The sequence below is a fragment of the Streptomyces apocyni genome (genome assembly GCF_009739465.1).
Lineage (GTDB): Bacteria > Actinomycetota > Actinomycetes > Streptomycetales > Streptomycetaceae > Streptomyces > Streptomyces apocyni.
In genome coordinates, this window is the sequence record NZ_WHOM01000072.1 from 153136 (window position 1) to 209898 (window position 56763).

Sequence of the window (56763 nt, forward strand, 5' to 3'; positions counted from 1 at the left end):
GCTGCTACCGCCGGTTGAGCCGGGGCCGCCCGCTGTGCCGCCGGAGGAGCCGGTCGACCCGGTGGACCCCGTCGACCCGCCGTCGGAACCGCCGCTGGTGGTGCCGCCGTTGGACGTGCCGCCCGTGACGCCGCCCTCGTCCTCGACGTCGAGTTCCAGGGACACCGGTGCCTCGCCCTTGACCGTGCAGGGGATGGTGATGTCCTGGCCGCCCAGGGACACCTTGATGGTGAGCGTGCCGGGGGCGAGGGTGGCCTTTCCGGCGGCGCCTGGCGTGTACGTTCCCGTCATGTCGGGGAGGTTGACCGGCTTGCCCTGCTCCAGAGGTTCCTTGTTGGGCGGTCCCGTGACCTTGACCGTGCCCTTGTCCGCGCCGCCTATCGTCACGTCCATGGACGGGGTGAGGGCGTTCGCGGGCAGCGGGGCCGGGCTGTCCATCACGCCGTCGGCGGTGGCGACGGTGAGGTCGTAACTGCCGTCTTTCTTCTTGGCGTTGATCGTGACGGCCGACTCGATGCTGTCAGGCCCGGGTGACTCGCAGGCGAAGGCTACGGTCACCTCCTTGCCGGGGAAGTCGGTCTCGTCGCCGCCATCGCCGCCGCCTGTGGTGCCACCGGTGTCGTCGCCACCGGTGCCGCCGGTACCGCCGGTGTCTCCGCCAGAGTCACCGCCCGTGGATCCGCCCGTGTCGCCTCCGGTCCCGCCGGTGTCGCCTCCTGTCCCCCCGGTGTCACCACCGGTGTCGCCACCCGAGGCGCCGCCGCCCGAACTCCCGCCGTCCTCCGTGACGTTGATGGTCGCCGCCACGTCGACCTCCTCGGTCGGGGCGCACTTGGTGTCCGTCGAGATCGGCTTGCTGACGTTGATCTCGTACGTGTCCGGGGTGAGCGTGACCTCGCCCGCCGCCGTCAGCGTCAGCGTGGCCTTCATGTCGGACAGCACCATCGGACTGTTCTTCGGGATCGGCGGGTTCGCGCGCTCACCCTCCATCGCGAGGTCCTCGGTCTGCGCCCCGGCCAACTTCAGTACGCCGGTCGGCTTGACCGTGTCCGCGTCCAGGTCGAGCACGTCCGGGTTGCTCGACGCGGCCTTGACCGTCTTCCAGACCACCTCGACCTCGTCGCCGACCTTCGCCTCGGCCGGTGCCGTGATGTCCACCGTGGTGGTGCCCTGCACGGGCGGCAGCCCGGAGATCGGGGGCGGTACGCACTCGGTCGCGTACGAAACTTCGGCGGCCTGTGCGGGACTCGCGGCCAGCAGGATTCCCGCGCCGCCGAGCATGAGCGCGACTCCCACCGCGCTCACTCTCCTATGCGTGATCACGTCTTTCTCCTCTTGTGTCAGGGGTGAACCACGGCAGCCCGGCCGTGGGCGGGTCGGCCCCCGAGTCCGGGTGCGGGTGCGGATCCGGGGCCGGGTGCTGGTGCGGGTGCGAGTGCGGTGTTCGAGTGGCCGGGGCTCGTTCGGTGACCGACCTGAGCGGCGCCAGCGCCTTCGGCAGCCGCGGGGAAGTCCGTCGCGGCGACCGGCGCGCGCGACGGCCACCGGGCCGCCCACGCGGCCGCACCCGGTCGACGACCGCCATCCCGATCCGGAAGACGGCCGCGGGAACGACCAGAGCGAGCAGAATCCAGAAGAGCGTCACCCCCCAGGGCCGCCCCACCTCCCACGGCTGCTCGACGAGCATCCGCCCCTCGTACCGCAGCGACACCACGTAGTCACCGTGCGCTCCGGCGTTCAGCTGGACCGGAAGTTTGACCTGGGCCTTCTTGCCCGGTTCGAGAGTGCCGCGCCACTCCCGCTCCTCCCAGCCCGGGGCGAACACGCCGTGCGAGGTACCGACTTCGAAGAGGGGGTCCTTGACCGGCGTCGTGCCGAAGTTGCCGATGGTGACCACGAGCCTGCGCGAGGCGGGCGCGCCGAACCAGGTGAGGACGCCGCTCGACCCCTCGAGCCGGGTCGCGGCCAGCACCCGGATCCGCTCGCCGCCGTCCGGCTCCGGGAGCGGCTTCACCGGGTGACCGGCCACCTTCAACTCGGCCTGCGCGGAGGCCTTCGCGCCGGTGACCGTCGCGACATGCACCACGCACGGGCATGGCTTGGGCGGTTCGGCGACGGGCAGCTTCTTGCTGAAGCGGCCCTTCGCGTCGGTGGTGACGGCCAGCCCGTCGGCGTTGGCGCAGGCGTTGGTGCCGCCGATCATGTTCTGTCCGCAGATCAGCAGGGTCAGCAGGGTGGTGGGGCGCCAGCCCTCGCCCTTCACGGTGATCGAACCGCCCTTGCCCGCCTCCGTCTTGGAGAGCTCGACGGTGGGCTGCTCGGCGGCGGCCGCGCTCGGCGCGGAGAGGGTGGGCGGCAGGGCCAGCGCCAAGGCGAGTACGGCGGCGAGCGCGGTCAGCACGCCCCACGCGGTGCGCTCGCGGCGGTGGTGGTGCGGGCGGGCACGGGGACGGGCATGGCGGCGGGTGTGGGAGCGAGGGCGGGCGTGGCGGCGGGTGCGGCGGCGGGTGTGGTGGGCGTTCACGGGTCAGTCCTCCGTCCCTGCGGACGTACATGCCAGCTGTGCTGGCCGCGCTGGCTCTCGTACGGCCGCCTTGTCGGCGGCGCGTGCGCGGCTCCGTATCCGCCACCGCCACAGCACCGCGCCCACGACGGCGAGCAGCCCGCCGCCCGTACCCGCGACGGCGCCCCAGGGCACGAAGGTGGCCGACGCGGTGACCTCGTCCCGGGCTCCACCCGCCGCCGTGACCGTCAGCCGTACGTCCACCGAGTCCAGCGCGGGCGCCGCTCCCGGCCAGGGCTCGACGAGCTCGACGCGGCGGCCGGGGAGCAGGTCCACGGACAGCTCGCGTGGGCCTCGGTCGAGCCGCTCGCCGAAGACCCCGTCGGCGCGCACCGCCAGCTTGGGGCGCAGCACGGTGTTGCCTCGGTTGACCAGGTCGTACGTGATGCCGCCGGCGCCGACCCGTACCTGCTCCACGGTGAGCGCCGACAGGGTCGGCCCGCTGACCCGCAGGTGCAGCCGCACCTCGGCGTCGCGGCCACCGGAACGGGCGATGATCGCGCCGGGGTGGTCGCCGGGCACCGCGTCGGCGGGGACGGTCACGGTGAACGGGATCTCGGCGCGGGTACGCGGCGGCACCCGTACCTTCTTCCGCGCGGTGGTGATCCAGCCGCCGCCGTCCCCGCGCAGTGCGACGGTCCGGGGTTCGTCCGCGGGGTTGGTCACCGTCACGGTGTCCTGGAGTACGGTTCCCGGCGCTCCCTCGAAGTAGAAGGAGGGCCGTCCGTCCTTCGCGGTACGCGCCCCGTCCCCGGTGGCGGGGGCGACCGACCAGCGGGCGCCGCCCTCTCCGCTGTCTCCGCCGTCCCGGTCAGCGCCGTACGCCACCGGCGCCACGGGCAGCGCGAGCAGACCGGCCACCGCCAGCAGACGGACGGCGGTGGCCCGGGGGCTGGGCGGCATCTACCGACGCGCCTGGTTGCGCCGGGTCAGCCAGAGCACGCCCGCGGCGCCGGTCAGCAACACCGTGCCGCCCAGGGTGCCGAGCGCGATCGCGTTGTCCTGGGGTCCGGTCTTGGGCAGCTCGTCGCTCCCCGAGGGAGCGCCGGTCGAGCCGCCGGTCGAGCCGCCGGTCGAGCCGCCGGTGGAACCGCCCGAGCCCTTGACGTCGAGCGTCAGGGACGGCTTCGGGTTGTTCTGCGCGTCGCAGGTGGTGGTCGTACCCAGCGCCTTGATGGTCAGCGTGGACGCCGTGAAGGTGACCTTGCCGGTCGCCTTGGGCGTGTACGTACCGGTCAGATCGCTGATCTTGATGGGTGTGTCGGCCGGAAGCGCCGCGTCGTTCGCGGGCCCCCTGACCGAAACCGTCCCGCTCTCCGCGCCGCCCAGCTTGATCACCGCGCTCGGCTCCATCGCGCCCTTGCCCAGTTCCACCGGGCTCTCCGACACGCCCTTCTCGAAGGACATCGTGAGCTTGTAGTCGCTGCCGCTCTTCTCGCTCTTGATGTCGATCGGGGAGACGGCCCCCTTGTCGCCGATCGGCGTCTTGCACATGTAGTCGACGTCCACGACGTCGGCGTGGGCGGCGGGGGCGCCGATGAGCACCACCGAACCGGCCAGAACCGCGCCGAGCGCCAGCGCGAGCGCGGCTGAGTGTTTCCGGTACGACACCTGAACTTCCCCTCATGCCGGTGGCGACGGCCGTGAGCAACGGGCGCGGGAACCCGCCAAGTTACTGACGGCACATCAGATTGGGCGCTCAAGGTACGCCCGGGGCCGTGTGGAGGGAAGACAAAAGACAGCCCCGATCGAGGGCTGCCGAAGGAGGTCTGAAAGTGAGTACGAACCGCCGGTAACGCCGACGGCTACGGGGCGGGGCGGGGCGGGGCCGCTCGCCGGACTACCCCGGGGCGCCGAGCTCCGCCCACACGGTCTTGCCCGACGTGTCCGGGGTCCGTACGACCCCCCAGTCCAGGCAGAGCCGCTGCACGATGAACATCCCGTGCCCCCCGGGCCGCCCGACCCGGTGCGGCGTACGCGGCGCGGGCTGGCCCGTACCGCGGTCGGAGACCTCAAGACGCAGCACCTTGCCGTCGCAGCCGACCCACAGCTGGTCGGCACCGCCCGCGTGCAGGCAGGCATTGGTGACCAGCTCCGAGACGACCAGCAGCACATCCTCGGCGGCCGCCCGCTGGTCGGCGTTGGCCGCGGGGAGCCAACCCCAGTCATGGAGGGCCTGGCGGGTGAAGTCGCGGGCCAGCGGGACGATGCCGCTCGCACCGTTCAGGGCCAGCCTGCGCACCTGATCGGTGGCGCGCGCGCCCGGCGCGCCAGAACCCGGCTGCGGGCCGCGGTCGCCCGACTCGGGGTCGCGGTCGCCCGGCGAGAGGGGCCGGGTGGTGCTCATCAGCGCTTTCACCTCACCGATTGACCAGTACTAGGCAAGAATATTCGAGAACTCGAGCCGGAGAGTTCCCAACCCCAGCAGCAGTCTCCTGCCCGGCCGAACCGTGAGAACACCCACTTCTTCGTCATGGGTGGTGTGATACCGGTTACGCGTGGGTCACGGGCAGATCACGCCAGCACAACCGTGCTGTAACTTCACGCGATCAGCGGACTATCACTCAGTCAGCGCGGCTTCGAGCGTTTTGTGCACGGTGAAGACCGCTTCCGCTCCGGTGATCTCGAAGACCCTCGCCACGACGGGCAACATGCCCGCCAGATGCACTCCGCCACCCGCGGCCTCCGCCTTGAGCCGGGCGCCGAGGAGGACGTTGAGTCCGGTCGAATCGCAGAACTCCAGCCGGGAGCAGTCGACGACCAGCCGCGCCCTACCCCCGTCGACACAGGCCTCCAGCGGTTCTCGCAACAGATCGGCGGTGTGGTGATCCAGCTCACCCGCAGGAGTCACGATGGCGCTGCGCCCCTCGTGACGCACCTCCACCTGAAGGCGCCCCCGGTTTGCGCTGCCGACCGTCCCGCGGTCCATGCCGTCTCTCTTCCGAACGTTTAGAAACCAATGCTTGACGCCCTTGAACATTACGCCCTCCCCGCTCGACCGGGTAGCCGAACATCCCCCTGGAAACGGACATTTGCTGACAAACTACACTTGCAAGCTGACGTCGTCAGCGGGTAGGCCTAGAGGGACAGCATCAACACGGCCGGCTTTGGAGGCGCCGCACATCTCACGCGGAGCACGTATTGGCATCGGCAGCCATATGCCGAGAACGATGGAGGACACCATGTCACCCCGGATCGACGCATCGCCCCGTGAAGCAGCGACGTCGACACCACCACCGGAACCCTTCCCGACCGAGATCCCCGAGCTCACGGCCCCCGCCGACGACCGGGACGCCCTCGAAGGGCTGCTGGATCTCCCCGAGATCCCGCCCTACGACGAAGTCGGTCCGCTGGACGCAAGGGCCCTCTCCAAGACCCTCTTCGAGCGCCTTGAGTCACTCGAGGAAGGCACGCACGAATTCGCCTACGTCCGTAACACCCTGGTCGAACTCAACCTCGCTCTGGTGAAGTTCGCCGCCTCCCGGTTCCGCTCCCGCAGCGAGCCCATGGAGGACATCATCCAGGTGGGCACGATAGGCCTGATCAAGGCCATCGACCGCTTCGAGCTCAGCCGGGGCGTCGAGTTCCCGACCTTCGCCATGCCGACCATCGTCGGTGAGATAAAGCGCTTCTTCCGCGACACCTCGTGGTCGGTACGGGTACCGCGCCGCCTGCAGGAGCTGCGACTGGATCTCGCCAAGGCCGGTGACGAACTCGCCCAACAGCTCGACCGCGCGCCGACGGTGGGCGAGCTCTCGGAGCGGCTCGGCATCTCCAAGGACGAGGTCGTCGAGGGAATGGCCGCGAGCAACGCGTACACCGCGAGCTCACTGGACGCCCAGCCGGAGGAGGACGACTCCGAGGGCGCGCTGGCGGACCGTATCGGCTACGAGGATCACGGGCTTGAGGGCATCGAGTACGTCGAGTCCCTGAAGCCGCTGATCGCCGAACTCCCGCCGCGCGACCGGAAGATACTCTCGCTTCGCTTCGTGGCGAACATGACGCAGTCCGAGATCGGCGAGGAGCTGGGCATCTCGCAGATGCACGTTTCGCGCCTGCTGTCGCGGACGTTGGTGCGACTGCGCATGGGACTGACCGTCGAGGAGTGACGCGCTTTCGCCTCATGCGCGACGAAACGGCGGCGGGAGGCCTGGGTTAATCCGGGCCTCCCGCCGCCGTTTCGTCGTTGCCGCCCAGCCGTGCCACGGGTCGTCATCGCCACCCATCAGTTTCAGCCATCCGCCTATTCCAGCGCGGAGTTACTCCGGGAAACCTCTTTCCCCACTGGTCACCGTCCACCACTATGGGCGCCCCCCGATTCATTGATTCCGCCGATACGCCAGGCGCCGAGTGGGCCTAAGTACCGGACGGGCCTATCAACCTGGGCAAAAGGGCGTGCGTACGTATGACCGAATTTCGTCAGGGCGACAGTGCCGCCACACCACCCGCGAGCGCCGTTCACGCGACGGCACCCGACACGCACCTGGCCGAGCTGCTACGCGGCGCCACCGCGGTCAGGTACCCGGCCCTGCGTGAACTCCGCCTGCGCCACCAGCAGTCGACGACTGCCTACGCGCGGCGCTACGGGGCCGACGAGCAGGCCGTACGGCAGCTCTCGGCGCAGGCGTTCGCCCTGGCCACCCACGAGGCGAAACGCGGCCGGGACCCCAAGGAACCCTGGCGGCACCATCTGCTCCTGCTCATCCACCAGTTGGCCGCGACGTGGGCCACGGACGAGCGGCGGCGCCGCCTGAACCCTGACACGTACGCCGTTCTCGACGGGGTGGGCGCCGAGGTGGGCGCGGGGATGGGCGACGGGGTGAGTGTCGACTCATCGGCGCGAGTCGACGACCGGCCGCCGCCCATGCTCACCGCGTTCCGGAGTCTCCCGGCGCTCACCCAGGGGCTGCTGTGGTACTGCGTGCTGGACCAGGAATCCGAGGACCGCGCAGCCGTCTTCCTGGGCACCACGCCCGCCGACATGCGGTACGGCAGGGAGAGCGCGCTGGCCGCCCTGCGCCGCGCCTGTCTGACCACCCGCCTCGCCCGGTCGGGCGACTCGGCCTGCCAGGGGTTCAGCCGCCTGATCGAGGAGTCGGTACGCCCCGGTACCCCACGGCACAGCGAGGACCTCCGCGCTCATCTGGCCACCTGCCCGTGCTGCCGTAGCGCGCACGCGGAACTGACCCGGCTACGGGACACCCCGCGCGCCGCACTGGCCGAGGGACTGCTCCCGTGGGACGGCCCCGCGTACGCCGCTGAGTACCAGCCCACGGCGGGCGGGGTGGAGGGGGCGGCGAGTGCGGCGGATGCAGCGGGTGCGGCGGATGCAGCGGGTGCGGCAGCTGCCCCGGGCACGGGGCCAGCTATCCCGCCCCTCCCGACGGCGAGGCCTGCCACCGAGGCAGGCGCTAGCGTGCCCCAAGGGGCCGGGCCGCTGAGCCACCGTCGTACGGCCGCCAGGCCATGGACCACGGGCCGCCCGGGCACGGACGCGGGCTCCCGCGCGGCGGGCGGGTCGGCAGGCGGCGGTTGGCGGGCGGTGGCCGGGCTGGGGAGACACCCCAGCGCCGGACAGACGCCGCCCGGGCACTCTCGGTACGTCCCGTACGCGGTGAAGCGGGCCTGGGCCCGGGCGATGGCAGGCCCCCGCCAGGACGCGGGGAACGGCGCCGGGGTCTGGCGGCCGTCTCGGCGGTTCGTGCTGGGGTCCGTGGCGCTGGGCGCCGCGCTGACCCCGCTGCTCGTGGTGCTGCTCTCAGACGGCGGGGAATCCGGCTCATCGGACCACGCGACGGCGCCCCTTCCCCTCCCGCCGCCCACCGTGACGGTGACCGCGACCGCCCCTGCGCCCACTCCGACCTCGACCGCGACCCCGAGTCCGAGCCCGAGCGCGTCCGCCACGCCCAAGCCCCACCCCACGCTGACGCCAACGCCAACCCCCACCCCCACGGCGTCCCGGGCCCCCGCGAAGCCCTCGAAATCCGCGTCCCCGTCCAAGATCACCCACATACCGGGCGGCAGCTACCGGCAGATCGTCAACTCGGCCACCGGCCTGTGCCTGGACATCGCCCACGGCCTCCTGGAAAAGGGCAACGATGTCATCACCGCGCGCTGTAGCTCCGCCCGCACCCAGTACTGGCGTGTGGACACGCGCCTCGGCGTCATCCAGTCCTACGCCGACACCGACTTCTGCCTGGACAACCGCGGCACCACCCGCCGGGGCGTGGGCATCTGGGAATGTTCCTCCGTGCACGGCTACAACGGCGACAACCTGACCTTCAGGGTGGACGAGCGCGGCCGCATACGACCGGAGATCGCGCTCGACCACGCCGTCACCCCGGCCTGGCACGGCGTGGATTCGCCGCTGTCCCACCTACCGGCTGCGAACCGCCACGACCAGTACTGGACGGCGGGCTCCACACCTGCCTAGGCCCTGTCGGTGCCTCTCAACCGACGATCTCCCCGTCCCGCCAGACCCGCGACACCAGCGGCACACCCGGCCGGTAGGCGAGGTGCACATGGCTCGGCGCGTCCAGCAGCGCCAGGTCCGCGCGGGCGCCCGGGGTGAGGCGGCCGACATCCTCGCGGCGCAGCGCGGCCGCCCCGCCCGCGGTGGCGGACCAGAGCGCCTCGTCGGGGGTCATCCCCATGTCCCGTACCGCCAGGGCGATGCAGAAGCCCATCGAGGACGTGAACGACGAGCCGGGGTTGCAGTCCGTCGAGAGCGCGACCGTGGCGCCCGCGTCCAGGAGGCGGCGGGCGTCCGGCCACGCGGCGCGGGTAGAGAACTCCGCGCCGGGCAGGAGGGTGGCGACGGTGTTGCCCTGCGCGAGAGCGTCCACGTCCTGCTGCGTCAGGTGGGTGCAGTGGTCGGCGCTCGCCGCGTCCAGTTCCACGGCGAGTTGAACGCCGGGGCCGTAGGAGAGCTGGTTGGCGTGGACGCGGGGGGTGAGGCCCTTCGCCTTGCCCGCCGTGAGAATGGCGCGCGCCTGGTCCCCGTCGAAGGCTCCTTTCTCGCAGAACACGTCCACCCAACGGGCGTACGGGGCACACGCGTCGAGCATCTCGCCGGTGACGAGCTCGACGTAGCCCGCCGGGTCGTCGGCGTAGTCGGGGGACACGATGTGTGCGCCGAGGTAGGTCACCTCGTCGGTGTGCTGGGCCGCGATGCGCAGAGCGCGGGCCTCGTCGTGGGTGGTGAGCCCGTACCCGGACTTGGTCTCGAAGGTCGTCGTGCCCTGGCGGAGCGCCTCGCGCAGGTACCGGGCGACGTTGGCGTCCAGCTCGGCGTCGGTGGCGGCGCGGGTGGCGGCGACGGTGGTGCGGATGCCGCCCGCGCTGTAACCGCGGCCGGACATACGGGCGTTGAACTCCTGGGTGCGGTCGCCCGCGAAGACGAGGTGGGAGTGGGAGTCGACGAAGCCGGGGATGACGGCGCGGCCGTCGGCGTCGTACGTGGTGTCGGCGTCGGGTGCCTTGTCGGTGGGGCCGACCCAGGCGACGCGGTCGCGTTCGAGGACGACGGCGGCGTCCGCGATGAGGCCGAGGGGGCCTCCATCGCCGAGGGCGGGGTCGTTGGTGACGAGGCTGCCGATGTTGTGGATGGCGGTGGTCGTGGCCATGGGGGGTGGGTTCCTCTCGGTGAGGGTGGGTGCGGGTGGGTGCGGGTCAGAGATTGGGCCCCCACCCCGCCCCTTCCCGTAAGGCCTCGCCGGCCAGGCTCAAAGATTGGCCTCAAACGCCGGCCGGGCTGAAACTTGGGGCGGGACTGGGGAGTTTTCAGGCTCTGACCTCAGCCACCCCGCAGCTCGGCAATCGCGGCAGAGAGGGCGGACGGGACATCCGGGACCAAGGTGTGGGCGCCGTCGCGGACGACCCGCCGCCCCGCGACCACCGTGTCGCGCACATCCGCCGCCGTCGCCGCGAACACGGCCGTCTCCGCGCCAAGCCCCGGCCCCGCCCCCGCCGTACGGACGGAGTCGAGCGCGACCGTCGTGAGGTCGGCCAGACCTCCCACCACGATCGCGCCCGCGTCCGGCCACCCGAGCGCCGCATGCCCCTCCCCCGTCGCCGCCCGCAACAGCGCCGCCGCCGTCCAGTGCCCCCGAGTCCGCGAGCGCAGCCGCTCGTTGAGCTCCATCGCGCGCGCCTCCTCGAAGAGGTCGATCACGGCGTGGCTGTCCGAGCCGAGCGACAACGGCGACCCGGCCCGCTGGAGCGCGGGCGCGGGGCCGATCCCGTCCGCCAGGTCCCGTTCCGTCGTCGGGCACATACAGGTGCCGGTGCCCGACGAGCCGAGCAGCGCGATGTCCGCGTCCGTGAGGTGGGTGTTGTGCACACCGGTGGTACGGGCACCCAGCACCCCGTGGTCCGCCAGCAGCCGCGTCGGCGTGCAGCCGTGCGCGGCGAGGCACGCGTCGTTCTCGGCGGTCTGTTCGGAGAGGTGGACATGCAGCGGCGCGCCCCGGTCGGCCGCCCACCGCGCGACGGTGCCCAACTGGTCGGCGGGTACCGCCCGTACCGAGTGAACCGCCGCGCCGATGACGGCGTGCTCGGCGCCCTTGAGCGCGGCCGCGCGCTCGGCCCAGGCCTCGGCCGTACCGTCGGAGAACCGGAGCTGGTGCTCGTTCGGCGGCTCCCCGCTGTGCTTGTCGACGAGCCCGGACGAGACGTACGCCGTGTCGAGCAGGGTGATGCGGATGCCCGCGTCGGCCGCCGCCGCGATGAGCGCCTCGCCCATCGCGTTGGGGTTGTCGTACGGCCTGCCGCCGGGCGCGTGGTGGAGGTAGTGGAACTCCCCGACGCCGGTGATCCCGGCGAGTGCCATCTCCGCGTACACGGCGCGGGCAAGCGCGTGATACGTGTCCGGGGTCAGCCGGGACGCGACCTCGTACATGACCTCACGCCAGGTCCAGAACGTGCCGGAGCCGACCTGGACGGTGGAGCGCAGGGCCCGGTGGAATGCGTGCGAGTGGGCGTTGGCCAGGCCCGGCAGGGTCAGGCCGCGCAGGATCTCGGCGCCTGGCGGCGGGGCCTCGACTCCGGTGCGTACGCCGGTGATCCGGCCGTCCGCCGTGGACACCTCGATGGCCACACCCGACTCGACTACCGCGTCTGCCGCGCTCACCGCGTCTGCCGCGTCTGCCGCGTCTGCCGCGTCTACCGCGTTCAGCCAGGCGTGTTCCGCCCAGTACGTCAGCTGCATGCGAGGCCCTCCAGTACGTCCGCGAGTGCCGCGACCCCGGCGACACAATCGTCCTCGGTCGCGTACTCGGCCGGGGAGTGCGAGACGCCCGTGGGGTTGCGTACGAACAGCATGGCGGTCGGGACGGACGCGGACAGGATTCCGGCGTCGTGTCCCGCCCCGGTGCCCAGGACGGGTGTGCTGGCGCCCAGGACGCGGGCGAGCTCGTCGCGTAGGGCGTGCTCGAACTCGACGACGGGCGTGAAGGATTCCCGTACGACGTCGAGGTCGATGCCGTGCCGGTCCGCGTACTCCCGCGCGGCCTTCTCGATGCCCGCCACCACCGTGTCCAGCGCCTGCTGGTCAGCGGCGCGGGAGTCCAGCCAGCCGCGCACCAGGGACGGGATGGCGTTGACGCCGTTCGGCTCGACGGCGATCTTGCCGAAGGTGGCGACGGCGCCCGCGAGTTCGGCCTCGCGGCGGGCGGCGAGCACCGTCTCGGCGTACGACAGCATCGGGTCGCGACGGTCGGCCAGGCGGGTGGTGCCCGCGTGGTTGGCCTCGCCCCGGAAGTCGAAGCGCCAGCGGCCGTGCGGCCAGATGGAGCTGGCGATGCCGACGCGGTCGCCGGTCAGGTCCAGGGCCCGGCCCTGTTCCACGTGCAGCTCGACGAAGGCGCCGATGCGGGCGAGGCGGTCCGGGTCAGGCCCGATCCCCGTCGGGTCGTACCCGGCTCGCTCCATGGCCTGCGGCAGCGTGATCCCGTCGGCGTCGCGCAGCTCGCAGGCCTTGTCGACGCCGAGCTGTCCGGCCGCGAGGCGGGAGCCCACGCAGGCGAGGCCGAAGCGGGCGCCCTCCTCGTCGCCGAAGTTGGTGATCGCGACGGGCTTGGTGAACTCCACACCCCTCCGGCGGAGTTCATCGAGGGCAGCGAAGGACGAGACGACGCCGAGCGGGCCGTCGAAGGCGCCGCCGTCGGGAACGGAGTCCAGGTGCGAGCCGGTGACCACGGCGTCTCCGGCGGCCGGGTCGCCGAGCCAGGCCCACTGGTTGCCGTTGCGGTCGACCTCGTAGGTCAGGCCGCGGGTCTCGGCCTGGGCCTGGAACCAGGCGCGGCAGTCGGCGTCGGCGCCGGTCCAGGCGTAGCGGCGGTAGCCGCCGGAGTCGGGGTCGCGCCCGATGGACGCGAGGTCGCGCCACATCTCATGGAACGTGGGCGGAGTGGTGCTCACTCGCCCTCCCGCATCGGGACCCGTACGCCCTTGTCGTCGGCGACCGACTCCGCGATGTCGTACCCGGCGTCGACGTGCCGGATGACGCCCATCCCGGGGTCGTTCGTCAGCACGCGGCGGATCTTCTCGCCCGCCAGCTTCGTGCCGTCCGCGACCGACACCTGACCCGCGTGGATCGAGCGGCCCATGCCGACGCCACCGCCGTGGTGCAGCGAGACCCAGGAGGCACCCGACGCGACGTTGACCATGGCGTTCAGCAGCGGCCAGTCGGCGATCGCGTCCGAGCCGTCGAGCATGGCCTCGGTCTCGCGGTACGGGGACGCCACCGAGCCGCAGTCGAGGTGGTCGCGGCCGATCGCGAGCGGCGCGGCCAGTTCCCCGCTGGCCACCATGTCGTTGAAGCGCTCGCCCGCGCGGTCGCGCTCGCCGTAGCCCAGCCAGCAGATGCGCGCGGGGAGGCCCTGGAAGTGGACCCGTTCGCCCGCCATCTTGATCCAGCGGTGCAGGGATTCGTTCTCCGGGAAGAGGTCGAGCATCGCCTGGTCCGTCTTGTGGATGTCCGAGGCCTCACCGGACAGCGCCGCCCAGCGGAACGGGCCCTTGCCCTCGCAGAACAGCGGCCTGATGTAGGCCGGTACGAAGCCGGGGAAGGCGAACGCCCGGTCGTACCCGGCGAGTTGGGCCTCGCCACGGATGGAGTTGCCGTAGTCGAAGACCTCGGCGCCCGCGTCCATGAAGCCGACCATCGCCTCGACATGGCGCGCCATGGACTCGCGGGCGCGGCGGGTGAAACCGGCCGGGTCCTTCGCCGCGTACGTGGCCATGTCGTCGAAGTCGACGCCGACGGGCAGGTACGACAGCGGGTCGTGGGCGCTGGTCTGGTCGGTGACGATGTCGATCGGGGCGCTGTCGGCGAGCATCCGCGGCAGCAGCTCGGCGGCGTTGCCGAGCAGGCCGATGGAGAGCGGGCGGCGGGCGTCGCGGGCCTCGGTGGCGAGCGCGAGAGCGTGCTCCAGCGAATCGGCCCGTACGTCCAGGTAGCGGTGCTCGATGCGGCGCTCGATGGCGCGCGGGTCGCAGTCGATGCAGATGACGACGCCGTCGTTCATGGTGACGGCGAGGGGCTGAGCGCCGCCCATGCCCCCGAGCCCGGCGGTGAGCGTGATCGTCCCGGCGAGGGTGCCGCCGAACTTCTTGGCGGCGACGGCGGCGAACGTCTCGTACGTACCCTGCAGGATCCCCTGTGTGCCGATGTAGATCCAGGACCCGGCCGTCATCTGGCCGTACATGGTGAGGCCGAGGGCCTCCAGGCGCCGGAACTCCTCCCAGTTGGCCCAGTCGCCGACCAGGTTGGAGTTGGCGATGAGAACGCGGGGCGCCCATTCGTGGGTCTGCATGACGCCGACCGGGCGGCCGGACTGGACGAGCATCGTCTCGTCCTGCTTGAGGGTCTTGAGGGTGCGGACCATGGCGTCGAAGGACCGCCAGTCACGGGCGGCCTTGCCGGTGCCGCCGTATACGACGAGCTTGTCCGGGTGCTCGGCGACCTCGGGGTCGAGGTTGTTCTGGAGCATCCTCAGGGCGGCTTCCTGCTGCCACCCCAGGGCGCTCAGGTCCGTGCCGCGCGGCGCTCGTACGGGGCGGGGTCCTGACATGGTCTGCCTCCTCGCGTGATGACCGGGCCAGCCGATGATGATGACCCTGGCTATTCACATCCTGCGGCCCTGAATAGAACTAGTCAACACCGAGCTGGAGCAGTCCTGAGCGCCCTCGTCCCGTCTGTCAGGAGGCCGGAACCAGCCGCGGTACCGCCCGGACGTAGATGACCATGCCGACCACTTCCACCAGGGTCTGCGTGACCACCACCACCGCGGCGATCGCGAGTGGCTCGGGCAGGGCCAGTGCCAGCGGCAGGACGACCAAGGAGTTGCGGGTCGCGCCGGAGAACACGATCGCCCGGCTCGCGGGCACGTCCAGCCGGAACAGGCGGGCGACGGCGCGCCCGGCGAACGCCATCACGACCAGGAAGAGCGCGTAGAACGGCACGACGCGGGCCACGTCGGCCAGGCTGTCGTCCAGCTTGGGCACCTGGGAGGCGACCACGGTCAGCAAGGTGGCCGCCATCAGCGGCACCATCGTCGTGCCCATCGCGTTGGCGGCCTTCCGCCCGGCAGAGCGGCGCGCGGCCCAGCCCTGGGTAAGCCAGGCCAGCGCCAGCGGGATGACGATCAGCACGAGGAACGCTTCGACGAACGGGCCCGCCTCGACCACGTCGGCCAGGCCCGAGCCCATGAACAGCCAGAGGAAGCCCGGCAGCAGCACCATCTGCGCGAGCAGCAGCACAGGCGTCGCCGCGAGCAGCCGCTGACTGCTGCCACCGGCCAGCCCGCTGAAGACGATCACGTAGTCCACGCACGGGCACAGCAGCACCAGCAACACGCCCAGCCGCAGGGCCTGGTCGTCGGGCAGGAAGGCGAACATCGCCGCCACCACCAGGGGCACCACCACGAAGTTGACAGCCAGGGCCGCGGCCAGGAAGCGGCCCGTCCGTAGGGAGCGCAGCAGCTCGGCGGCCGGTACCTGCAAGAACGTCACGTACAGCAGCGTCGCGAGCACCGGGTTGATGGCGTGCTCCAGGCCCGGTCCGGCGGCGGGGGCGAGGCTGCCGAAGAGTCCGCCAGCGGCCATGGCCGCGAGGTAGATGGCGACCTGGTGGTGTTCCATCCGCTCGGCCAGGCCTCGCGGTCCGTGCTCCGCCACCACGTCGTTGACTCCCCTGCGTTCTCGTGCGCTGTGCGGCCCGAGAGCCGGTTCCGGGTTCCGGGTTCCTGGTTCCGGGGCCCATCGTCTCAGGCCAGGGGCAACGAGTTCCCTGGCGGGAGTGGGGCGTCCTACCCGGCGGCGTAGCGTGCGGCGTGCGGCGCGGGTGTGTTTGGCTGGATGCCATGGGCATAGCTGAGAACGCAGCTGATTCAGCAACCGCCGTGCGGCGTGACGCCGCCGTCCGCGCGGCCGTCGAGCAAGGACTGATCGCCCCAGACACCACGACCGCCACGGCTGCCAGCACCGCCGCCCCCATCGTCGGCCTGCTGGACAGCACCGGCATCCAGGACGCGGCCGCCGCACTGCGAGCGGCGTTCGCGCAGGTCACGACCGCCCCGGTACACCACACCTTCGCCGTGAAGGCGACCCCGCTCGTCCCCGTACTCCGCCTGCTCCACGCGGCGGGCATCGGCGCCGAGGTGGCCAGCCCCGGCGAGCTGGCCCTCGCCCAGGCGGCCGGGGTGCCGCCCACCCACACCGTCCTCGACTCCCCCGCCAAGACCCCCGCCGAGCTGCGCCAGGCCTTGGCCCTCGGTATCGCCGTCAACGCCGACAACCGGCAGGAGCTGGCCCGTATCGACGCGTTGGTCGCCTCGGCACCCACGGGCTCGCCGATCGGGCTGCGCGTCAACCCGCAGATCGGCGGCGGCTCCATCGACGCACTCTCGACGGCCACCGCGACCTCGAAGTTCGGAGTCGCGCTACGGGACGCGGGAGCCCGCGACTGGGTCGTACGGGCCTACGCCGACCGCCCCTGGCTGACCCGGCTGCACACCCACACCGGCTCCCAGGGCATCCCACTCGACCTGCTGGCCGAGGGCATCCAGGTGGCCTACGAGCTGGCCGAGGAGATCAACACCCACGTCGGCCGCCAGCAGATCGACACCGTGGACATCGGCGGCGGCCTCCCCGTCAACTTCGCCTCCGACGCCACAACCCCCACCCACGCCGCCTACGCCCGCCTCCTTCGGGAACGCGTCCCCGGCCTCTTCGACGGCCGCTACGCCCTGGTCACCGAGTTCGGCCGCTCCCTCCTCGCCAAGCAGGGCACGATCCTGGCCCGAGTCGAATACACGAAAAAGTCCGGCGGCCGCCCGATCGCCATCACCCACGCCGGAGTACAGGTCGCCGCCCGCACGGTCTACCAGCCGGAATCCTGGCCCCTGCGCATCCTCGCCTACGACGCGAAGGGCCACCCCAAGACCGGCCCCACCGTCCCCCAGGACATCGCGGGCCCGGCCTGCTTCGCAGGCGACCTCCTCGCCGAGAACCGCCCGCTCCCCCTTCTGGAACCCGGCGACCTGGTGGCGGCGCTGGACACCGGCGCGTACTACTTCGCCCACCACTACACGTACAACAGCCTGGCCCGCCCCGGCATTTACGGCTACACGACCTCCGACAGCGAAACCCGCTTCGCGACGGTACGCACCCCGCAGACACTGAAGGACCTGGTCGCGGAGTCAGGCGGCGCACACGCCCGGACCCTCACGGAAGGAACGTAAAGCCCGTTACTCCACGAACAACCCTCGCGCCGCCGCCCGCGTATCGAACTCCTCCAGCCGCGCCTGCGCGTCCGGCAGCCCGTCGCACATCGCCTCCAGCAGGACCCGGCCCAGCAGCATCGGCGCGCAGGCCGTGTCGAAGGCGAGGCCGGTGCCGACCGCTGCGGGCAGCAGCAGGTCGGAGGCCTTGGCGACCGGCGCGAACGCGCTGTCGGCGACGGTGACCACGGTCAGTCCCGCGCCGCGCGCGTGCTCCAGCGCGTCAAGGACCTCGCGCGGGTAACGCGGCAGGGCGAAGCACAGCAGCGCCGACGCACCCGCCCTGGCCGCCGCGTCGATGCGGTCGGCCAGCATCGTGCCGCCCTCGTCGAGCAGCCGTACGTCCGGGTGCACCTTGGCCGCGAAGTACGCGAAGCCGTACGCCTGGGCCGCCGCCGCGCGCAGCCCGAGCACCGGCAGGGGCCGGGACCCGGCCAGCAGCCGCCCCGCCCGCTCGACGGGGCGCGGATCGGCGAGCACTCCGGCCAGGTGCCGCAGGTTCTCGATCTCGGCCTCGACCGCCTGCTGGTACTCGTTGTACGCGGCTCCGGCCTCCTCCGCCGCCCGCGCCTCAACCGGCGCCACCTCGCGCAGATGCCTGCGCAACGCCGGATACCCGTCGAAGCCGAGCGCCACCGCGAAGCGCGTCACGGACGGCTGGCTGACCCCGGCCAGCTCCGCGAGCTCAACGCTCGACAGAAACGGCACGTCAGCGGCCCGGCGCACCATGCAGTGCGCGATCCGGCGCTGCGTCGGCGTGAGCCGGTGCCCGTCGAAAAGCTGCTGCAACCGCGCGGCGGGGCCCTCACTCATCAGTTCCCTCGCTCCCATTCACCAACCAAGACCTCTGCATAATCATATGCAGCACTCAGCCGGAGGCCCCCTCGCCAGCCACGGCGGCGACCCGCTCGCGCCAACTCAGCGACCGTACGAGCGGCGGACAGGCAGTACGCCCCCGCCTCTGGCATCCCGTACCCGACAGCGAGCGCAACACTCCTCACCGCTTACCGGCCGGAATACGTGCTCATCGCCCGGCCCCGCGCAGACCACCAGGCCAGCCGGGGTCACCACGTCCGCCGCTTCCGCCACGTCCGTCGTCTTCGGTACGGGCAGCTCCGGCGCTGGGAGCTTCTCCGCCAGACGGTGCCGTACGAAGCCCACGGCCGAGCGGACGCCACCGGGAGGCAGACCACGGGTCAGAGCCTGCCGCAGGTCCCCCGCCGTGAAGCCGCGCCGCAGCCACTCCGCCGCCGCGCCCGCAAGGGTGCGGGCCTCGCGCAGTCCGAGCCAGAGATCTCGGTGCGCATGCCGCAGCGAGAGCAACACACGTTCGGCTTCGACGAGTTCGGGAGAGGGAACCGCCCCACCATCCGGCTCCAGCTCCGGCTCCGGTCCCCGCTCCGGCTCTCGCTCGGGAGGTGGGTGGGGAGTGTTCTTCTCCCGTTCTTCGTCTTTCGGTAGAGAGCCACCGGCCATCCGACCAGTCGACTCACCGACCGTCGGATTCCGCGTACTCGGCAGCGACACCCCGCCCCGGAGGCGGTCGGCGTCCTCACGCGTGAGGGTGATGTTCCCCAGGACCTGGTCCGTGGCCCAACGGCCGCGCCCGTCCTGGTACCTCCACTCATGCAAGTACCCGCAGGCGGTAAGGAGTTCCTTGGCGCGCTGGTAGGCCCGACCCTTGAGGCCGACGCTGGCAGCGTGCTCGCCGAGTGACTTGCCGGTCGCGTCGTCCGGCAGCCCCTGTACGTACAGGAGCAGGATCTTCGCGTCGCTATTCAGACGCGGATGGCGCACGACGTCGTGCGAAGCCTTGGTGTAGCGCCGCGTGGGCGCGTTAACATGCCGAAGCATCCCGGTGGACCCATTCTTCCACTCGTTGGGTGAAGGTCCTCGGGCGGTGTTGGCGCACCACCGAGGACCGCCCCATGCACTGGTTCTCACGGAGCGTGATTGCGCGGTCACCGTACAGCAGCGAGCGTCTGTTCCACCACCTGAACCAGCAACTTCGCCCCCACAAACGGGGCTTCAGGCGTCGGCTGCGATCTCCAGTCCAGCGGCCAGGCGGTGACCTCGACCGGGGTGAACACCTACGCGAAGTCGAGTTCCAGGTGATACCTCACAACCGCCAGACCCATGCCGAGCTGAGTGAGCCAGTGACCCTGCGAACAGCCTGACCTGGGCGACCTGTTCGGGAAGTATGGCTATGAGCATCGACCCGCACCGGCATAAGGGGGCACGACCTCGGGCTACTGCCAGTAGCACTCGTCAATCACGATCTGAGGGGCGGCGGTGCGGCGGGTGAAGTGATACCGCAGCCATCCTCGCCCGTGATCGAAGTAGATGACGTGTGCTCCGCTGGGCCTGGTGAACTGGACGGGTTCGACGCTCATGCCGTCGGGGAGGTCGGCAGCGGCGTCGCCCCCACGAAAGTAGGGTCAACGGCGACGACGAGTTCGGCGCGGGCGGCGGCGACCATCTCTTGCGCCTCGGTGGGGAGCGAGTCCCTGTTGCCGTCGGCATCCTTGGTCCAGTCTGCTTGCCAGGGCGGCCCCATGATCTCGCCGGTCACTGGCCAGGCTCCACCTTGCTCGCCTCGCGGCGGATTCGTCCGGCCTCTTCGATAAGGGCTTTGGCGTGGGCGTTGTCGGTGGACTCGGCCGCTTCGTCTTCGAGTTGGTGGACCTTCGCCTCTAGCTGGGAGTTCCGGGCGAGGGCGAACTCTCCCCACCACCGAGCCATGAACGCCGGGACCGGAGCGAGGTCGTAGGCGTCGGCGATGTACTGCTTCCAGTGCCGGTCGAAGTCGGGGAGGAGCTTGGGCGCGTGTTCGGCGATGGCGGCGCGGAGTGCCTTGGGTGTGCGTTCGGGCATAGGTGGGATGCCCGGGGGTGCGTGCAGGGCGGTGGTCATGAGCGGCCTTCCTTCGCGGTGTCTCCAGTGCGGCTCTGGCGGGAGTCTCGCGTCAGGCGACGGAGGCGAGAGCCCCGCCCGTCGCTTCGTGTGTCTCGACTGGACTCGGGGCGCTTCGGGTCCGATGCTCGCGCGGGCCTGCGTCGAGGCCAGCGAAGGTGCGACCGGCCACGGTCTCTCGGAGGAGCAGTTCACACAGCACGCTCATGGACTGGATACCTTCGCGGTCGCGACGCACGTCGGCGCGGGTCCATGCGACGTCGCCGATCGGCGTGAGGTGTCCGCTGCGCCCGGCGGCGCGGACGTCTTTCTTGGGAATCGGGACATCGATGACGCCGGAGGCGTAGCGGCTCAGCAGGACGGTGAGAAGGTGGCCGACGGTGATGGCGTCTGCTGCCGCGATGTCATCCGCGCTGTCCCATGTGGCGTCGTCCGCGTACACGCGGCGTGTCGTGCGGGTGGGTGTGGCGCGCTTCTTGCGGGGCGGCATCGCCGGTCCCTCCGTGGCTTCGCGGGTGCTCGTGCGGCCACTGTAGCGGCGTGGGTCTATGTTCCTCACCTTGTCTCGATTCGAAACCGCGTCTTGGATTCAGACTCACGAGAATTGGGGGGTTACCCCTACTGCGGCCGGGCCTATGGCTCCGTACCGTGAGGACCATGGAAGCCCGCGACGCTGAGCTCAAGAAAGATCTCGACGCCACCGTGCAGACGCGCAAGGAGCTGGGCGCGGAGTACGAATCCGCGCTGCTGGAGTCGTTCCTGGAGAAGGTCGAGCAGCGGATGAACTCCACTGTCGACCGCCGGGTGCGCCGCCAGCTCGCCGAGGCGCAGATGGCGAACGCCAGGGGCGGGCGTGCCTCGCAGTCCTCGGTGGACGGCTGGGGCGAGCGCTTCGGGTTCGGGATGGTCTCGTTGATCCTGGCGATCCCGCTGTCCGCGATCGGGGCGGTGAACGCGGGGCTCGCGGGGCTGTTCATTACCTGGGCCGGGATCGTCGGGGTCAACACGGTCCACTCGATGCGGGGGTTCCCGAGGTTCGGGCGAAGCCGTCGCCGCGACCAGTCCGACTCGGACTGGGAGGAGTAGGAGGAGCGGGGGAGGGAGAGTGGGGCGTGGCCGGGGTCCGTGTGGGCCCGGCCGCCGCCTTGGGGCGGGTGTCCGACTAGGCCGCCCCGGCTGCTCCCGCCCCTGCTCCAGCCGCACCCGCCGTTCCTCGTACCGACTCCTGTTCCGGTGTCTCGATGCGCCGCCGCCTGCGGCGCTTGAGGAGGGCCCACGGGCCGCGAGGCCCCGTCGGCATCGCTGCCGTGACCTCGGTGCCGCCCTCCGCCGCCGCGGCGGCCGCGGCCCTGGCCACCGGCAGGAAGCCCTCGTCGCGCAAGGCGTCCGGGCGCTCCTCCTCCGGCCAGAGGGCAAGCGCGGCGCAGACCGTCGGGAGGATGGCCATCGCCGCGGTGGCGTAGCCCTCGGCGGACGGGTGGTAGTTGTCCGGCCCGAACAGCTCGCGTGGGTTCGCGGTGAACTCGGGGCCGAGCAGGTCACCGAGTGACACCGTACGGCCGCCCTGCTCGACCACGCCGATCGTCTGGGCCGCCGCGAGCTGCCGCGAGACGCGCCGGGCCAGCCAGCGCAGCGGCTGGTACACCTGCTCGACCGAGCCCAGATCGGGGCAGGTGCCGACCACCACCTCGGCCCCCGCCGTACGCAGTCGGCGCACCGCGGCGGACAGGTGCCGTACGGACGTGGTCGGCGCGATCCGGTGGGTCACGTCATTCGCGCCGATCATGATGACGCAGACGTCCGGGACCGACGACGGGTGCGCCAGCAGCAGCGAGACCTGGCGGTCCAGGTCATCCGACTGGGCGCCGGGCAGCGCCACGTTACGCAACGCCACCGGCCGCTCCGCGACCGCCGCGAGCCCCTGGGCGATCAGCGCGCCCGGTGTCTGCCCGGCTCTGCGCACGCCCTGCCCCGCCGCCGTCGAGTCGCCGAGCAGCGCGAGCCGCACCGGCGCGTGTACGTCCGCGACCGCCCTGCCGTACAACCCGTCTGCGCCCGGTGGGCGCGAGGAGTCCCCGCCGACCGAGCGTTTCGCCAGTTGCACCTCGGCGAGCAGCAGTCCCACCGCCGCCGCGCCGAGCACGCCGATTCCGCCGCCGCCGAACGCCGCGCCCGCGGCGATCCGCCGTGCCACCCTCGCCCTCGACATGGACCGATGCCACCTCCTCGTAGTCCTACACCAACTGCTTGCCCCGCGCGGGCGGTCGGTCAATCGCCGCCGTCCACCCGCGTACGTGACGCCGTGTGTCGTGCCGCGCGTCGTGCCGTCCCACAGTCCGCCTGGAGTGTGCGCCTCCTCGCTTGAATTCGGCTTACGCTGACCGCATTCCTATCGAGAATCCGGAGACAACGGTGCAATTCCACGACTCGATGATCAGTCTCGTCGGCAACACCCCGCTGCTGAGGCTCAACAACGTCACCGAGGGCATCAGGGCGACCGTCCTGGCCAAGGTCGAGTACTTCAACCCCGGCGGTTCCGTGAAGGACCGCATCGCGCTGCGCATGATCGAGGCGGCCGAAGCCAGCGGGGAGCTTCAGCCTGGCGGCACCATTGTCGAGCCCACCAGCGGAAACACCGGTGTGGGACTCGCCATCGTGGCCCAGCAGAAGGGCTACAAGTGCATCTTCGTCTGCCCGGACAAGGTCTCCACCGACAAGATCAACGTACTGCGGGCGTACGGCGCCGAGGTCGTGGTCTGCCCCACCGCCGTCGACCCGGACCACCCGGACTCGTACTACAACGTGTCCGACCGGCTGGTGCGCGAGACGCCCGGCGCCTGGAAGCCCGACCAGTACAGCAACCCCAACAACCCCCGTTCGCACTACGAGACCACCGGTCCCGAGCTCTGGGAGCAGACCGAGGGCAAGATCACGCACTTTGTGGCGGGGGTCGGCACCGGTGGCACGATCAGCGGCACCGGGCGCTACCTCAAGGAGGTCAGCGACGGGCGGGTACGGATCGTGGGCGCCGACCCGGAGGGGTCGGTGTACTCCGGGGGCTCCGGGCGCCCGTACCTGGTCGAGGGGGTCGGCGAGGACTTCTGGCCGACCGCGTACGACCGTGACGTGACCGACGAGATCGTGGCCGTGTCGGACAAGGACTCGTTCCAGATGACGCGGCGGCTGGCCAAGGAGGAGGGGCTGCTGGTCGGCGGCTCCTGCGGGATGGCGGTCGTGGCGGCGCTGAAGGTCGCCGAGGGGCTCGGCGAGGACGACGTGGTGGTCGTGCTGCTGCCGGACAGCGGGCGCGGCTACCTCAGCAAGATCTTCAACGACGAGTGGATGGCGGACTACGGCTTCCTGGAGGAGGCGGGCCCGTCCGAGAGCGTCGGCGAGGTCCTCACGTACAAGGAGGGCGGCCTGCCGAGCCTGGTGCACATGCACCCGGAGGAAACGGTCGGGCAGGCGATCGAGGTGCTGCGCGAGTACGGCGTCTCGCAGATGCCGATCGTGAAGCCGGGCGCCGGGCACCCGGACGTGATGGCGGCCGAGGTGGTCGGCTCCGTGGTGGAGCGCGAGCTGCTCGACGCGCTGTTCGCCCAGCGCGCCTCGCTGGACGACCCGCTGGAGAAGCACATGTCGGCCCCGCTGCCGCAGGTCGGCTCGGGTGAGCCGGTGGCCGACCTGATGGCGGTGCTCGGCGCCACCTCCGGGGCGGACGCGGCGATCGTGCTGGTCGAGGGCAAGCCGAAGGGCGTCGTCAGCCGCCAGGACCTGCTGGCGTTCCTGGCGCGCGGGACCAAGTAGCCGCACGCGCCGCACGGGACGGGGTGCGTGGAATCGGTACGGGCCGGACACGTCCACGCAGCACCCGCTTAACAAGCGTCCGGCAGCCTGGTCGGTGTCGGACACGCAGGGCGGGAGCGGCTCCCCGCCCCGGAGTCCGGCACCGAGCGGCGAGCAGGACCTCCGGAGCGGCTCCCGGACCTCCTGGACGCCACGGGCGTGGCGGCCGGACTGACCCGGCCGTCCGCGTCCCTCGCGGGGACCGCCGTCGTCCCGCCCTCCGGGTCTCCCGGGGGTGCGGCGGTCCCCGCGACCCGCGATCACCACCACACTCCCTACTCCCCTGACCTCCCCCTGAGCCACCGGCTGAGCGTACGCTTAGAAAAGAGGCCGGTGTCACAGTGCGGGAGCGGTGACCTTTGCGCTACGTACGGGTAACTTCCCTCACGGTCGTGCCTGCTCAGCGACGTCAGCGAACTCACCGAACACCCCAGGGAGCCCGTGATGCCCGAAGCCGTGATCGTCTCCACCGCCCGTTCCCCGATCGGACGGGCCTTCAAGGGCTCCCTCAAGGACCTGCGCCCGGATGACCTGACCGCCACCATCATCGAGGCCGCGCTCGCCAAGGTCCCCGGGCTTGACCCGAAGGACATCGACGACCTGATGCTCGGCTGCGGCCTGCCCGGCGGCGAGCAGGGGCACAACCTGGGCCGGATCGTCGCCGTGCAGATGGGGATGGACCACCTCCCCGGCTGCACCATCACCCGCTACTGCTCCTCCTCGCTGCAGACCAGCCGGATGGCGCTGCACGCGATCAAGGCCGGTGAGGGCGACGTCTTCATCTCGGCCGGTGTGGAGATGGTGTCCCGCTCCGTCAAGGGGTCGAGTGACGGGATGCCCGACACCCACAACCCGCTGTTCGCCGAGGCCGAGGCGCGTACCGCCGCCGTCGCGGAGAGCGAGGGCGCCAGCTGGCACGACCCACGCGTGGACGGGCTCGTCCCCGACGCGTACATCGCGATGGGGCAGACGGCCGAGAACCTGGCCCGCCTCAAGGGCGTCACCCGCGAGGAGATGGACGAGTTCGGCGTACGGTCCCAGAACCTCGCCGAGCAGGCCATCGCCAAGGGCTTCTGGGAGCGCGAGATCACCCCGGTGACGCTTCCGGACGGCACGGTCGTCAGCCAGGACGACGGGCCGCGCGCCGGGGTCACCCTGGAGGGTGTGCAGGGCCTGAAGCCCGTCTTCCGCCCCGACGGCCTGGTCACCGCCGCCAACTGCTGTCCGCTCAACGACGGCGCCGCCGCGCTCGTGATCATGAGCGACACCAAGGCGCGCGAGCTGGGCCTGACGCCGCTCGCCCGGATCGTCTCCACCGGCGTCTCCGGCCTCTCCCCCGAGATCATGGGGTACGGGCCGGTCGAGGCCTCGAAGCAGGCGCTGCGCCGCGCCGGGCTCGGCATCGGCGACATCGACCTGGTCGAGATCAACGAGGCTTTCGCCGCGCAGGTCATCCCCTCGTACCGCGACCTGGGTATCGACCTCGACAAGCTGAACGTGAACGGCGGGGCGATCGCGGTCGGGCACCCCTTCGGTATGACCGGCGCGCGGATTACCGGCACCCTGATCAACAGCCTGCAGTTCCACGACAAGCAGTTCGGTCTGGAGACCATGTGCGTGGGCGGCGGCCAGGGCATGGCCATGGTCATCGAGCGCCTGAGCTGAAGCAGCTGACGTCCTGAGCTGAACTCGTGGCGGGGACGGCCTCCGGGGGGCGCGCGGCAGCTCTCCCCGGGGGCGCTTTCCCGCCACAGGCGGCGCCCAGAGGCTCCCGAGCCCCAGCCGTGACTCAATCTCCTCCAGGATGTGACCTTCGTCCCCCGGTAAGGCCATTTCCGCAGGTCAGGGCAGTCTGGGGCTAAACGTCGGGTCGAAAGACCTGTCCCTTTCGTGACCTAATGCACTGACACTATTGAGACGCCTCCGACAAGCTGAGGTAGAAGTCGGGGGTCGACTTGAAACCGGGAGTACGTCAGTGAGCGCCATGCCTCTTGCCCTGCTGCTCGCCACCGCCGCCACCACGGCCGTGGGCGCCGCTGCTCTGCACGCCGTGTACGGACTGCGGAAGCAGCTCGCTGAGATCACAGCCCTGCGTGCCGAGCTGGCCGCGAGCGTCGCTCAGCGGCAGCAGCACGCCGCGTCGGTGCCCAGCGCCCGGGACGCGTCCGACGCCCCCGACACCACCGCCATACGTACCGCCGTCACCGAGGCACTGGCCGAGGAGCGGGAGCGGGAGCTGGCCGAGGCGCGGGCGTTCTGGGCCGCGCAGGAGGCCCGCGACGCCGCGGACGCCCCGTCGCTGCTCACCGGGCTGCCCCCGAGCATCGCCGAGGAGCTGTTCCTGCCCCGGCAGGCGGACTTCGCCGGTGTGGAGCGGGAGCTGTTCAGCGAGATCGTCCACCCGGCCGAGGAGTCGGCGGAGCGCGCCGAGACGGAGTTCGCGGAGTTCGCCGAGACCGCCGAGCACACCGAGTTCGCCGATGATTCGCCCGAGCTGGCCGCGGCCCGCCGTCGACACCCGTCGCACCCCGACTTCGTACCGGTGCAGCCCGTACGGGACTCGGCCGCCGGTGACCACGAGCTGACGGTGAGCCGCCTCGACGAGCTGGCGCAGGCCCGTACCGCGCTCTCCGACGTCCGCCCGGGGCCGCTCGGCACCCTGGACGTCTACGTCTTCAGCGACGGCACCACGCTCTGCATGACCCCGGGCCACCGGGAGACGGCGGAGCGCCTCTCCGCGGCCCTGCGGGACGGTGAGACCCCCGTACTGCTCGGCGGCTCCGGCATCTCGGGCGCGTACACGCTGACCTTCGCCTGCGGTGGCGAGAACGTGTACATCCTGGCGGACCGAGTCATCGCCAGCGCCTGACCCTCAGCGCCCCCTACGCTCCCCACGCGCCCCGGCTACACGCCCGCGCGCTTCTGTGCCTGCGCCACCAGGTCCAGCGCATCCGCGAGTTCACCCTCGTCCATCAGTACGAGGGCCAGATCCCGCCCCGCGACCACGACTTGGTCGGCCGCCGCGAACATCCCGGCGTCCGGCATCTCGTGCGCCGGTGTTTCCGGCGCCTCGATGCGCTGGGCTCTGAGCGCCAACTCCCTGGCCAGCGCCAGCGCTTCGGCCGCCGCGCCCCGCTGCAGGCGGCTCTGCGGGGCGGCCCGCAGCCGGTCGGCGAAGCGGTCCACGGCACTGGTCAGAGGCGTTGTATCAAGCACCCCGCGACCCTATGCGCCGGAACGGGACTGTTGCCAACACCGGGACACTCAGGCACGGTGACGTGAAGGACCCGTGAGCCAGGCCCGGTCGGCCCGGCCCGGTAACCCCTCCTGCATCGACTGCGTCCGGAGGCGCCGATGTCCCTTGTCTTCTCCGAGGAGACCCACCGCAACCTGCTCGCCCGCATCCCCCATTGCACCGGCCGTGAAGTCTCCGACTGGCTTCGCGCGGTAGACGACGGTCCCGCCTTCCTCCGCTTCGAGGAGAAGGTCAGCTGGCTCCGTGGCGAGTACGACCTCGCCCACGGCCACGCCAAGGCAATCGTCCACGAGCACGACATGAGGAGGGCCGCGCGCAGGCTGAGCTGAGGCCTGTGCCGCCAGCGCCAGCAACGACCCACCCGTACGCAGACATCCGCACCCAGACACCCGCACCCAGGTAGCACCCGTACGCAGGTACCCGTACGCAGACAGCGCGAAGGGCCCGCGGATCGCTCCGCGGGCCCTTCTCACGTAGTACGGGTCCTGCCGGTACTGCTACCGCCGCTGCTAGTCGCCCTGCAGGATGGCGACCAGGCGCAGCATCTCCAGGTAGATCCACGCCAGCGTCATGGTGAGGCCGAAGGCCGCCAGCCAGGACTCCTCGCGCGGAGCGCCGTACGCGATGCCGTCCTCGACCTGCTTGAAGTCCAGGGCGAGGAAGAACGCGCCGAGCAGCACACCGACGACACCGAAGACGATGCCGAGCGGGCCGCTGCGGAAGCCGAGGCCGTCACCACCGGCGAAGACCATGAACAGCAGGTTCACGGCCGTCAGGACCATGAAGCTCATGGCCGCGATCATCAGGACGCGCGTGAAGCGCGCGGTGACCCGGACGATCCTCGTCTTGTAGAGGAACAGCATGGTTCCGAAGACGGCCATGGTGCCGAGCACGGCCTGCATGGCGGCGCCGGACGCGATGAACGTGTTGACGTAGTTACTGATCGCGCCGAGGAAGAGGCCCTCGAAGATCGCGTAACCGATGATCAGAGGCGGCGACGGCTTCTGCTTGAAGGCCTGGACGAAGCCCAGGACCATCGCGATCAGTGCGGCACCGATAGCCAGGCCGAGGCCCATGTCCGTGACCCAGGCCACGGTCGCACCGGCGATCAGAACGCCGAGCGTCAGGCCCGTACGGGTGACGACGTCGTCCATCGTCATCCGGCCGGCGGCGGGCGGCGCCTGCGGCGTGCCCTGCGGCGCGTAGGGGTTGGTGGGCGCCTGGGGCGCCTGGGTGTACGGGTTGCCCTGGTTCGCGTAAGGGTTGCTCTGGTTTCCGAAAGCGGGTCCCCCGGCCTGCGGCCCGGCATTGAAGCCCGGGTGGCCGTTGTCGCGGCTGAACCCCCGTCGCGAGAAGACCGGGTTGCTGCTCCTCATCTCACTCCTCCGTGGCCACCCTGTGCGGCCTTGGGTTAAGGGTAATGGCTTCGCAAAAGTTGCACCCTACTGCTGTAGGAGGATCTTTCCCACACCAACCCTGACGTCAGCACGTTCCTCGCGCTCCTCGCGCTCCTCGGCTACGCGTCGAACGTGTAGTAGGGAGTGTGGTCGAGCATGTCCGCCGGGGTGACGTCGTTCCACGGACGCATGGTGTCGTGCAGGCTCACGACGTTGCGCGTCCGCGTGGTCGGCAGGTAGCCGGAGTCGGGGTGCCGGGCCTGCCAGTCGGCCCACAGCTTGTCCACGAAGGCGTGGTGCAGCCAGAAGACCGGGTCGTTGGGCGAGACACCGGTGGTCATCTGTCCGCCCACCCACACATGCACACGGTTATGCAGGTTGGCGCCGCGCCAGCCCTCCAGGTGGTTGCGGAAGCTGGTGGACGCGCTGTTCCACGGCGAGGCGTCGTAGACCGGCATCGCGAGGACGGCGTCGACCTCCGCGCGGGTGGGCAGTTGGCGAGCCCCGGTACCGAGAGCTCGGCGCAGGTACGGCCGCTGGTCGACACGTATGTTGATCTCCCACGCGCCGGACGCCTCGGCGAACCGGCCGCTCATCACCTTGCCGTCGCCGGGCCGCCCGCTCCCGCCGAGGAAGTCGTCCGCCCAGAGGGAGGCGCTGGGCGTACGGTCCACGGTCCAGTCCCAGTAGGGCAGGGCGACCTCCGGGTCCACCTCCTGGAGCTGACGCTCGAAGTCGATGAGGAATCTGCGGTGCCAGGGGAGGAAGGACGGCGAGCGGTGGCCGACCCGCTCCCCCTGGTCGGTGTCGCTCATGATGAAGCCGTTGTGCGTGGTGACGAACTCGTCGTAGCGGCCCGACCTCTTGAGTTCCAGGAGCGCGTCGACGAAGCGGCGCTTCTCGGTTCGGGTGAGGGCGGACTGGTTCTTGCGTACGGTCATGTCGGTGCTCCGGGTCGGATCAGGTCACGTCAGGTCAGGTCAGGTCAGGCGGACGGGTCAGGCGGAGGTGAGGACGAGCGGGACGAGGTCCGCGCCGTGCAGTTCCGTGACCGCGGCGCGGGCGAGCTGACGTGGCGTGGCGAACGTCTCGTAGTGGTTCACGACGCTGATCCAGGTGCCGTCGGCGTTCCGCATGATGTGCAGCTCGTCGCCGTCCAGGTGGACCGCGTAGCCGAAGTCGTGCGCCTGGCCGCCGTGACCACCTCCGTGGCCGCTTCCATGGCCACCTCCGTGACCACCGTGGCTACCGGCACCCCGCGTGGGCGCCCCCTGTATGCGGCGGCCCTGATACACCTCGTCGAACGCTTCAAGGCCGGAGCCTTGGGAGCCCTGTCGCTCGGACGGCGCGGCCTTCGCGGCCGTGGCGTTCACGGCTGCCGTGGCGGCGACGGCGAGACCCGCGAACGTACCCGCGGACATGCCAAGGACTCGGCGGCGACTGATTTCGGGCATGGGTGTTCCCCCCGGGGGATCGTCTGACTGCGATGAAGCGCCGGGGATGGTCGGCCCCCCGGCGGCAGCCCATGCCTACGCGACGGAGTGAGCTCCCTTGAAATCGCCGGGAGCCGCTGGGCCTATATACGGACAAGCCCCAACACGATGTACGGAATTGAACGAAGATGATCTTGCTGTCAGCGCACCATCCGGCACGCGGCAAACAAAAATTCCTCCTACCCCAGGGGCTCCAGGAAGGAAGATTTACGGTTCATGATCGATCACCTCATGGCATCAACCTGCCAAAAGCTGTCCTGAAGCGTCCGGGACGGCCGATGCCTTCCGTGGACGTGAGCGGCATCACGCCGAAGCCGTCGATCCGGCAGTTGATGGCGTGGTGGTGGTGCGCGTTGACGGCCGTCACACTGTCGCCGTCCCGCGGCACAGCGGTTATCATCGCGACCCAAAAGCATGACGGCGCCAGCCAGCCGCCTTCGCTGGTCAGGCGCCGTCGCGGCGGAAGTGCCCGGAACCGGACTTGAACCGGTACGCCCCCGAGGGGCAGCGAGGTTTAAGCTCGCCGTGTCTGCATTCCACCATCCGGGCAGGCCGTTGGCTCCGTGGTTACGCGATCAAAGCCTATCCGGGCACATCCCCCGAACAGCGGCGGGATGGCACGATGTTGTCTTATTTTATTGGCGCCTGAGGGTGCATCAGCCACGGGAAACGAGCATAGGCACTTGCCAGGGGCGGTTCCCCGACCTTGCGAACATCCAGCAGGATTGACGGGATTCCACCGTCTTGGGCGGCCCTCCGGCCGAGCAGCGTCTCAGGGTCGGCTCTCCTACCCAGGTATGAGGCGAAGGGGCAAACATCAGCCCTGGGAGGAAGGGCGGAACGGGAGCTGCGGTTGACTCCACGGCGGGAATCAGGCCCGACGATGGAAGGGTCCGCTCAGCCGCCTGTCGACAGGAGACCCGTCCCGTGACCACCACTCCCCTTGCCCACCAGGCAACTGCCGTAGCCGCGCGTGCGACGGACCTGTCCAAGGTCTACGGACAGGGTGAGACCCAGGTGGTCGCCCTGGACCAGGTCACCGTCGACTTCGAGCAGGCCCGGCTGACGGCGATCATGGGCCCCTCCGGGTCCGGCAAGTCGACGCTGATGCACTGCGTCGCCGGGCTCGACTCGTTCAGCAGCGGGTCCGTACGGATCGGCGACACCGAGCTGGGTTCGCTGAAGGACAAGCAGCTCACCAAGCTGCGCCGGGACAAGATCGGCTTCATCTTCCAGGCGTTCAACCTGCTGCCGACGCTGACCGCGGCGGAGAACATCACCCTGCCGATGGACATCGCCGGGCGTAAGCCCGACAAGCAGTGGATGGCGCAGGTCATCGAGATGGTGGGGCTCTCCGGGCGCCTCAGCCACCGGCCAAGCGAGCTCTCCGGCGGCCAGCAGCAGCGCGTCGCGGTGGCGCGTGCGCTGGCCTCCAAGCCCGACATCATCTTCGGCGACGAGCCGACCGGAAACCTGGACTCCCGCTCGGGCGCCGAGGTACTCGGCTTCCTGCGGAACTCGGTACGGGAGCTGGGCCAGACCGTGGTGATGGTCACCCACGACCCGGTGGCCGCCGCGTACGCGGACCGCGTGGTCTTCCTCGCCGACGGCCGCATCGTCGACGAACTGCGCGAGCCGACCGCGGACGGCGTACTCGACCGGATGAAGCGCTTCGACGCGAAGGGCCGCACCAGCTGAGCAGCCGACCAACTGAGCAGTCGACCAACTGGCAGTCGACCAACTGAGCAGTTGACCAGCTGAGCAATTCGACCGGCTGAGCAGTGTGACCAGCTGCCCAGCTGACCGCCGCCCCGCGCCCGCACCTCTCCCCAGGACTTCCCATGTTCCGTACCGCCTTGCGCAACGTACTCGCGCACAAGGCCAGGCTGCTGATGACCGTGATCGCCGTGATGCTCGGCGTGGCCTTCGTCTCCGGCACCCTGGTGTTCACCAACACGATCTCCCAGGCCTACCAGAACAGTTCCGCCAAGGGCTTCGACCACGTCGACGTGGTCATCCAGCCCGAGAACGACGACGACGCCACCGGCAGGCCCGGGGACGCCCCCAGGCTCACCCAGGAGCTGCTCGAGCAGGCCGGGCAGGTGCCGGGAGCGGCCTCCGCGACCGGGACCGTGTCCGGCTTCGCGGCGATCGCCGACAAGGACGGCAAGCTGGTCGGCGAGGGCTGGGACAGCCGTGGCGCCAACTACTACCCGGGCAAGGACGGCGAAGACGTCCGCTACCCGATGAAGGACGGCAAGGCCCCGCAGGGCGAGAACGAGATCGCCCTGGACGCCAAGACCGCCGACCGGGCTGGCTACAAGGTCGGCGACCCGGTACGGATGTCCATCGACGGACCGGTCATTGAGCCGAAGCTGTCCGGCGTCTTCACCACCGACGACGGCAACGTCGCCGCCGGCGGCAGCCTCGCCCTCTTCGACACCCCGACCGCCCAGCAGCTCTACGCGAAGCCGGGCGAGTTCAGCGAGATCGAGGTCCAGGCGAAGTCCGCCACCTCGCAGGCCGCACTCAAGGCCGAGATCGACAAGATCCTGCCGAAGAACGAGGCCGAGGCCACCACCGGAAAGAAACTGGCCGACGACCAGGCCCAGGAGATCTCCGACGGCATGAGCGGCATCCGCAGCACGCTGCTCGGCTTCGCCGGTGTCTCGCTCTTCGTCGGCATCTTCATCATCGCCAACACCTTCACCATGCTGGTCGCCCAGCGCACCAAGGAGCTGGCGCTGCTGCGCGCCGTCGGCGCCAGCCGCCGCCAGGTGACCCGTTCCGTGCTGTTCGAGGCCCTGGTGGTCGGTACGGTCGCGGCCATCACCGGTCTGGCCGCCGGTGTCGGCATCGGCGCCGGGCTGCGCGGCCTGATGGGCAGCATCGGCGCCACGGTCCCGGACGGGCCGCTGGTCTTCACCACCGGCACGGTCATCACCGCGCTCCTCGTCGGTGTCGTGGTCACCATGCTGGCCGCCTGGCTGCCGGGCCGCCGCGCCGCGAAGATCCCGCCGGTGGCGGCGATGAGCAGCGTGCACGCCACGGCGAGCACCAAGTCCCTGGTCGTACGGAACTCCATCGGCGCCGTGTTCGCCGCCGCCGGTGTCGCGGGCGTCCTGGGCGGCACCACGATGGGCGGTGACGGCAAGGAGCTGATGGGCCTGGGCGCCGTACTGCTGCTGATCGGCGTCTTCGTCCTGACCCCGCTGCTGTCCCGTCCGCTCATCGCGGCCGTGGCCCCCGTCATGCGACTGTTCGGCGTCTCCGGCAAGCTGGCCCGGCAGAACTCCGTACGCAACCCGCGGCGTACCGCGGCGACCGCGTCCGCGCTGATGATCGGCCTGACCCTGATCACCGGCATGACGGTGATCGCGGGCAGCGTGCAGAAGTCCATCGACAAGATGGCCACGGAGGCCCTCTCAGCCGACTACTTCGTCTCGATGGCGAACTACACCCCACTCTCCACGGACGTGGAGAAGCAGCTGGCGCAGGCCGACGGGGTCACGGCCACCACCCCGCTGCGCACCTCACCCGCGCACATCAAGGGCGAGAACGAGACGCTGACGGGCGTCAACGCCCAGACCATCGGCAAGCTCACCAAGCTGGACTTCGCGCAGGGCTCGTTCGACGCCATGGGCGGCGACAAGATCGTCGTGGACAGCGACACGGCCGAGGACCACGGCTGGAAGAACGGCTCGGAGTTCACCGTCACGTACGAGGACGGCGAGAAGGGCACCCTGCGCGTCGCGGGCGTCTACGAGGGCAACGAGATGATCAACGGGATCATGCTCGACAAGGACACCCTCGCCCCGCACCAGCGCGAGGTCACCGACATGCAGCTGATGCTGAAGACGGCGGACGGCGCGAGCCCGGCGGCCAAGGACGCCCTGAAGAAGGAGCTGGGGAACAACCCCGCCATCCTCGTCCAGGACAAGAAGGACGTCTCCGAGGCCATCGCCCAGGTCTTCACGCTGCTCCTGAACATGCTGTACGGGCTGCTGGCGATGGCGGTGATCGTCGCCGTGCTCGGCGTGATCAACACCCTCGCGATGTCGGTCTTCGAGCGGTCCCAGGAGATCGGGATGCTGCGGGCGATCGGCCTGGACCGCCGTGGGATCAAGCGCATGGTGCGCATGGAGTCCCTGGTGATCTCGCTCTTCGGCGGGGTGCTGGGCATCGGGCTCGGGGTGTTCTTCGGCTGGGCGGTCGGTGAGCTGATCGCGAGCGCGCTGTCGACGTACGAGCTGGTGGTGCCGTGGGGCCGGATGAGCGTCTTCCTGGCGATGGCCGCGGTGGTCGGTGTGCTGGCGGCGCTGTGGCCCGCGCGGCGGGCGGCGAAGCTGAACATGCTGGCGGCGATCAAGGCGGAGTAGCGGACTGGTCGTACGTGTGAGGGGGCCCCGGACTGTGTCCGGGGCCCCCTCCTGTGTCACGGGGTCAGGTCCCTCCGGTTTCCCCTTCTGGGTTCCAGTTCCGGGTGCGCAGTGGCAGGCCCGAGTCGCCCGATGCCGTGGGCTTGGCGGCCAGGATCTGGTTGACGCCGATGCGGTTGCTCTCGAAGGCCAGCGCGGACGCGGCCATGTACAGGCGCCAGACGCGAGCGCGGCCCGGGGACGAGAGGCGTACCGCCTCGGGCCAGCGGGCCTCCAGGTTGGCGACCCACCGACGGAGCGTCAGAGCGTAGTGCTCGCGGAGCGCTTCGAGGTCGCGGACCTCGAACCCGGCCCGCTCCAACTGCGCGGTGGTGCGGCCGACGGGGGCGAGTTCGCCGTCAGGGAAGACGTACGCGTCGATGAACGCGTTGATGCGGTAGTCGGATTCGTCGTCCTGGGGGCGACGGGCGATCTGGTGGTTCAGCAGTCGGCCGCCCGGCTTGAGGAGGGCCAACAGGTCGCGGGCGTACTCGGCGTAGCGCTCGGAGCCGACATGCTCGGCCATCCCGATCGAGGAGATCGCGTCGTAGGGCCCGTCCGTGACGTCGCGGTAGTCCTGGACCCGGATCTCGATCCGGTCGGTGAGCCCCTCCCCCGCCACCCGCTTACGGGCGTACGCGGCCTGCTCGGCGGAGAGCGTGATGCCGACGACCTGGACCCCGTGCTCGCGTGCGGCGTGGATGGCCATGGAACCCCAGCCGCAGCCGACGTCCAGCAGCCGCATACCGGGGCGCAGGCCCAGCTTCTGGCTGACCAGTTCCAGCTTGTCGCGCTGGGCTTCCTCAAGGGTGGCAGCGGGGTCGTCGGACGGCCAGTACGCGCACGAGTAGACCATCGACGGGCCGAGCACCAGGGCGTAGAAGTCGTTGCCCACGTCGTAGTGGTGGCTGATGGCCTGCCGGTCGCGGACCTTGGTGTGCAGCGGGCCACTGCGGCGGCCGACCTCCTCGCGGGGCGGACGAGGCGGCGGCAGTGGCCGCGCCAGCGCGAGCAGGGAGCGGACGGCGCTGCGGATACGGGGATCGGCGGCGAGCTCCCGCTTGCCGCGGCCCGGCTCGTCGTTCTCCCACAGGAGCCCCGACATCAGGCCGAGCGCCTCGTACAGGTCGCCCTCGATGTCGATGTCCCCGGCGACCCAGGCGCGGGCTAGGCCCAGTTCCGAGGGCTTCCACAGCAGGCGGCGCAGGGCGCGCCTGCGGCGCACGATGAGGGTGGGCGCGTCTGGCGGCCCGGACTCACTTCCGTCCCAGGCCCGAATCCGGACCGGGAGCCGCGCTCCCAGCAGCTGCTCGGCAAGGGTCCTCAGCCGCGCCGCGGCGTCTGACATGGTGCACCTCCGTGAGGCCGGTGTACTCGGAGTGTCCGATCCGACACACACGTAAACACCAACAGACCACCCACGCAGTCCCGCTGACGTCCAGCCGCTCGTTTGTCGCCCGTTTCCAGACGAGATCCCTCCGAACGGCGGCCGATTCGCTGTTCGTCTCACTGGTCGCTTCGCTGTTCGTCTCGTACGGGACGGCAGCGGGAACGCCGAAGGGGCCGCCCGCACCACGGATGGCGGGCGGCCCCTTCAGGTTCAGCGGGGCGCGGGGTGCCGAGTCAGCTCAGCTCAGGCGCGTCAGGAGGCCTTGGCCTTCTCGGCCGTCTTGGCGTCGGCCTTGTCCTTGCCGTTGTCCTTGGCCTCTGCGGCGGGGGCCGCCGGAGCGGGCTTCGCGGCCTCGTAGAACTCCTCGCGCGGCGTCTCCATCGCACCGAGGGAGACGACCTCGCGCTTCAGGAACATCGCGAGGGTCCAGTCGGCGAAGACCCGGATCTTGCGGTTGAAGGTCGGCATGGCCATGCCGTGGTAACCACGGTGCATGTACCAGGCGAGGCGGCCCTTGAGCTTGATCTTCATCTTGCCCATGACGATCATCGCCACGCCCTTGTGCAGGCCGAGCCCGGCGACCGCACCCTTGTTGGCGTGCTTGTACTCCTGCTGCGGGAAGCCGCGCATGCCGGAGATGACGTTGTCGCCGAGGACCTTGGCCTGGCGCAGCGCGTGCTGGGCGTTCGGCGGGCACCAGGCGTTCTCGTTGCCCGCGGCGCGGCCGACCAGGTCCGGGACCTGGGCGTTGTCGCCAGCGGCCCAGATGTAGTCGGTGCCCTGGACCTGGAGGGTGGCCTGGGTGTCGACGTGACCACGCGGGCCGAGCGGCAGGCCGTAGCGGGCCAGCGCCGGGTTCGGCTTCACACCGGCGGTCCAGACGATCGTGCTGGAGTCGACCTCGAGTCCGTTCTTCAGCACGACGTGGCCGTCGACGCAGGACTCCATGGAGGTGCTGAGGTAGACCTCGACCCCGCGGCTCTCCAGGTGCTCCTTACCGTACTGGCCCAGCTTCGGCCCGACCTCGGGAAGGATCTTGTCCGCGGCATCAACGAGCACGAAACGCATGTCCTCGCGCTTCACGTTGTTGTAGTACTTCGAGGCGTCACGGGCCATGTCCTCGACCTCGCCGATGGTCTCCGCACCAGCGAAGCCACCGCCGACGAAGACGAAGGTCAGCGCCTTGCGGCGGACCTCCTCGTCGGTCGTCGAGTCAGCCTTGTCGAGCTGTTCGAGTACGTGGTTGCGCAGGCCGATGGCCTCCTCGATGCCCTTCATACCGATGCCCTGCTCGGCGAGGCCGGGGATCGGGAAGGTACGGGAGATCGCGCCAAGGGCGATGACCAGGTAGTCGAAGGGCAGCTCGTACGCCTCGCCGACCAGCGGGGCGATCGAGGCGACCTTGCGGTCCTGGTCAATCGTGGTGACCCGGCCGGTGAGAACTTCCGCCTTGGGCAGCACGCGTCGCAGTGGGACGACGACGTGCCGAGGCGAAATGCTGCCGGCTGCGGCTTCGGGGAGGAAGGGCTGGTACGTCATGTACGAGCGCGGGTCGACGACCGTGACGGTCGCCTCGCCGTAGCGCATCTTCTTCAGGATGCGCTGAGCTGCGTACAGGCCTACGTACCCTCCGCCTACAACGAGGATCCTGGGACGCTCCGTGGTGCTCATGCCATCGAGTATCCACCCCCCTCGTGGGGGTCGCTCGTGAGCCCCTTCACAAGGGTTGGGGTACCTTCTGCTACACTCCGCCGCCCGCGTGACTCAGATCATGGCCGAGTGGGGGAACCACGGGGCGGGGCGCGACCGTTGAGACGCCTGCGATACCCCGGTTGAGCTGCCCGTCTGGGCGGCGGCGGGGCTCGATGGAGGGGTGGGCGCGGGCCCCTGTCACCTCTGTGGCGGCGCCCCCGAAACCGTCTGCGATGCGGGCATCACGGCCGTTTGGGTCGCCAATCGAGGCGCTGCGGACCTCAGATTGCCCCTCCAGGCCCCTTTTCCTTGTGAAGAACTTCACGAAGTTCTTCCGGGCGGCATGCGACGGGCGGCTCCGCCGGCGCTCAGCGCACGGTGGAACCGCCCGTTCCGGTGGTACCGAGTCTAGTGATTACCGCGTCGGCGACGCACAACCACCGGGATGCTCGCACCGGCCAGAATCATCGCCGCACTCACCGCACCGATGGCCACCAGCTGCCCAGAGGAGGCTCCAGTCTCCGGGAGCTTGGGGGGCTTGGTGGGAGTGGGGGTGGGCGTCTTGGTCGGCGTGGGGGTGGGGGTGGGCGTCTTCGTCGGCGTCGGCGTCGGCGTGGGCGTCTTCGTCGGCGTCGGTGTAGGCGTGGGCGTCTTCGTCGGCGTCGGTGTAGGCGTCGGCGTCTTCGTCGGCGTCGGCGTGGGGGTCGGCGTCTTCGTCGGCGTCGGCGTCGGCGTGGGCGTCTTCGTCGGCGTCGGCGTGGGGGTCGGCGTCTTCGTCGGCGTCGGCGTCGGCGTGGGCGTCTTCGTCGGCGTCGGTGTAGGCGTCGGCGTCTTCGTCGGCGTCGGTGTAGGCGTCGGCGTCGGCGTCGGCGTCGGCGTGGGGGTCGGCGTCTTCGTCGGCGTCGGTGTAGGCGTCGGCGTCTTCGTCGGCGTTGGGGTGGGCTTCGGCGTCTTCGTCGGCTTGCACTCGTCCGGCACCTCGTGCCCGGGCCCCTCATGCCCAGGCCCCCCGGGACCCCCGTGCCCCGGCTCCTTCTGCCCATACCCCTCGTCGTTCCCGCTCCCGTGTCCATGCCCGATGGGCCACGGCTTCTTGCAGGGGTCGGTGGTGTACACGTACCCGCGGTCGTCCGTGGGGGCGCTGCCAGACGACGAGGCCGTCGCCAGCCCCGCACCGACACCGATGGTCATGGTGGAGAGCACCCCGACAGCCAGTGCTACGCGCGCAGCCCGGCCTCTCATTCGTTCCACGCTAATCCTCCCGGTCAGCCACGCAGAGCGGCCTGAATGAATACGTGACCGTCATACCGGGATTAGTAAGATATTCCGTGTATTACGGAGCCTACTTAGCGAAATCGCACCCAATCGGACGCCGGGGAGGAGAGGTCCGCGTCCGTGGCCTAGCGGTAGCGGGCGAGGTGTCTACGTACCGGCTTCGGCTGTTCGCCAGGCGATTCCGTCGAGGATGTCGTGTTCGCTCACGACGACCTCAGCCGCGCCCGTACGCTCCATGATCGCGAGCAGCACGAGCGTGCCCGCCGCGATCACGTCGACCCGGCCCGGGTGCATCACGCCGATCGCGGCGCGTTCGTCGTGGGTAGCGCCCAGCAGGTGCGCCGAGATCTCGCGGACCTTCTGGTACGGGACGCGGGAGTGGTGGATCGCGGTGGAGTCGTACTCCGGGAGCTCCAGCGCGATTCCGGCCACCGTGGTGACCGACCCCGCGAGGCCCACGAGTGTGTGGGCTTCGCGCAGCGGCACCGTCCGCTCGGCGTCATCGAGCGCGGCGTCGATGTCGGCCCGTATGGCGTCGATCTGCGCCTGGCTCGGCGGGTCGGAGACGACTCCGTCGCGTACGAGGTGGCGCTCGGTCATCCGGACGCAGCCGATGTCGACGGAGCGGGCCGCCCGTACGTGGTCCTCGCCGACGACCAGTTCGGTGGACCCGCCGCCGATGTCGACCACCAGGTACGGCTGGGGCAGGTGCATCCGACCGGCCAGGCCACGGGTGGCCCCGGTGAAGGAGAGCTCGGCTTCCTCGTCGCCCGTGACCACCTCGGGCTCCACGCCCAGGATGTCCAGGACGCCGCTCACGAACTCGGCACGGTTCTCGGCGTCACGGGACGCCGAGGTGGCGATGAAGCGGAGCCGCTCGGCACCGTGCTCCTTGATCACTGCGGCGTACTCGCGGCAGGCCTCGAAGGTACGGTCCAACGCGTCGGCGGCGAGTCGTCCGGTCTGGTCCACGCCCTGACCGAGCCGGACGATCCGCATCCGGCGGTCCAGGTCGGTCAGTTCACCGGTGGCAGGGTCAACGTCGGCGACGAGCAGGCGGATCGAGTTCGTACCGCAGTCGATGGCGGCTACGCGCGTCATGACGCGCTCTCCGGGGCAGACGGCTCACTCGGCTCGGCCGACGTGACGCACGGGCCCTTCGCCCACCACTCCGGCAGCATCGCGATCGCCTCGTCGCCCAGCGGGTTCACGCCAGGGCCCGCGGCCAGCGAGTGGCCGACCAGGACGTGCAGGCACTTCACGCGGTCCGGCATCCCACCGGCGCTCGGGAACCCGGTCAGCTCCTCGATCTCGTCGCGGCGCCGGATGTAGTCCTCGTGCGCGGCGCGGTACGCGGCGGCCAGCTCGGGGTCGGTGGCCAGCCGGTCCGTCATCTCCTTCATCACGCCGTTGGCCTCCAGCGTGCCGATCGCCGACGCGGCCCGCGGGCAGGTCAGGTAGTACAGCGTCGGGAAGGGCGTGCCGTCCGGCAGCCGCGGGGCCGTCTCCACGACGTCCGGCTGACCGCAGGGGCAGCGGTGCGCGATGGCCCGCAGGCCGCGCGGCGGGCGGCCGAGCTGCTGCTTGAACGCCGCGACATCGGCGTCGGTGGGCTCGGTGCGCGGGGTGGGCGGCGGGGGCGTTTCCATGCCTGAGGTGCGTCTTTCGGTCGTGAGGAGAGGAAGGAGGAGAGGGAGAGGGGAGGGGAGGAAGGAGGAGGGGAAGGACAACGCGAGGGTACGGGCGCTACTCGGGGCCCGCCCGGCTCACCCGGTCCGCCTTGTCGACGCCGTCGAAAAGGTTGCTGTACCAGGGGCGGTCCGCCCGGCCCTGCTCGGCGCGGCGCTGGGCCGCGCCCTCCGGGTCCGGGACCGTGAAGGACCGCTCGCCGGGCCGCACCATGTGCAGCCGTTCGCGGGCCTGGCGTTCCGCGTACGCGTCGTCCCGCCAGCGGGCCTTGGCATCGCGTAGCTCCTCGGCGTCGTCACGGGCGTCGCGCAGCAGCCGTTCCTGCTCGGCGATATCGGCGCGCTGGGCCACGTACTGCCGCATCGGGTACGCGAGCGCGACGATCAGTGAGCAGACGACCAGGGCGAGCAGCGCGGCCCGGCCAGTGAGCCGGGAGCGGCGTGCCTGGCGCTTGGTTTGCGAACGGTAGACGCGGGCCGCGGTCTGCTCGCCGAGCAGCCGCAGTCTGGTCGTGGTGGAGAACCGGTCCTTGTTCCCGGCGCTTCCTGCCATGGTCCCGCCTCCCCGTCACCCACGCGCGTACGTCCCCGCACACGGTACGGGACCGGGTGCGGGGACGTACGTACGACGGGCCCTTGGGCCCTGAAGGCGTCAGCCCTCGCGGGCGTCAGCCCTTGAAGCGCGGGAACGCCGAGCGGCCCGCGTACACCGCCGCGTCGTCGAGGATCTCCTCGATGCGCAGCAGCTGGTTGTACTTGGCGACGCGCTCGGAGCGGGCCGGGGCGCCGGTCTTGATCTGGCCGCAGTTGGTGGCGACGGCGAGGTCGGCGATGGTGACGTCCTCGGTCTCGCCGGAGCGGTGGGACATCATGCACTTGAAGCCGTTGCGCTGGGCCAGCTCGACGGCGTCCAGGGTCTCGGTCAGCGAGCCGATCTGGTTGACCTTGACCAGCAGGGCGTTGGCGGAGCCCTCCTCGATGCCACGGGCCAGGCGCTCGGGGTTGGTGACGAAGAGGTCGTCGCCGACGATCTGGACCTTGCTGCCCAGCTTCGAGGTGAGGACGTTCCAGCCAGCCCAGTCGTCCTCGAACAGCGGGTCCTCGATGGACACGAGCGGGTACGAGGCGACGAGCTCCTCGTAGTACTCGGTCATCTCGGCGGCGGAGCGCTCCTTGCCCTCGAACTGGTACGTGCCGTCCTTGTAGAACTCGGAGGCGGCGACGTCCAGCGCGAGCGCGATCTGCTGGCCGGGGGTGTAACCGGCTTCCTTGATGGCCTCGAGGATCAGGTCGAGTGCCTCGCGGTTGGAGCCGAGGTTGGGGGCGAAGCCGCCCTCGTCGCCGAGGCCGGTGGCCAGGCCCTTGGCCTTCAGCACCTTCTTGAGGGTGTGGTAGACCTCGGCGCCCCAGCGCAGGGCCTCGGAGAAGGACTCCGCGCCGATCGGGGCGATCATGAACTCCTGGATGTCCACGTTGGAGTCGGCGTGCGAGCCGCCGTTCAGGATGTTCATCATCGGCACCGGCAGCAGGTGCGCGTTGGGGCCGCCCAGGTAGCGGAAGAGCGGCAGGTCGGACGCCTCGGATGCGGCGTGCGCGACGGCGAGCGAGACGCCGAGGATGGCGTTGGCGCCGAGCGAGCCCTTGTTGTCGGTGGCGTCCAGGTCGAACATGGCCTGGTCGATCAGGCGCTGCTCGGTGGCGTCGTATCCGACGAGCTCCGGGCCGATCTGCTCGATGACGGCGAGGACGGCCTTCTCCACGCCCTTGCCGAGGTAACGGCTGGGGTCGCCGTCACGGAGTTCGATGGCCTCGAAGGCACCGGTGGAGGCACCGGACGGAACGGCGGCACGACCCGTGCTGCCGTCGTCGAGGCCGACCTCGACCTCGACCGTGGGGTTGCCTCGGGAGTCCAGGATTTCCCGGGCTACGACGACGTCGATGGACGGCACGAGCATCTCCTTCTGGGATGTGACGCTAGAAGTGCGAGGTCTCTATGGCCTTGCGACACGAGCCTAACCGCCTCGGCGGCGTCGGCCAGCCGACCGACCGGACCGTGGACACCCCGAGCATAGATTGTTTCTTCGCGGAACAAAAAGAGCCCTGCCCCGGCGCGTACGGGGGTACACACGCCGGGGCAGGGCGGTCTGGGGGCTGACTCCTCAGCCGCGGGTCAGCTGAGGGGTCCGCTGGGAGTCAGCTGAGGTGCAGCTGCTGGCCCGGGTAGATGAAGTCGGCGTCCTCGACGATGTCCTTGTTCAGCTCGTGCAGGCTGACCCAGCCGCCCTTGACGTCGTGCGCCTCGGCGATCTCGGAGAGGGTGTCGCCGGACTTCACCTCGTACTCGCCGTCACCCTTCTTGACCGTCTTGCCAGCCGGGGTCTCGACGGTCTTGGCCTGGCGCTCCGAACGATCGGCGCGGTCCAGGTTCTTGGACTCGGTCTTCGGGGCGGGAGCGGACTGCTTCGGCTTCGGCTGCGGCGCCTGCTGCTTGGGCTGGGCCTGCTGCTTCGGCTGGGGAGCCGACTGCTGGGTGGCGGGGGCGCTCGGGGTGGTCTGCTCCGGGGCCGACTGCTGGCCGCCACCGTTGTACGGGGCGTTGCTCAGGCCCACGCCACAGCTCGGCCAGGCACCCTTGCCCTGGCCCGCGAGGACCTTCTCGGCTATCTCGATCTGCTGCGCCTTGCTGGCCTGGTTGGCGGTCGAGGCGTACTGCGTACCGCCGAACGCGGCCCAGGTGGAGGCCGAGAACTGCAGGCCGCCGTAGTAGCCGTTACCGGTGTTGATCGACCAGTTGCCGCCGGACTCACACTGGGCGACCTTGTCCCACTCGGCCCCGGTGGCGGCCTGGGCGCCGGTCGCGCCCATCAGCGGGACGGCCACAGCGGCACCGGTGACACCGGCGGCGGTGGCCAGCCGGGTGGCCTTGGACGGACGACGGTGCTTGCCCTTGCCGGAAAACAGCATCAGAAATCCCCTCACCGATGCCTGCGAGGTGAGCTGTCGGGTTCGGGCGAGTGAGTTGCCCGGCCGTACGGAGCTTCCGCGTCCCCGTACGACTTCACCCCAAGCCGTTCCCGGCCATCTCTCAATGGCCGGGTCCGGCGCAAACCTTGGGTCCCCCGCTCCTGCCTACGGCGCGTTACGCGACGACTGTTCCCTACGGCCGTCGGCAGGATTCGGCGTGACGGCCATCGGGGCTCACCAGTGGCGAGCGGTCACGACGGTAAACATGCGACGCACCTCAACACCAAGGCGATCAGGGCCGTTGAGACCCATCTCTCACTTGAGGCAATGCCCCTTTAACTCGGACATTCAGCCCGAACTGCCGCTACTTTTCGCCCAGATCGAGGCTTTGGCCAGGGAGAATGAGATTGGGGTCCCCGCCGACGGTCTGCTTGTTCTCCGAGTAGAGCCCGGCCCATCCGTCGTCGAGTCCATGGGTGTCGGCGATCCCCGAAAGGTTGTCACCGGGGCGCACGACATAGTCCCCTTCGGCGTCGCCGCGCTCGACGTCGTCGCCAGGGGAGGCGTGACGGCCCGAACGGTCGACCGAGCTCCCGTCGGGTACGTCGTCGTCCGCGCGGTCGCCACGGTGGCGCCCTTGGCCTTCTGAGGGGGCATCCCCCTCGGCGCCCTCGGCCTCCTCCGACGCGGAGGGGGTGGGAGTGGCGGACGCGTCGGGCGAAGTGGATGAATCGGGCGAACCCGATGAACCGCCCGAAGAGGTGTCTACCTTCGGAGTGTTGTCCGACTTGGGACTTTCGTCGCTCTCGCCGCCTTCGCCGCTTTCATCCGCTCCGGCGCTCTTGTCGCTATCCGGCGAGGCGTCCTCCAGCCCGTCAGACGGCTCAGCGGATTCGGTGGCGGACGGCTCGGACTCAGACGGGCTGGACTCAGTCGACTCGGAACTCGATGAATCGGTCTTCGATGGCTCAGGCTCGGATGACCCGGATGACCCGGATGATCCGGATGATCCGGATGATCCGGATGACTCCGACGACTCCGCCGACTCGGACTTCGACGGCTCGGGAGTCACACTCGCCCCCGGGTTCACATCCGGCGCCTCGCCGCCCCGCTCAAGACCCGCGATCGGCGCACACGTCCCCCAGGCGCTGGGGCCCTGCGCGTCAAGTACCTTCTCGGCCACGGATATCTGCTGCGAGCGGCTGGCCAGATCGGCGCGCGGCGCGTAGTCCAGCCCGCCGTACGCCTCCCAGTCCGCCTGCGAGAACTGCAGTCCGCCGTAGTACCCGTTACCCATGTCGGCGCTCCACGCGCCGCCGCTCTCGCACGCGGCGAGCTGGTCCCAGGTGGAGGCGTCGGCGGCGCTCGCGCCGGATGCGCCGAGTAGTGGGATGGCGATGGCTGAGCCGGTCACCCCCGCCGCCACAACGAGAGCCGGAGCCTGACGGGGGCGTCGATGACGGCCGTTCCCGGAGAGCATGCGGTTGCCTTTCGCGCGACTACACAACGGTGATGCTTGAGTCGAACGGTGAACGTAGCCGCACTCGAACGCTTGTCACAAGTCGGTACAGCGGAGATCACGTGAAAGTCACAGTCTTGATGGAGCGTCAGGTTCCGTTCGCCTTCTGTCGCCATCGCTCTGCGGTGAAGTCGCCGTCACTCCGCGGTGAAGGAGACCGGCAGCTGCCGTAGTCCGCGCATGATGAGCCCCCCACGCCACCGCAACTCCTCCGGAGGAACGGCGAGTTGGATGTCGGGCAGGCGGGTCAGCAGGGTGGCCAGAGCGAGCTGGCCCTCCAGGCGGGCGAGGGGGGCGCCGAGGCAGTAGTGGATGCCGTGGCCGTAGCCGAGGTGTTGGTTGTCGCGCCGGGAGAGGTCCAGGGTGTCCGGGTCGGTGAAGCGGGCCGGGTCGCGGTCGGCGGCGGCGAGCACCACCAGCACCGGGTCACCGGTGGCGATGTGCTGGCCGCCGACGCTGAGCGGCTCGGTGGCGAACCGCCAGGTCGCCAGCTCGACCGGGCCGTCGTAGCGCAGGAGTTCCTCGACTCCGGTCTCCAGGAGTCCGCGCTCACCGCGTCGCAGGGAGTCCTGGAGGCGGGTGCGCTGGCCGGGGTTCTGGAAGAGCGCGTACAGGCCGTTCCCGATCAGATTGATGGTGGTTTCGAAACCGGCGAAGAGCAGGACGAAACACATCGCGGCGGCCTCGTTCTCCGTGAGGTGCTCGCCGTGGTCGCTGGCCTTGATGAGGCCGGAGATGAGGTCGTCGCCCGGGTTCTCCCGTTTGCGGTGGATCAGTTCGGCGAGGTAGTCGCGGATCTTCTTCACCGAGCGGGCGACGCCGCCGCGCGGGCCTCCGCCATGGCGGATCATCATCCCGGCCCAGTCGCGGAAGTCGTCCTGGTCCTCGGGCGGGACGCCGAGCAGGTCGCAGATCGCGTAGATGGGGAGAGGGAAGGCGAAGTCGTGGATCAGGTCGGCCTCGCCCCGCGCGGCGAAGCCGTCGATGAACTGGTCCGTCAGCTCCTGCACCCGAGGGGCGAACTCAGCGACCCGGCGCGGAGTGAACGCCTTCGACACCAGGCGCCGCAGCCGGGTGTGGTCCGGCGGGTCGATGTTGAGCAGATGCGTCATCAGCTCGGCCTTGCGCTCACCGGGGATGCCGGTCTTGCCCTTGGCGTGGGCGGGCTCGGCGTGATGCGCGGGGTTCTTGCTGAGCCGCTGGTCGGCGAGGGCCTGCTTGGCGTCCGCGTACCGGGTGATGAGCCAGGCCTCTACGCCGCTGGGCAGCCGGGTGCGGTGTACGGGGGCGTGCTCGCGGAGCCAGGCGTAGGCGGGGTAGGGGTCGGTGGCGAACTCCCAGCTGAACAGGGTGGGCTCGGGGCCCGCGACGTGGGTGTCTGGTGGGCCCGCGACGTGAATGTCTGGTGGGCCCGCGACGGGAGCGCCTGGCGGGGTGGTCACGGCTGGGCCTCCGCCGCGCGGATCGCGTCGCGGTAGGTGCGGGCCGCCGCGCGCAGGGCCGCCTCCGGGTCGACGCCCGCGGCCTCCGCCCGTACCGCCAGCGCCAGCAGCTCGTAGCCGACGCCCTCGCCCGTGGGCAGGGGCGCGTCCAGGCCAGCTGTCCGTACGCGCGAGGCCAGCTTGGCGGCCAGGGCGAGCCCGGGCTGGCCGAGTGGGACGCCGTCCGTGACCGAGTCGCGCTGCTTCTCGGTGGCCTTGGTGCGCAGCCAGTGCTCCCGCACCTCGTCCGGGGACTCCGCGGTGTCGTCGCCGAAGACATGGGGGTGACGGTGGATGAGCTTGCTGACGATGCCGCCCGCGACGTCGTCGATGGAGAAGGGCTCGTCGGGGTCCTCCTCGGCGATGCGGGAGTGGAAGACGACCTGAAGGAGTACGTCGCCCAGCTCCTCGCGGAGTTCGGCGCGGTCGCCGGTCTCGATCGCCTCGACGAGTTCGTACGCCTCCTCGATGCCGTACTTCGCCAGGCCCTGGTGGGTCTGCTCGGACGACCACGGGCACTCGGCGCGGATGCGGTCCATGACCTGGACGAGGTCGAGCAGGCGGGCGCCAGGGAGGTCGTACGAGGCGGGCAGCAGCTCCAGGTCGGGCATCTGGACCCGTCCCGAGCCCGCGAGCCGGGCCAGGCCGTCGGTGAGTGCGGGGTCGCCCTCGCCGGTGGCCACCACGACCACCGTACGGTCGCCAGCGCACCGGTCGACCAGGTCCTGCGCGGTGGGTGCCGCGTGCTCCACTGCGACACCGGCCTCGCGCAGATACGGCAGCTGGGGGTGGTCGGCGTCGGCGCAGAGCACCTCGTCGGCCGCGCCCAGCGCCTGCCAGGCGGGCCAGGACAGCAGCCCGGGCGCCACCCGGTGGCTGGTGGTGAGCAGCAGGATGCGACCGGGGGCGTTCTGGTCCTGGGGGCCCTGCGGGTCCTTCGCGGCGTTCGAGACGTTCGAGGCGTTCACGACTCGAACGTAACCCACGGCACTGACAGCCCGACAACGCCCGCCGAGGCCGCCCTAGGCCCCCTGGGCCGTGGCGGCCCCGGAGACCTCGCGCAGCCACGCGCGTTCGATGTCGACGCGGCCTCCCTCCTTGACGTCCCAGGCGCCATAGCGCGGGTTGAGGTTGATATCGAGGTCGTCGGACGCCTTCGTGGCCGCCTTGTCGAGTCCGGCCTCGCCCAGCTTGCGTACCAGCTTGTCGATCTGGATCTGGGTGCGCAGGCGGCCGTCGAGCTGCCCGGGGGCGACACCGCCGCGCAGCAGCCAGGCGCGCTCCAGGCCCTCGGGGCCGCCCAGCTCCTTCTCGCTCGCGCCCCGCAGCGTCTGCACCTCCTTGCGGGTCACGCTGATCCCCTCGTCCTTGGCGACCCGGTCGATCACCCGGTCGAAGACCATCCGGTGCAGCGTTCCCCGGGTGGGGTCGCAGGGCTGTGGCGTCTCCATCCTGCGGGCGGCGTCGCACTGTTCCTTGAGGAGTTCGGCGTACTGCTCGTCGGTGTCGGTGACGGCGCGCTGCGCGTCCCGCAGTTCGTTCACCTGGCCTTCCAGCTGGCCGACGGTGATCCGGTTGCCGCCGACCACGGCCGCCGCCCCTGGATGGGCTTCGCTGCCGCAGGCGGCCAGGAGTGGGGCCGCGACGAGGAACGCGGCGGATACGGAGAGCGCGGTGCGACTGCGGCGATGCAAAGGAGCCTCCCGGAGGCGAGATTGTGCGTCAGTGCACAAGCGGGCCTTGCGGTGATCGATGTTATGCAGTGGCCGTGGCTTCGGCCACTGATTCGACCAACGATTCGGGGACAGATGCGGGTACGCGTCAGCCGCGCACCTGCCCGAGCCACTGCACCGTGCGCCGGACCTCGGCCGGGAACGGGTGCCCGATGCCGTGTCGGCGCTCCGCGTCGTGCAGCAGCCGGGCCAGCATGTCGTGCGCGGCGGCGTGGTCGCCGAGTGCCAGCAGCAGGTGGCCGATGCGGCGGCGCAGTTCCAGGCAGAGGTCGGCGTCCCCGCTCACGTACTGGTTCTCGAAGAACGGCAGCAGGGCGCGGTACTCGGCGAGTGCGGCGGCTGGTTCGCCCAGCTGCTCCAGGCACTGCGCGGCCTCGTACCTGAACTGCAGCGAGGCCGGGTCGGCCATCCCGGACGCGGCGGCGCGCTCGTCGGCGAGGCGGCGCAGCTCGGGCAGCGCGCGGCGGTACTGGCCGTCGTCCATCAGCGTGGCGGCGTACTGCTTGCGCAGGCTGCGCACGACCGGTGAGTGCTCGCCGTGCTGGGCGGCGGCGGCCGGGAGGATCGCGCCCAGGAGGTCCACGGCCTGGGTGATCCGGCCCTCGCCGAGCAGCCGCTTGACGTCGTCCACGGCCCCGGCGACGTCGGTCTGCTGGGGCGGCCCTGGGTCGTGCCGTGGCTGGCGTGGCACGGCGGAGGCCGAGGCCGAGGCGCCCGCTGAGCGGGCCGCGCGGTCCGGCCAGGGGGCGTGCGGGCGCAGGAAGGGGCGGGTGGGGTCGAGCGGGCCGCCGGGGACGCCGCGTGCGGGCAGCAGCGGGGCCAGCGCCTCGTACACCTCCTGCGCGGAGGCCGGGCGGTGCTGCGGGTCCTTGGCGAGCAGCCGCAGCACCAGCGTCTCCAGCGCTTCGGGTACCTCAGGGCGCAGTTGGCGTACGGGCAGCGGTGCCTCGTAGAGGTGGCGGTGCAGGACGCCGAGGACCGTGGTGCCGTTGAACGGGACGGTGCCGCTGAGGAGTTCGTGCAGCAGCACGCCGAGTGCGTACAGGTCGGTGTACGGGCCGACGGCGCCGCCCATGGCCTGCTCGGGGGCCATGTAGGCGGGGCTGCCGATGGGCGAGCCGGTGTGGGTGAGGCGGGTGGTGTCGCTGTCCATGACGGAGGCGACGCCGAGGTCGAGGACGGTGAGGGTGCCGTCGGGCTTCACCATGATGTTCCGCGGTTTGAGGTCGCGGTGCACGATCGGGACGGCGTGTACGGCGCAGAGCACGGCGCACAGTTGGGCGGCTACGGCGACGGCCCAGGGCCACGGGTAGGGGTCGTGTTCGGCGATGTGGTCGGCGAGGTCGGACCCTTCGACGTGCTGCATGACGAGGAAGAGGTCGTCACCCTCGCTGCCCGCGTCGTGCACGGTGACCAGGCCCGGGTGGTCGACCTGTGCGGTGACCCGGCACTCGCGGACGAAGCGGCGGCGCAGCTCCGCCGAGCCGTCGCCTTCCGGGCCCGCGACCTTGTCGGGGCGCAGCAGCTTGACGGCGACGCGGCGGTCCAGGCGCTGGTCGTACGCCGTCCAGACCTGGCCCATGCCGCCCTGGCCGATCAGCGTGGACAGTTCGTAGCGGTCGGCGATGACGCGTCCGCTCACCGGCCGTCACCCTCCGGGCGGTCCTGGTGCCGGAGGAGATCGCTGAGCTCGTCGAGCTCGGCGCGCACCTGGTCGATACGGGCGGGGGCGGGGCGCGGGGGCTGGAAGGGCGCCGGGGTCGGGGCCTGGGTCGGGTTCTGGGCCGGGGCGGGGGCAGGAGCGGGGGCCGGGGTGTCCTGCTGCCGGGGCGGCACGGGAGCGCCGTACTGAGGCTGGGACGGGGCGTGGGGCTGGGGCTGGGCCGGGGCGTGGGGCCGGGGCGGGTAGCCGTACCCGGCCGCTCCCGGAGTCAGCTGGGTGGTGGCCGTGTGCGGCTGCGGATGCGCGTACGGTCCCGGCGCCGCGTGCGGCGGCGGGTAGCCGTGGTGGGTCGGCCGCGGCGGCTGGTGGTGGCGGATGTCCATCGTCAGGTAGTACGCGGTCACGGCGACGGCGGTGAGCAGCAGCCCGAGTACGCCCGCGGTGCCCTGCGCGGTACTCAGGTCATCGGTGGGGTCCATCGCGAGCAGGACGATGCTGACCACGAGGGCCACCACCGTGCCCCAGAACGCCGCCCAGTCCCGACGCGTCCGCGTCACGATCGCGAGCCGCAGCATCGCGGCCCAGGACAGGAACCCGAGGGAGCCGAGCGCGAGCGTCACGAAGATCACGCGGAGCACGACGAGCAGCGCGGACGAGGGGCGCGAAGGCTGCGGCGACGCAGAGCCGTGGCCGGGCATGGGGCTGCTCCTGGTGGAAACGGGACGCGGGGACCTGACGTCGGACGGTGGAACGCGAGCGTGCAGGGATGAGCGTATACAGCCACGCGGACAACCGGACCCCCGTTGGGCCTATCCGGCAGGCTCTTGCCGTCACCCGGGGTCGATCGTCCCGTCCGTCAGCCCGTCGTACGTCCCCTGGATGAGCCGCTCGCCAAGCCGCCCGGCCAGGCGCAGCGCCTCCTCGAAGGCGGCCAGCGTACGGAACCGCTCGCCGTACGCCCGCTGTCGCTCCAGCGGGATACGGGGCAGCTGGAGGCGGCGTACGTCGAGCCGGGTCGCGGTGGAGGCATAGCTGCTGGCCTGGCGGTTGTTGGCGGTCCCGCGCAGGAACCCGGCCAGGAACCACGGGTCCAGTGCGGCCGGGTCGGGGCGCAGCAGGCAGAGGTTGCGGCCGAGCGCGGCCCCGGCGGTGGCGGCGTCGGCCACGCGCGCGACGGTGCCACCGCCCAGCACCGGGACGATGATGTCGCCCTCTTCGACCAGTACCGGCTCGTCGCCGGTGTCCCCTTCGGTGAGCGTCCCGGAGGGTGCCGTTCCGGCCAGGACGTCATGGTCGGTGAGGACAGGCACGCGCGCGTGGCCGCCCGCCGAGCCCATCCGCAGCGTCAGAGCGCCGCCGCGCGCGAGCTCGCCGACGGTGGTGGTGGGCCAGCGCACGGGCTGCGCGGGATCGGCGGCGGCGGGGGTGAGTTCGACGGTACGGCGCAGGGTGGTGGCGAGGTCGCCGCGCAGGGCCGCCAGCGTCTCGGCGCCGCCGCCCGCGGCGGGTGGCGGCAGATGGCGGGCGGGGGTCAGGTCCACGTCGTCGTCGAGGAGTTCGATGACGGGGACGGCGCGGCTGAGCCCGGGGGTCTCGGCGGCCGTGCCCTGACGGTCGAAGGCCGTCCAGGCGGCGAGCGCGGCGTCGCGCACGGTCTGCCAGGGGAGCTTGTCGCGGGAGTCACGGGCGTCCTGGACGAGGGCCGAGGTCTCGACCAGCAGCACCTCGGGCGTGGTCGCGGCGGCGCCGTCCGGCCCGCGCAGTACCCACAGGTGGAGCGGGATGCTGTGCGGCGGCGCGGCGCCCGCGGGCAGCGCGATGACGGCGCGCAGCGCACCGCGGCGCAGCAGGTCGGCGCGGATACGGCGGCCTGAGCGACGGGACGCGGCGGCGGGCGGCATCAGCAGGACGGCGGTGCCGCCCTCGCGCAGCCGGGCCAGGGCGTGCTGGACCCAGGCGAGTTCGGACTCGGTGCGGGCCGGGAAGCCGTACTCCCAGCGCGGGTCGTACGCGAGCTCGTCGTGGCCCCAGTTGCGTTCGTTGAACGGCGGGTGACACAGGACGACGTCCGCGATGACGGACTCCAGGGCGTCGGCGCGCAGGGTGTCGGCCGCGGCGGTGCGTACGGCGGCGTCGGTGCGCAGGGCGAGGCGCAGGGCGGTGAGGGCGGCCAGTTCGGGGGCGCTGTCCTGGCCGTACAGCCGCTGGCCGGGGCGGGGGGTGACGGCGGACAGCAGGGCACCGGTGCCGCAGGCCGGGTCCAGGGCGGTGTCCGCGGGTCCGGCGAGCGCGGCCATCAGCTCGGCGGGTCCGGTCGGGGTGAGCGGGTACTGGCGGGGGTTGGCGTCGAGGTGCCGACCGACCAGGAACTCGTACGCCCGCTGGGGGCCTTCGGTCTCTGATCCGAGCCCCAGGTCCCTGGCGAGGTCGGCGGTGGCGCGCAGCAGCGGCAGCGAGGGCGCCAGTTCGGCGGGGCCCGGGACGCGTACGGCCCGCTCGTCGGCGGGCCCGAGCCGCTGGGTGAGTACGGCGTCCAGCGGGCCCGGCAGCAGCTCGGCCGCCCGCTCGTCCGGCAGGGCGCTCAGCTCGCGCCAGTCGGCGGGCCTGGTGTGGACGAGCAGCAGGGCGCAGCCCACATGCCGCAGGGCGGTGCTGGGCCCGGCCGGGTGCCCGGCGAGCTGTTGCCAGACCCGCTCACGCAGCGGCACCTCGGCCAGTTTGCCCTGCTCACGCAGCCAGGCCTCGACCTTGGTGAGCGCGAAGGACGGGCTGGTCTCGGTGCCGCCGACCGGCTGGGGGAAGTCGGGGTGGCGGCGGCGCCAGTTGCTGACCGCCGCACGTCCGACTCCGGCCAGCCGGGCGATTCCGGCGGCGGTCACCTCTGTCGCGTCGTTGTCCGGCACCCGGCTGACTCCTTCTCCTGGTGTGCGCCTGCGGTGACACGGAGCATACCGCCCGGGCCGCTCACACTCGTGAATCCGCACCACCTTGTGAATGGTGTTGACTCGGTTCACAGCCTCTGCTCTTATTGACCCATCGGTTCACGGACTTCGTTCAGCGCCCGGAAAGGTGCCCTCATGTCGCAGCAGCCTCAGCACCCGCAGAACCCGCAGAACCCGTACGGAGCGCCTTACGGCGGCCCGCAGCACGCCCAGCCGCAGCCGCCCAAGCAGCGGAGCTGGTTCGCCCGGCACAAGGTGCTCACGGGCATCGGAGCCATCGCGGCCGTGGTCGTGATCGCCACGGCTGTGAACGGCGGCGGCGACGACGGCGGCGACAAGGAGGACCAGGCCTCGTCGAGCGTCAAGGACGGCGACACCAAGAAGGACGGCGACGCGAAGGGCGAGAAGAAGGAGAAGAAGGAGTCCGGGCTCGGCGGCAGCGGCACCTACGAGGTCGGCTCGGACATCAAGCCCGGCACCTACCGCTCCACCGGCAACAGCGACGGCATGTGCTACTGGGAGCGCGCCAAGGACTCCACGGGCGAGATGGAGTCGATCATCGCCAACGACAACGTCACCGGGACCGCCTATGTGACGGTCAAGGAGAGCGACAAGATCTTCAAGTCGACCGAGTGCAAGAGCTGGGAGACCGTCGACGAGAAGGCCAAGGGCTCCCCGGCCGGTGGAGACGTCAAGGGCGACGGCGGCATGTTCAAGGTCGGCGTCGACATCGCCCCCGGCACGTACAAGTCCTCGGACAACACGGACGACATGTGCTACTGGGAGCGCACCAAGGACGCCGAGAGCCGGATCGAGTCAATCGTCGCGAACGACAACGTCACCGGCAGCGCGATCGTGACGATCAGCCCGCAGGACGCCTACTTCAAGACGACGGGCTGCTCGGACTGGAAGAAGACCGGCTGAACCGACCTGGCCAAGGCCGCTCCGCACCACCCCCATCCCCACTCCTACCCCCTCACTCTCACCCCACCCTCACCCGGCTTCGCGCCCGCTCACCCCTGGGACATCTCCATGCGCCACCCCGCCCTCACCACCACCGTCCTCTGCCTCGCCGCGGCCATCGGTCTCACGGCCTGCGGCTCATCGGAAGCCAAGCCGAAGGCGCCGTTCGCCGACGACTCGGGCCCCGAGATCGTGGACAAGGCCATCAAGGCCACCACCGGCGCCTCCTCCCTCACCGTCAAAGGCGACGTGACGGACCCCGAGATGGGCGCCCTCACGCTGGACCTGGCCGTCGACACCAAGGGCGAGTGCACGGGTTCGCTGTCCGTCGCCGGGGAGGGCACCGCCGAGCTGACCAAGACCGGCGACACCCTCTATATGAAGTTCGACGAGAAGTTCCTGCGCGCCCAGGGCAAGGATGATCCGAAGGAGGAGACCGACGCCACGGTGAACATGATCGGCAACCGCTGGCTGAAGATGGACGCGTCCGGTGAAGACGCCAAGGACATGACGGGCCTCTGCGACCTGGACGAGCTTCTCGGGGAGTTCAAGGACGTCAAGTCCCCTGCGCGGAAGGGCAAGACGACCACCGTCGACGGCCAGGAAGCGATCACCCTCACCGAACAGGACGGCAAGGACCGCTACGAGCTCCTCGTAGCGACCAAGGGCAAGCCGTACCTCCTGAAGGTCACCAGCAAGGGCGGCGACGAGCCCGGAACGCTGAACTTCTCGGACTACGAGAAGCCGGTCAACGCGAAGGCCCCCGCCGACAAGGACATCGTCGACCTGGACGAGCTGGAGGGGACGGACGGGGCTGACGGGGCGGAGAGCTGACGGCCCGGAGACGCCGAGCGGAGGCAGTCCGCCCGTGGTCACGGGCGGACTGCCTCCGCTCGGCGTATCGTCGAAGACGATACGGGCTGATTGTGGTGAATGATCCGCCCCGTCATCTCGGAAAGGAGCCCAGGAATGGGCGTCTTCGACAAGATCAAGAGCAAGCTCCACATGAGCGAAGACACCATCGACCGCGCTGGCGACAAGGTGGATGAGAAGACCGGCGGGAAGTTCACGGACAAGGTCGACAAGGCTCAGGAAGCGGCGAAGGACGCGATGGGCAAGATCCGCCGGGACCAGCAGGACAAGTAAGGAGCGGTAGCCCGCGACGGCGGGCCAGGAGTGGAGGGCGGGCCCCGCGCCCGCTCCCCACTCCCCGCCTTCTGCTCTACACCTTGCCGATACCCAAGGTGTTCTGCGCGGGCAGCAGCCCCGAACCCAGCATGGCGACCCACGGGTCCCCGAGCAGGTCCGAGAGCCGGGCCAGCCGGTCGGGCCCGAGTTCCCGCCAGGGCGCGGCGGCCAGTTCGTCCGTACGGCGCTCTACCTCGGCGCGCAGCTCGCGGCCCGCTTCGGTGGCCGCGCCCGCCTCATCCACCAGGCCGCGCGCGGCGAGCCGTTCGCGGGCCGCTTCCCACTCCCCCGTGCTCCAGCCGCGGCTCTCGAAGACCTCGACCGGGGCCGCGCCGATCCCCGCGAAGGAGACCAGCGACTCGACGGGGTCGAGCCCGGCGGTCAGCAACGCGGCCAGATGGCCGTCGCCGCGGTGCTCGCGCAGGATCGTCGTGGCCTGCCAGAGCGCCAGGTGCGGGGCGTCCGGCCAGGGCAGCGCCGCGTTGGCGGCGGCGAGTGGGCGGCCCGCGGCGCCCGCGGCGGCGGTCTCGGCCGCACGCCGGGCCAGCGCCGCGGCCTCGGCGAGTTCCGCGCCCTCGACCCGCTCGCCCAGGATCGCCCGGTACATCCGGTCGACCGCCCGCAGCCGGGCCGCGAGGACGGCCTCCGGCGCCGCGACCTCCCAGGCGGCGGGCACGTGCCTGCGCACCACGCGCGGGCTGAAGCCGTAGAACGTCGCGGTCACCAGCTCCGCGCTCGCCGCGCCCAGCGGCGCCGCCCGCCAGGCGAAGTAACTCGGCCACCGTTCATCGGTCTTGTACCCGAGCGCGGCGGCTTCCTCGGAGACCTCCGGCGCGTAGTAGAACACCGCGTGCAGCGGCTCCAGCAGGTGCCACAGCTGCCGCACGCGGCCGAGATCAATTTCGTCGGACATGGGTCCCCTCCCCTGGCGGCAAGACGCCGCTGACGATCCGGCCAAGACCGGGCTGCGACCGACCTACGGCCGGACTACGACCCTACGATCGTCGCCAGGAACTCACCTGTCCAGGACAATAGTTCGCGCCCGACCAGCGGCTTGCCGCCGACCTTCGCCGTCTTCGGGCGCGGTACGAGCAGCTGGCTGTTGGCGGGCTTGATGACCGTGCCCGGGTGCAGGCGCTTCAGGCGGAGTTCCTGGGACTCGCGGAGCTCCACCGGGGCGAAGCGGATGTTGTTGCCCTGCAGGACGATCTCGCCGACCCCGCACGCCCGCGCGAGCATCCGCAGGCCCGCCACCAGGAGCAGGTTCTCCACCGGCTCGGGCAACTTGCCGTAGCGGTCGGCGAGTTCCTCGCGTACCGCCTTGATGTCCTCCTCGGTGCTGGCCGAGGCGATGGAGCGGTAGGCCGCCAGCCGCAGCCGCTCGCCGGGGGCGTAGTCGTGCGGGACATGGGCGTCGACCGGCAGCTCGATCTTGACCTCCAGCGGCGGTTCCTCCTCCACACCGCCCTCCAGCGAGGCGCGGTAGTCCGCCACCGCCTCGCCGACCATCCGTACGTACAGGTCGAAGCCGACGCCCGCGATGTGGCCCGACTGCTCGCCGCCGAGCAGGTTGCCCGCGCCACGGATCTCCAGGTC

Annotated in this window: 53 protein-coding genes, 1 tRNA gene and 1 riboswitch (2 of these 55 cut by a window edge); of the genes, 13 read left to right on the forward strand and 41 right to left on the reverse strand. The window is 70.8% G+C overall.

Annotated elements, in window-relative coordinates:
* The 6 genes from GCN81_RS26010 to GCN81_RS26035 all read right to left on the reverse strand — a co-directional run.
* On the reverse strand, window positions 1–1281 hold the 5' portion of the coding sequence (locus GCN81_RS26010; RefSeq protein WP_197287794.1) for a hypothetical protein. It extends 135 nt beyond the left edge of the window; only the first 1281 of its 1416 coding nucleotides appear in the window; the start codon lies at window positions 1279–1281; its stop codon lies off the left edge, out of view.
* Window positions 1282–1309: 28 nt separating this feature from the next.
* Window positions 1310–2401: a neocarzinostatin apoprotein domain-containing protein gene (locus GCN81_RS26015; RefSeq protein ID WP_325065136.1), complete on the reverse strand. Its 1092-nt coding sequence runs from the start codon at window positions 2399–2401 to the stop codon at window positions 1310–1312.
* 126 nt (window positions 2402–2527) lie between these two features.
* Entirely contained in the window at window positions 2528–3466 is a 939-nt protein-coding gene (locus tag GCN81_RS26020) for a COG1470 family protein (protein ID WP_156726934.1), read from the reverse strand.
* Complete coding sequence (locus GCN81_RS26025; RefSeq protein WP_156726935.1) at window positions 3467–4174, reverse strand: LPXTG cell wall anchor domain-containing protein; 708 nt, start codon at window positions 4172–4174, stop codon at window positions 3467–3469.
* Window positions 4175–4403: 229 nt separating this feature from the next.
* Window positions 4404–4910, reverse strand: a complete 507-nt coding sequence (locus GCN81_RS26030) for an ATP-binding protein (RefSeq protein WP_156726936.1) — start codon at window positions 4908–4910, stop codon at window positions 4404–4406.
* A 213-nt stretch (window positions 4911–5123) separates the two neighbouring features.
* Window positions 5124–5492, reverse strand: coding sequence for an STAS domain-containing protein (locus GCN81_RS26035; protein ID WP_156727162.1), 369 nt, complete (start codon window positions 5490–5492; stop codon window positions 5124–5126).
* Window positions 5493–5745: 253 nt separating this feature from the next.
* On the opposite strand from GCN81_RS26035, the gene GCN81_RS26040 reads away from it, so the two are divergent.
* Both GCN81_RS26040 and GCN81_RS26045 read left to right on the forward strand, forming a co-directional pair.
* Window positions 5746–6672, forward strand: a complete 927-nt coding sequence (locus tag GCN81_RS26040) for an RNA polymerase sigma factor SigF (protein ID WP_156726937.1) — start codon at window positions 5746–5748, stop codon at window positions 6670–6672.
* Window positions 6673–6968: 296 nt separating this feature from the next.
* Complete coding sequence (locus GCN81_RS26045) at window positions 6969–8996, forward strand: RICIN domain-containing protein (RefSeq protein WP_156726938.1); 2028 nt, start codon at window positions 6969–6971, stop codon at window positions 8994–8996.
* A 16-nt stretch (window positions 8997–9012) separates the two neighbouring features.
* On the opposite strand, the gene hutI is transcribed toward GCN81_RS26045, so the two are convergent.
* The 5 genes from hutI to GCN81_RS26070 form a co-directional block, all read right to left on the reverse strand.
* The gene (gene hutI, locus GCN81_RS26050; protein ID WP_156726939.1) at window positions 9013–10188 is read right to left on the reverse strand and encodes an imidazolonepropionase; all 1176 of its coding nucleotides are present in this window, start codon (window positions 10186–10188) and stop codon (window positions 9013–9015) included.
* A gap of 170 nt (window positions 10189–10358) precedes the next feature.
* Window positions 10359–11771 carry a formimidoylglutamate deiminase gene (locus GCN81_RS26055; protein ID WP_156726940.1) on the reverse strand — a complete coding sequence of 471 codons (1413 nt, stop codon included), beginning with the start codon at window positions 11769–11771 and terminating at the stop codon, window positions 10359–10361.
* Complete coding sequence (locus GCN81_RS26060; RefSeq protein ID WP_156727164.1) at window positions 11762–12952, reverse strand: allantoate amidohydrolase; 1191 nt, start codon at window positions 12950–12952, stop codon at window positions 11762–11764. Before GCN81_RS26060 ends, GCN81_RS26055 begins: the two co-directional genes overlap by 10 nt.
* Before the next feature lie 26 nt (window positions 12953–12978).
* Complete coding sequence (gene hutU, locus GCN81_RS26065; RefSeq protein WP_156726941.1) at window positions 12979–14637, reverse strand: urocanate hydratase; 1659 nt, start codon at window positions 14635–14637, stop codon at window positions 12979–12981.
* A 127-nt stretch (window positions 14638–14764) separates the two neighbouring features.
* A complete protein-coding gene (locus GCN81_RS26070; protein ID WP_156727166.1) occupies window positions 14765–15706 on the reverse strand; it encodes an arsenic resistance protein in 942 nt (313 codons plus the stop codon).
* A 221-nt stretch (window positions 15707–15927) separates the two neighbouring features.
* On the opposite strand from GCN81_RS26070, the gene GCN81_RS26075 reads away from it, so the two are divergent.
* The gene (locus tag GCN81_RS26075) at window positions 15928–17307 is read left to right on the forward strand and encodes a type III PLP-dependent enzyme domain-containing protein (protein ID WP_156726942.1); all 1380 of its coding nucleotides are present in this window, start codon (window positions 15928–15930) and stop codon (window positions 17305–17307) included.
* Window positions 17308–17313: 6 nt separating this feature from the next.
* Here the strand turns inward: GCN81_RS26075 and GCN81_RS26080 are convergent, their stop codons facing one another.
* From GCN81_RS26080 to GCN81_RS26100, 6 genes are all read right to left on the reverse strand, one after another.
* The gene (locus GCN81_RS26080; protein WP_156726943.1) at window positions 17314–18159 is read right to left on the reverse strand and encodes a MurR/RpiR family transcriptional regulator; all 846 of its coding nucleotides are present in this window, start codon (window positions 18157–18159) and stop codon (window positions 17314–17316) included.
* 105 nt (window positions 18160–18264) lie between these two features.
* Window positions 18265–19200, reverse strand: coding sequence for a hypothetical protein (locus GCN81_RS26085; protein ID WP_231626974.1), 936 nt, complete (start codon window positions 19198–19200; stop codon window positions 18265–18267).
* Between the two features lie 395 nt (window positions 19201–19595).
* Window positions 19596–19739, reverse strand: coding sequence for a hypothetical protein (locus GCN81_RS32005; RefSeq protein ID WP_197287782.1), 144 nt, complete (start codon window positions 19737–19739; stop codon window positions 19596–19598).
* Window positions 19736–19918, reverse strand: a complete 183-nt coding sequence (locus GCN81_RS26090; RefSeq protein WP_156726944.1) for a hypothetical protein — start codon at window positions 19916–19918, stop codon at window positions 19736–19738. The genes GCN81_RS32005 and GCN81_RS26090 overlap by 4 nt, the downstream gene beginning before the upstream one ends.
* Entirely contained in the window at window positions 19915–20259 is a 345-nt protein-coding gene (locus GCN81_RS26095; protein ID WP_156726945.1) for a DUF6247 family protein, read from the reverse strand. The genes GCN81_RS26090 and GCN81_RS26095 overlap by 4 nt, the downstream gene beginning before the upstream one ends.
* A 52-nt stretch (window positions 20260–20311) precedes the next feature.
* Window positions 20312–20749, reverse strand: coding sequence for a hypothetical protein (locus GCN81_RS26100; RefSeq protein WP_231626975.1), 438 nt, complete (start codon window positions 20747–20749; stop codon window positions 20312–20314).
* Window positions 20750–20916: 167 nt separating this feature from the next.
* On the opposite strand from GCN81_RS26100, the gene GCN81_RS26105 reads away from it, so the two are divergent.
* The gene (locus tag GCN81_RS26105) at window positions 20917–21345 is read left to right on the forward strand and encodes a hypothetical protein (protein WP_156726946.1); all 429 of its coding nucleotides are present in this window, start codon (window positions 20917–20919) and stop codon (window positions 21343–21345) included.
* 76 nt (window positions 21346–21421) lie between these two features.
* On the opposite strand, the gene GCN81_RS26110 is transcribed toward GCN81_RS26105, so the two are convergent.
* Window positions 21422–22468, reverse strand: a complete 1047-nt coding sequence (locus GCN81_RS26110; protein WP_197287783.1) for an SGNH/GDSL hydrolase family protein — start codon at window positions 22466–22468, stop codon at window positions 21422–21424.
* A gap of 203 nt (window positions 22469–22671) precedes the next feature.
* On the opposite strand from GCN81_RS26110, the gene GCN81_RS26115 reads away from it, so the two are divergent.
* The 3 genes from GCN81_RS26115 to GCN81_RS26125 all read left to right on the forward strand — a co-directional run bounded on the left by GCN81_RS26115 (window position 22672) and on the right by GCN81_RS26125 (window position 26974).
* Window positions 22672–24066, forward strand: a complete 1395-nt coding sequence (locus tag GCN81_RS26115) for a cystathionine beta-synthase (RefSeq protein WP_156726947.1) — start codon at window positions 22672–22674, stop codon at window positions 24064–24066.
* 483 nt (window positions 24067–24549) lie between these two features.
* The gene (locus GCN81_RS26120) at window positions 24550–25770 is read left to right on the forward strand and encodes an acetyl-CoA C-acetyltransferase (RefSeq protein ID WP_156726948.1); all 1221 of its coding nucleotides are present in this window, start codon (window positions 24550–24552) and stop codon (window positions 25768–25770) included.
* A gap of 310 nt (window positions 25771–26080) precedes the next feature.
* Window positions 26081–26974: a hypothetical protein gene (locus GCN81_RS26125; RefSeq protein WP_156726949.1), complete on the forward strand. Its 894-nt coding sequence runs from the start codon at window positions 26081–26083 to the stop codon at window positions 26972–26974.
* A 35-nt stretch (window positions 26975–27009) separates the two neighbouring features.
* Here GCN81_RS26125 and GCN81_RS26130 read toward each other — a convergent pair whose 3' ends face one another.
* On the reverse strand, window positions 27010–27321 hold the full coding sequence (locus tag GCN81_RS26130; protein WP_197287784.1) for a hypothetical protein: 312 nt from the start codon (window positions 27319–27321) through the stop codon (window positions 27010–27012).
* 138 nt (window positions 27322–27459) lie between these two features.
* On the opposite strand from GCN81_RS26130, the gene GCN81_RS26135 reads away from it, so the two are divergent.
* Window positions 27460–27690 (forward strand): DUF4287 domain-containing protein, encoded by a 231-nt coding sequence (locus GCN81_RS26135; protein WP_156726950.1) that lies wholly within the window; start codon window positions 27460–27462, stop codon window positions 27688–27690.
* A 180-nt stretch (window positions 27691–27870) separates the two neighbouring features.
* On the opposite strand, the gene GCN81_RS26140 is transcribed toward GCN81_RS26135, so the two are convergent.
* The 5 genes from GCN81_RS26140 to GCN81_RS26160 form a co-directional block, all read right to left on the reverse strand.
* A complete protein-coding gene (locus GCN81_RS26140) occupies window positions 27871–28737 on the reverse strand; it encodes a Bax inhibitor-1/YccA family protein (protein ID WP_156726951.1) in 867 nt (288 codons plus the stop codon).
* Window positions 28738–28877: 140 nt separating this feature from the next.
* Window positions 28878–29699: a tyrosinase MelC2 gene (gene melC2, locus GCN81_RS26145; RefSeq protein WP_156726952.1), complete on the reverse strand. Its 822-nt coding sequence runs from the start codon at window positions 29697–29699 to the stop codon at window positions 28878–28880.
* 57 nt (window positions 29700–29756) lie between these two features.
* Entirely contained in the window at window positions 29757–30212 is a 456-nt protein-coding gene (melC1, locus tag GCN81_RS26150) for an apotyrosinase chaperone MelC1 (protein WP_156726953.1), read from the reverse strand.
* 268 nt (window positions 30213–30480) lie between these two features.
* Window positions 30481–30639 carry a hypothetical protein gene (locus tag GCN81_RS26155; RefSeq protein ID WP_156726954.1) on the reverse strand — a complete coding sequence of 53 codons (159 nt, stop codon included), beginning with the start codon at window positions 30637–30639 and terminating at the stop codon, window positions 30481–30483.
* A gap of 78 nt (window positions 30640–30717) precedes the next feature.
* Window positions 30718–30800 (reverse strand) — tRNA-Leu (locus GCN81_RS26160).
* Window positions 30801–31178: 378 nt separating this feature from the next.
* On the opposite strand from GCN81_RS26160, the gene GCN81_RS26165 reads away from it, so the two are divergent.
* Together GCN81_RS26165 and GCN81_RS26170 are read left to right on the forward strand one after the other, a co-directional pair.
* A complete protein-coding gene (locus GCN81_RS26165; RefSeq protein ID WP_156726955.1) occupies window positions 31179–31949 on the forward strand; it encodes an ABC transporter ATP-binding protein in 771 nt (256 codons plus the stop codon).
* 143 nt (window positions 31950–32092) lie between these two features.
* Window positions 32093–34630 carry an ABC transporter permease gene (locus GCN81_RS26170; protein ID WP_156726956.1) on the forward strand — a complete coding sequence of 846 codons (2538 nt, stop codon included), beginning with the start codon at window positions 32093–32095 and terminating at the stop codon, window positions 34628–34630.
* A gap of 64 nt (window positions 34631–34694) precedes the next feature.
* On the opposite strand, the gene GCN81_RS26175 is transcribed toward GCN81_RS26170, so the two are convergent.
* The 15 genes from GCN81_RS26175 to GCN81_RS26245 all read right to left on the reverse strand — a co-directional run bounded on the left by GCN81_RS26175 (window position 34695) and on the right by GCN81_RS26245 (window position 52977).
* Window positions 34695–36017 (reverse strand): SAM-dependent methyltransferase, encoded by a 1323-nt coding sequence (locus tag GCN81_RS26175; RefSeq protein WP_156726957.1) that lies wholly within the window; start codon window positions 36015–36017, stop codon window positions 34695–34697.
* Window positions 36018–36311: 294 nt separating this feature from the next.
* On the reverse strand, window positions 36312–37730 hold the full coding sequence (locus GCN81_RS26180; RefSeq protein WP_156726958.1) for an NAD(P)/FAD-dependent oxidoreductase: 1419 nt from the start codon (window positions 37728–37730) through the stop codon (window positions 36312–36314).
* 436 nt (window positions 37731–38166) lie between these two features.
* Window positions 38167–38718 carry a hypothetical protein gene (locus GCN81_RS26185; protein WP_197287785.1) on the reverse strand — a complete coding sequence of 184 codons (552 nt, stop codon included), beginning with the start codon at window positions 38716–38718 and terminating at the stop codon, window positions 38167–38169.
* Between the two features lie 455 nt (window positions 38719–39173).
* A complete protein-coding gene (locus GCN81_RS26190) occupies window positions 39174–40127 on the reverse strand; it encodes a Ppx/GppA phosphatase family protein (protein ID WP_156726959.1) in 954 nt (317 codons plus the stop codon).
* Window positions 40124–40675: a DUF501 domain-containing protein gene (locus tag GCN81_RS26195; RefSeq protein ID WP_156726960.1), complete on the reverse strand. Its 552-nt coding sequence runs from the start codon at window positions 40673–40675 to the stop codon at window positions 40124–40126. Before GCN81_RS26195 ends, GCN81_RS26190 begins: the two co-directional genes overlap by 4 nt.
* A 97-nt stretch (window positions 40676–40772) precedes the next feature.
* Complete coding sequence (locus GCN81_RS26200) at window positions 40773–41267, reverse strand: FtsB family cell division protein (RefSeq protein ID WP_156726961.1); 495 nt, start codon at window positions 41265–41267, stop codon at window positions 40773–40775.
* 115 nt (window positions 41268–41382) lie between these two features.
* The gene (gene eno, locus GCN81_RS26205) at window positions 41383–42663 is read right to left on the reverse strand and encodes a phosphopyruvate hydratase (RefSeq protein WP_156726962.1); all 1281 of its coding nucleotides are present in this window, start codon (window positions 42661–42663) and stop codon (window positions 41383–41385) included.
* A gap of 244 nt (window positions 42664–42907) precedes the next feature.
* Window positions 42908–43678: a LysM peptidoglycan-binding domain-containing protein gene (locus GCN81_RS26210; protein WP_156726963.1), complete on the reverse strand. Its 771-nt coding sequence runs from the start codon at window positions 43676–43678 to the stop codon at window positions 42908–42910.
* A 3-nt stretch (window positions 43679–43681) separates the two neighbouring features.
* Window positions 43682–43861, reverse strand: a riboswitch (cyclic di-AMP (ydaO/yuaA leader).
* 181 nt (window positions 43862–44042) lie between these two features.
* Window positions 44043–45092, reverse strand: a complete 1050-nt coding sequence (locus GCN81_RS26215) for a transglycosylase family protein (RefSeq protein ID WP_325065132.1) — start codon at window positions 45090–45092, stop codon at window positions 44043–44045.
* Between the two features lie 242 nt (window positions 45093–45334).
* A complete protein-coding gene (locus GCN81_RS26220; protein WP_231626991.1) occupies window positions 45335–46597 on the reverse strand; it encodes a cytochrome P450 family protein in 1263 nt (420 codons plus the stop codon).
* A 38-nt stretch (window positions 46598–46635) separates the two neighbouring features.
* On the reverse strand, window positions 46636–47646 hold the full coding sequence (locus tag GCN81_RS26225; protein WP_156726966.1) for a nucleoside triphosphate pyrophosphohydrolase: 1011 nt from the start codon (window positions 47644–47646) through the stop codon (window positions 46636–46638).
* Window positions 47647–47700: 54 nt separating this feature from the next.
* Complete coding sequence (locus GCN81_RS26230; protein WP_156726967.1) at window positions 47701–48372, reverse strand: SurA N-terminal domain-containing protein; 672 nt, start codon at window positions 48370–48372, stop codon at window positions 47701–47703.
* A gap of 127 nt (window positions 48373–48499) precedes the next feature.
* Window positions 48500–49993 (reverse strand): protein kinase domain-containing protein, encoded by a 1494-nt coding sequence (locus tag GCN81_RS26235; RefSeq protein WP_156727170.1) that lies wholly within the window; start codon window positions 49991–49993, stop codon window positions 48500–48502.
* 56 nt (window positions 49994–50049) lie between these two features.
* Complete coding sequence (locus tag GCN81_RS26240; RefSeq protein ID WP_156726968.1) at window positions 50050–50772, reverse strand: hypothetical protein; 723 nt, start codon at window positions 50770–50772, stop codon at window positions 50050–50052.
* Window positions 50773–50904: 132 nt separating this feature from the next.
* Complete coding sequence (locus GCN81_RS26245) at window positions 50905–52977, reverse strand: N-6 DNA methylase (RefSeq protein ID WP_156726969.1); 2073 nt, start codon at window positions 52975–52977, stop codon at window positions 50905–50907.
* A 174-nt stretch (window positions 52978–53151) separates the two neighbouring features.
* Here GCN81_RS26245 and GCN81_RS26250 point away from each other — a divergent pair, with 174 nt between their 5' ends.
* The 3 genes from GCN81_RS26250 (at window position 53152) to GCN81_RS26260 (ending at window position 55125) form a co-directional block, all read left to right on the forward strand.
* Window positions 53152–53940: a hypothetical protein gene (locus GCN81_RS26250; protein ID WP_231626976.1), complete on the forward strand. Its 789-nt coding sequence runs from the start codon at window positions 53152–53154 to the stop codon at window positions 53938–53940.
* Window positions 53941–54048: 108 nt separating this feature from the next.
* Window positions 54049–54813: a hypothetical protein gene (locus tag GCN81_RS26255; protein ID WP_156726970.1), complete on the forward strand. Its 765-nt coding sequence runs from the start codon at window positions 54049–54051 to the stop codon at window positions 54811–54813.
* A 135-nt stretch (window positions 54814–54948) separates the two neighbouring features.
* Window positions 54949–55125 (forward strand): antitoxin, encoded by a 177-nt coding sequence (locus GCN81_RS26260; protein ID WP_156726971.1) that lies wholly within the window; start codon window positions 54949–54951, stop codon window positions 55123–55125.
* Between the two features lie 76 nt (window positions 55126–55201).
* On the opposite strand, the gene GCN81_RS26265 is transcribed toward GCN81_RS26260, so the two are convergent.
* Window positions 55202–56080 (reverse strand): SCO6745 family protein, encoded by an 879-nt coding sequence (locus GCN81_RS26265; RefSeq protein WP_156726972.1) that lies wholly within the window; start codon window positions 56078–56080, stop codon window positions 55202–55204.
* Window positions 56081–56154: 74 nt separating this feature from the next.
* Window positions 56155–56763, reverse strand: partial view of a transcription-repair coupling factor gene (mfd, locus tag GCN81_RS26270; RefSeq protein WP_156726973.1) — the 3' portion only. Its footprint extends 2943 nt past the window's final position; the window shows 609 of its 3552 coding nt (coding positions 2944–3552); the start codon falls outside the window, past its right edge; it ends in the stop codon at window positions 56155–56157.

Coding starts and splice junctions, on each gene's coding strand:
- GCN81_RS26020 (WP_156726934.1), bottom strand. CDS start 3,466: ATGCCGCCCAGCCCCCGGGCCACCGCCGTCCGTCTGCTGGCGGTGGCC.
- GCN81_RS26030 (WP_156726936.1), bottom strand. CDS start 4,910: ATGAGCACCACCCGGCCCCTCTCGCCGGGCGACCGCGACCCCGAGTCG.
- GCN81_RS26035 (WP_156727162.1), bottom strand. CDS start 5,492: ATGGACCGCGGGACGGTCGGCAGCGCAAACCGGGGGCGCCTTCAGGTG.
- GCN81_RS26040 (WP_156726937.1), top strand. CDS start 5,746: ATGTCACCCCGGATCGACGCATCGCCCCGTGAAGCAGCGACGTCGACA.
- GCN81_RS26045 (WP_156726938.1), top strand. CDS start 6,969: ATGACCGAATTTCGTCAGGGCGACAGTGCCGCCACACCACCCGCGAGC.
- hutI (WP_156726939.1), bottom strand. CDS start 10,188: ATGGCCACGACCACCGCCATCCACAACATCGGCAGCCTCGTCACCAAC.
- GCN81_RS26055 (WP_156726940.1), bottom strand. CDS start 11,771: ATGCAGCTGACGTACTGGGCGGAACACGCCTGGCTGAACGCGGTAGAC.
- GCN81_RS26060 (WP_156727164.1), bottom strand. CDS start 12,952: ATGTGGCGCGACCTCGCGTCCATCGGGCGCGACCCCGACTCCGGCGGC.
- hutU (WP_156726941.1), bottom strand. CDS start 14,637: ATGTCAGGACCCCGCCCCGTACGAGCGCCGCGCGGCACGGACCTGAGC.
- GCN81_RS26070 (WP_156727166.1), bottom strand. CDS start 15,706: ATGGAACACCACCAGGTCGCCATCTACCTCGCGGCCATGGCCGCTGGC.
- GCN81_RS26075 (WP_156726942.1), top strand. CDS start 15,928: ATGGGCATAGCTGAGAACGCAGCTGATTCAGCAACCGCCGTGCGGCGT.
- GCN81_RS26080 (WP_156726943.1), bottom strand. CDS start 18,159: ATGAGTGAGGGCCCCGCCGCGCGGTTGCAGCAGCTTTTCGACGGGCAC.
- GCN81_RS26085 (WP_231626974.1), bottom strand. CDS start 19,200: ATGCTTCGGCATGTTAACGCGCCCACGCGGCGCTACACCAAGGCTTCG.
- GCN81_RS32005 (WP_197287782.1), bottom strand. CDS start 19,739: ATGAGCGTCGAACCCGTCCAGTTCACCAGGCCCAGCGGAGCACACGTC.
- GCN81_RS26095 (WP_156726945.1), bottom strand. CDS start 20,259: ATGACCACCGCCCTGCACGCACCCCCGGGCATCCCACCTATGCCCGAA.
- GCN81_RS26100 (WP_231626975.1), bottom strand. CDS start 20,749: ATGCCGCCCCGCAAGAAGCGCGCCACACCCACCCGCACGACACGCCGC.
- GCN81_RS26105 (WP_156726946.1), top strand. CDS start 20,917: ATGGAAGCCCGCGACGCTGAGCTCAAGAAAGATCTCGACGCCACCGTG.
- GCN81_RS26110 (WP_197287783.1), bottom strand. CDS start 22,468: ATGTCGAGGGCGAGGGTGGCACGGCGGATCGCCGCGGGCGCGGCGTTC.
- GCN81_RS26120 (WP_156726948.1), top strand. CDS start 24,550: ATGCCCGAAGCCGTGATCGTCTCCACCGCCCGTTCCCCGATCGGACGG.
- GCN81_RS26135 (WP_156726950.1), top strand. CDS start 27,460: ATGTCCCTTGTCTTCTCCGAGGAGACCCACCGCAACCTGCTCGCCCGC.
- GCN81_RS26140 (WP_156726951.1), bottom strand. CDS start 28,737: ATGAGGAGCAGCAACCCGGTCTTCTCGCGACGGGGGTTCAGCCGCGAC.
- melC2 (WP_156726952.1), bottom strand. CDS start 29,699: ATGACCGTACGCAAGAACCAGTCCGCCCTCACCCGAACCGAGAAGCGC.
- melC1 (WP_156726953.1), bottom strand. CDS start 30,212: ATGCCCGAAATCAGTCGCCGCCGAGTCCTTGGCATGTCCGCGGGTACG.
- GCN81_RS26170 (WP_156726956.1), top strand. CDS start 32,093: ATGTTCCGTACCGCCTTGCGCAACGTACTCGCGCACAAGGCCAGGCTG.
- GCN81_RS26175 (WP_156726957.1), bottom strand. CDS start 36,017: ATGTCAGACGCCGCGGCGCGGCTGAGGACCCTTGCCGAGCAGCTGCTG.
- GCN81_RS26180 (WP_156726958.1), bottom strand. CDS start 37,730: ATGAGCACCACGGAGCGTCCCAGGATCCTCGTTGTAGGCGGAGGGTAC.
- GCN81_RS26190 (WP_156726959.1), bottom strand. CDS start 40,127: ATGACGCGCGTAGCCGCCATCGACTGCGGTACGAACTCGATCCGCCTG.
- GCN81_RS26195 (WP_156726960.1), bottom strand. CDS start 40,675: ATGGAAACGCCCCCGCCGCCCACCCCGCGCACCGAGCCCACCGACGCC.
- GCN81_RS26200 (WP_156726961.1), bottom strand. CDS start 41,267: ATGGCAGGAAGCGCCGGGAACAAGGACCGGTTCTCCACCACGACCAGA.
- GCN81_RS26210 (WP_156726963.1), bottom strand. CDS start 43,678: ATGCTGTTTTCCGGCAAGGGCAAGCACCGTCGTCCGTCCAAGGCCACC.
- GCN81_RS26235 (WP_156727170.1), bottom strand. CDS start 49,993: ATGGGCCAGGTCTGGACGGCGTACGACCAGCGCCTGGACCGCCGCGTC.
- GCN81_RS26240 (WP_156726968.1), bottom strand. CDS start 50,772: ATGCCCGGCCACGGCTCTGCGTCGCCGCAGCCTTCGCGCCCCTCGTCC.
- GCN81_RS26250 (WP_231626976.1), top strand. CDS start 53,152: ATGTCGCAGCAGCCTCAGCACCCGCAGAACCCGCAGAACCCGTACGGA.
- GCN81_RS26255 (WP_156726970.1), top strand. CDS start 54,049: ATGCGCCACCCCGCCCTCACCACCACCGTCCTCTGCCTCGCCGCGGCC.
- GCN81_RS26260 (WP_156726971.1), top strand. CDS start 54,949: ATGGGCGTCTTCGACAAGATCAAGAGCAAGCTCCACATGAGCGAAGAC.
- GCN81_RS26265 (WP_156726972.1), bottom strand. CDS start 56,080: ATGTCCGACGAAATTGATCTCGGCCGCGTGCGGCAGCTGTGGCACCTG.